The 56,524-nt window shown below is 53.4% G+C and carries 58 protein-coding genes and 2 pseudogenes (2 of these 60 running past the window's edge); 35 read left to right on the top strand and 25 right to left on the bottom strand.

The features are described 5' to 3' along the window. The 5 genes from sapD to pspF all read right to left on the bottom strand — a co-directional run. Positions 1-63, bottom strand: the 5' end (the start) of a protein-coding gene (sapD, locus tag ACOTZC_RS05815; RefSeq protein ID WP_008501228.1) for a putrescine export ABC transporter ATP-binding protein SapD. Its footprint begins 930 nt before the window's first position; only the first 63 of its 993 coding nucleotides appear in the window; it begins with the start codon at positions 61-63; the stop codon falls past the left edge of the window. Continuing rightward, a complete protein-coding gene (gene sapC, locus ACOTZC_RS05810) occupies positions 63-953 on the bottom strand; it encodes a putrescine export ABC transporter permease SapC (RefSeq protein WP_032656751.1) in 891 nt (296 codons plus the stop codon). Before sapC ends, sapD begins: the two co-directional genes overlap by 1 nt. After that, positions 940-1,905 carry a putrescine export ABC transporter permease SapB gene (sapB, locus tag ACOTZC_RS05805; protein WP_023312049.1) on the bottom strand — a complete coding sequence of 322 codons (966 nt, stop codon included), beginning with the start codon at positions 1,903-1,905 and terminating at the stop codon, positions 940-942. Before sapB ends, sapC begins: the two co-directional genes overlap by 14 nt. Continuing rightward, on the bottom strand, positions 1,902-3,542 hold the full coding sequence (gene sapA, locus ACOTZC_RS05800; RefSeq protein WP_023312048.1) for an ABC transporter substrate-binding protein SapA: 1,641 nt from the start codon (positions 3,540-3,542) through the stop codon (positions 1,902-1,904). Before sapA ends, sapB begins: the two co-directional genes overlap by 4 nt. An 88-nt stretch (positions 3,543-3,630) precedes the next feature. Then, positions 3,631-4,623: a phage shock protein operon transcriptional activator gene (pspF, locus tag ACOTZC_RS05795; protein WP_162467370.1), complete on the bottom strand. Its 993-nt coding sequence runs from the start codon at positions 4,621-4,623 to the stop codon at positions 3,631-3,633. A 151-nt stretch (positions 4,624-4,774) separates the two neighbouring features. Here pspF and pspA point away from each other — a divergent pair, with 151 nt between their 5' ends. The 15 genes from pspA to ACOTZC_RS05720 all read left to right on the top strand — a co-directional run bounded on the left by pspA (position 4,775) and on the right by ACOTZC_RS05720 (position 19,210). Then, positions 4,775-5,443 (top strand): phage shock protein PspA, encoded by a 669-nt coding sequence (pspA, locus tag ACOTZC_RS05790; protein WP_029740507.1) that lies wholly within the window; start codon positions 4,775-4,777, stop codon positions 5,441-5,443. A gap of 49 nt (positions 5,444-5,492) precedes the next feature. Continuing rightward, positions 5,493-5,717 (top strand): envelope stress response membrane protein PspB, encoded by a 225-nt coding sequence (gene pspB / locus ACOTZC_RS05785; protein WP_023312045.1) that lies wholly within the window; start codon positions 5,493-5,495, stop codon positions 5,715-5,717. Continuing rightward, positions 5,717-6,076: an envelope stress response membrane protein PspC gene (gene pspC, locus ACOTZC_RS05780; protein ID WP_023312044.1), complete on the top strand. Its 360-nt coding sequence runs from the start codon at positions 5,717-5,719 to the stop codon at positions 6,074-6,076. The genes pspB and pspC overlap by 1 nt, the downstream gene beginning before the upstream one ends. A gap of 12 nt (positions 6,077-6,088) precedes the next feature. Continuing rightward, entirely contained in the window at positions 6,089-6,313 is a 225-nt protein-coding gene (gene pspD, locus ACOTZC_RS05775) for a phage shock protein PspD (RefSeq protein WP_421635656.1), read from the top strand. A gap of 209 nt (positions 6,314-6,522) precedes the next feature. Further along, a complete protein-coding gene (locus ACOTZC_RS05770) occupies positions 6,523-8,208 on the top strand; it encodes a sugar phosphorylase (protein ID WP_421635655.1) in 1,686 nt (561 codons plus the stop codon). A 14-nt stretch (positions 8,209-8,222) separates the two neighbouring features. After that, positions 8,223-9,515: an ABC transporter substrate-binding protein gene (locus tag ACOTZC_RS05765; RefSeq protein WP_126304042.1), complete on the top strand. Its 1,293-nt coding sequence runs from the start codon at positions 8,223-8,225 to the stop codon at positions 9,513-9,515. 22 nt (positions 9,516-9,537) lie between these two features. Then, the gene (locus ACOTZC_RS05760) at positions 9,538-10,419 is read left to right on the top strand and encodes a carbohydrate ABC transporter permease (protein WP_023312040.1); all 882 of its coding nucleotides are present in this window, start codon (positions 9,538-9,540) and stop codon (positions 10,417-10,419) included. Next, on the top strand, positions 10,406-11,248 hold the full coding sequence (locus ACOTZC_RS05755; protein WP_421635654.1) for a carbohydrate ABC transporter permease: 843 nt from the start codon (positions 10,406-10,408) through the stop codon (positions 11,246-11,248). Before ACOTZC_RS05760 ends, ACOTZC_RS05755 begins: the two co-directional genes overlap by 14 nt. Before the next feature lie 28 nt (positions 11,249-11,276). Next, a complete protein-coding gene (locus tag ACOTZC_RS05750; RefSeq protein ID WP_045400136.1) occupies positions 11,277-12,329 on the top strand; it encodes a zinc-dependent alcohol dehydrogenase in 1,053 nt (350 codons plus the stop codon). Between the two features lie 17 nt (positions 12,330-12,346). Beyond that, a complete protein-coding gene (locus tag ACOTZC_RS05745; RefSeq protein WP_023312037.1) occupies positions 12,347-13,135 on the top strand; it encodes a sugar phosphate isomerase/epimerase family protein in 789 nt (262 codons plus the stop codon). Positions 13,136-13,146: 11 nt separating this feature from the next. Then, positions 13,147-14,205 (top strand): Gfo/Idh/MocA family protein, encoded by a 1,059-nt coding sequence (locus tag ACOTZC_RS05740; RefSeq protein WP_088545041.1) that lies wholly within the window; start codon positions 13,147-13,149, stop codon positions 14,203-14,205. Continuing rightward, positions 14,199-16,478, top strand: a complete 2,280-nt coding sequence (locus ACOTZC_RS05735) for a glycoside hydrolase family 65 protein (protein ID WP_163353891.1) — start codon at positions 14,199-14,201, stop codon at positions 16,476-16,478. Before ACOTZC_RS05740 ends, ACOTZC_RS05735 begins: the two co-directional genes overlap by 7 nt. Next, positions 16,468-17,136 carry a beta-phosphoglucomutase gene (gene pgmB, locus ACOTZC_RS05730; protein ID WP_045400129.1) on the top strand — a complete coding sequence of 223 codons (669 nt, stop codon included), beginning with the start codon at positions 16,468-16,470 and terminating at the stop codon, positions 17,134-17,136. The genes ACOTZC_RS05735 and pgmB overlap by 11 nt, the downstream gene beginning before the upstream one ends. Positions 17,137-17,146: 10 nt before the next feature. Then, entirely contained in the window at positions 17,147-18,229 is a 1,083-nt protein-coding gene (locus tag ACOTZC_RS05725; RefSeq protein ID WP_023312033.1) for an ABC transporter ATP-binding protein, read from the top strand. A 66-nt stretch (positions 18,230-18,295) separates the two neighbouring features. Continuing rightward, positions 18,296-19,210: an OmpG family monomeric porin gene (locus tag ACOTZC_RS05720; protein ID WP_023312032.1), complete on the top strand. Its 915-nt coding sequence runs from the start codon at positions 18,296-18,298 to the stop codon at positions 19,208-19,210. Between the two features lie 34 nt (positions 19,211-19,244). On the opposite strand, the gene ACOTZC_RS05715 is transcribed toward ACOTZC_RS05720, so the two are convergent. Beyond that, positions 19,245-20,255: a LacI family DNA-binding transcriptional regulator gene (locus tag ACOTZC_RS05715; RefSeq protein WP_421635653.1), complete on the bottom strand. Its 1,011-nt coding sequence runs from the start codon at positions 20,253-20,255 to the stop codon at positions 19,245-19,247. A gap of 155 nt (positions 20,256-20,410) precedes the next feature. Between ACOTZC_RS05715 and ACOTZC_RS05710 the strand changes: the two genes are divergently transcribed. From ACOTZC_RS05710 to tyrR, 3 genes are all read left to right on the top strand, one after another. Next, complete coding sequence (locus ACOTZC_RS05710; protein WP_023312030.1) at positions 20,411-21,808, top strand: YcjX family protein; 1,398 nt, start codon at positions 20,411-20,413, stop codon at positions 21,806-21,808. Beyond that, on the top strand, positions 21,805-22,857 hold the full coding sequence (locus ACOTZC_RS05705) for a TIGR01620 family protein (protein ID WP_421635652.1): 1,053 nt from the start codon (positions 21,805-21,807) through the stop codon (positions 22,855-22,857). Before ACOTZC_RS05710 ends, ACOTZC_RS05705 begins: the two co-directional genes overlap by 4 nt. A 112-nt stretch (positions 22,858-22,969) precedes the next feature. Then, positions 22,970-24,511: a transcriptional regulator TyrR gene (tyrR, locus tag ACOTZC_RS05700; protein WP_023312028.1), complete on the top strand. Its 1,542-nt coding sequence runs from the start codon at positions 22,970-22,972 to the stop codon at positions 24,509-24,511. A gap of 36 nt (positions 24,512-24,547) precedes the next feature. Here tyrR and ACOTZC_RS05695 read toward each other — a convergent pair whose 3' ends face one another. Further along, positions 24,548-25,756 (bottom strand): aldose 1-epimerase family protein, encoded by a 1,209-nt coding sequence (locus ACOTZC_RS05695; protein ID WP_045400120.1) that lies wholly within the window; start codon positions 25,754-25,756, stop codon positions 24,548-24,550. 275 nt (positions 25,757-26,031) lie between these two features. Further along, positions 26,032-26,538: a thiol peroxidase gene (tpx, locus tag ACOTZC_RS05690; protein ID WP_023335907.1), complete on the bottom strand. Its 507-nt coding sequence runs from the start codon at positions 26,536-26,538 to the stop codon at positions 26,032-26,034. A 107-nt stretch (positions 26,539-26,645) separates the two neighbouring features. Here tpx and ycjG point away from each other — a divergent pair, with 107 nt between their 5' ends. Next, positions 26,646-27,611: an L-Ala-D/L-Glu epimerase gene (gene ycjG, locus ACOTZC_RS05685; RefSeq protein ID WP_421635651.1), complete on the top strand. Its 966-nt coding sequence runs from the start codon at positions 26,646-26,648 to the stop codon at positions 27,609-27,611. Here ycjG and mpaA read toward each other — a convergent pair. Next, the gene (gene mpaA, locus ACOTZC_RS05680) at positions 27,602-28,315 is read right to left on the bottom strand and encodes a murein tripeptide amidase MpaA (RefSeq protein WP_421635650.1); all 714 of its coding nucleotides are present in this window, start codon (positions 28,313-28,315) and stop codon (positions 27,602-27,604) included. The two genes, ycjG and mpaA, sit on opposite strands and share 10 nt — an antisense overlap. Before the next feature lie 185 nt (positions 28,316-28,500). Here mpaA and ACOTZC_RS05675 point away from each other — a divergent pair, with 185 nt between their 5' ends. Beyond that, positions 28,501-30,117 carry a peptide ABC transporter substrate-binding protein gene (locus ACOTZC_RS05675; protein ID WP_421635649.1) on the top strand — a complete coding sequence of 539 codons (1,617 nt, stop codon included), beginning with the start codon at positions 28,501-28,503 and terminating at the stop codon, positions 30,115-30,117. A 90-nt stretch (positions 30,118-30,207) separates the two neighbouring features. Here the strand turns inward: ACOTZC_RS05675 and ACOTZC_RS05670 are convergent. From ACOTZC_RS05670 to ACOTZC_RS05655, 4 genes and pseudogenes are all read right to left on the bottom strand, one after another. Continuing rightward, positions 30,208-30,772 (bottom strand): annotated as a pseudogene (locus tag ACOTZC_RS05670) (DJ-1/PfpI family protein). A 217-nt stretch (positions 30,773-30,989) separates the two neighbouring features. Next, entirely contained in the window at positions 30,990-31,130 is a 141-nt protein-coding gene (locus ACOTZC_RS05665; protein WP_032668497.1) for an Ecr family regulatory small membrane protein, read from the bottom strand. A 74-nt stretch (positions 31,131-31,204) separates the two neighbouring features. After that, on the bottom strand, positions 31,205-32,437 hold the full coding sequence (locus ACOTZC_RS05660) for a sensor domain-containing diguanylate cyclase (RefSeq protein WP_126304060.1): 1,233 nt from the start codon (positions 32,435-32,437) through the stop codon (positions 31,205-31,207). Between the two features lie 92 nt (positions 32,438-32,529). Beyond that, positions 32,530-34,659 (bottom strand): putative bifunctional diguanylate cyclase/phosphodiesterase, encoded by a 2,130-nt coding sequence (locus ACOTZC_RS05655; protein WP_047063563.1) that lies wholly within the window; start codon positions 34,657-34,659, stop codon positions 32,530-32,532. A gap of 456 nt (positions 34,660-35,115) precedes the next feature. Between ACOTZC_RS05655 and ACOTZC_RS05650 the strand changes: the two genes are divergently transcribed. From ACOTZC_RS05650 to dbpA, 4 genes are all read left to right on the top strand, one after another. Further along, positions 35,116-36,258: a methyl-accepting chemotaxis protein gene (locus tag ACOTZC_RS05650; protein WP_045400104.1), complete on the top strand. Its 1,143-nt coding sequence runs from the start codon at positions 35,116-35,118 to the stop codon at positions 36,256-36,258. A 155-nt stretch (positions 36,259-36,413) separates the two neighbouring features. Next, entirely contained in the window at positions 36,414-37,397 is a 984-nt protein-coding gene (zntB, locus tag ACOTZC_RS05645; protein WP_023312017.1) for a zinc transporter ZntB, read from the top strand. 270 nt (positions 37,398-37,667) lie between these two features. Then, a complete protein-coding gene (locus ACOTZC_RS05640) occupies positions 37,668-37,853 on the top strand; it encodes a hypothetical protein (RefSeq protein WP_419095316.1) in 186 nt (61 codons plus the stop codon). A 27-nt stretch (positions 37,854-37,880) separates the two neighbouring features. Beyond that, complete coding sequence (dbpA, locus tag ACOTZC_RS05635; RefSeq protein ID WP_421635648.1) at positions 37,881-39,254, top strand: ATP-dependent RNA helicase DbpA; 1,374 nt, start codon at positions 37,881-37,883, stop codon at positions 39,252-39,254. A gap of 41 nt (positions 39,255-39,295) precedes the next feature. On the opposite strand, the gene ttcA is transcribed toward dbpA, so the two are convergent. Next, the gene (gene ttcA, locus ACOTZC_RS05630; RefSeq protein ID WP_045400097.1) at positions 39,296-40,231 is read right to left on the bottom strand and encodes a tRNA 2-thiocytidine(32) synthetase TtcA; all 936 of its coding nucleotides are present in this window, start codon (positions 40,229-40,231) and stop codon (positions 39,296-39,298) included. Between the two features lie 35 nt (positions 40,232-40,266). Next, a pseudogene (locus ACOTZC_RS05625) lies at positions 40,267-40,335 on the bottom strand (hypothetical protein); the annotation flags it as partial. Positions 40,336-40,476: 141 nt separating this feature from the next. On the opposite strand from ACOTZC_RS05625, the gene ACOTZC_RS05620 reads away from it, so the two are divergent. Further along, positions 40,477-40,797, top strand: a complete 321-nt coding sequence (locus tag ACOTZC_RS05620; RefSeq protein WP_126303410.1) for a cupin domain-containing protein — start codon at positions 40,477-40,479, stop codon at positions 40,795-40,797. Between the two features lie 16 nt (positions 40,798-40,813). Here the strand turns inward: ACOTZC_RS05620 and ACOTZC_RS05615 are convergent, their stop codons facing one another. Next, the gene (locus ACOTZC_RS05615) at positions 40,814-40,921 is read right to left on the bottom strand and encodes a YnaM/YnfT family protein (protein ID WP_353511636.1); all 108 of its coding nucleotides are present in this window, start codon (positions 40,919-40,921) and stop codon (positions 40,814-40,816) included. A 306-nt stretch (positions 40,922-41,227) separates the two neighbouring features. Next, positions 41,228-41,455, bottom strand: a complete 228-nt coding sequence (locus ACOTZC_RS05610; protein WP_047174835.1) for a hypothetical protein — start codon at positions 41,453-41,455, stop codon at positions 41,228-41,230. A 90-nt stretch (positions 41,456-41,545) separates the two neighbouring features. Here ACOTZC_RS05610 and ACOTZC_RS05605 point away from each other — a divergent pair, with 90 nt between their 5' ends. Continuing rightward, positions 41,546-41,716 carry a YnfU family zinc-binding protein gene (locus ACOTZC_RS05605; RefSeq protein ID WP_421635647.1) on the top strand — a complete coding sequence of 57 codons (171 nt, stop codon included), beginning with the start codon at positions 41,546-41,548 and terminating at the stop codon, positions 41,714-41,716. Between the two features lie 188 nt (positions 41,717-41,904). On the opposite strand, the gene ACOTZC_RS05600 is transcribed toward ACOTZC_RS05605, so the two are convergent. Then, on the bottom strand, positions 41,905-42,123 hold the full coding sequence (locus tag ACOTZC_RS05600; protein ID WP_023312012.1) for a cold shock domain-containing protein: 219 nt from the start codon (positions 42,121-42,123) through the stop codon (positions 41,905-41,907). Between the two features lie 787 nt (positions 42,124-42,910). Between ACOTZC_RS05600 and ACOTZC_RS05595 the strand changes: the two genes are divergently transcribed. The 8 genes from ACOTZC_RS05595 to ACOTZC_RS05560 all read left to right on the top strand — a co-directional run bounded on the left by ACOTZC_RS05595 (position 42,911) and on the right by ACOTZC_RS05560 (position 48,019). Then, positions 42,911-44,434, top strand: coding sequence for an EAL domain-containing protein (locus ACOTZC_RS05595; RefSeq protein ID WP_045400091.1), 1,524 nt, complete (start codon positions 42,911-42,913; stop codon positions 44,432-44,434). Positions 44,435-44,929: 495 nt separating this feature from the next. Next, entirely contained in the window at positions 44,930-45,274 is a 345-nt protein-coding gene (locus ACOTZC_RS05590) for a DUF1294 domain-containing protein (protein ID WP_213751261.1), read from the top strand. A 143-nt stretch (positions 45,275-45,417) separates the two neighbouring features. Further along, the gene (locus tag ACOTZC_RS05585; protein WP_063408853.1) at positions 45,418-45,867 is read left to right on the top strand and encodes a hypothetical protein; all 450 of its coding nucleotides are present in this window, start codon (positions 45,418-45,420) and stop codon (positions 45,865-45,867) included. A gap of 261 nt (positions 45,868-46,128) precedes the next feature. After that, positions 46,129-46,299 (top strand): hypothetical protein, encoded by a 171-nt coding sequence (locus ACOTZC_RS05580; RefSeq protein WP_421635646.1) that lies wholly within the window; start codon positions 46,129-46,131, stop codon positions 46,297-46,299. Further along, positions 46,296-47,159: a methyltransferase gene (locus ACOTZC_RS05575; protein WP_421635645.1), complete on the top strand. Its 864-nt coding sequence runs from the start codon at positions 46,296-46,298 to the stop codon at positions 47,157-47,159. The genes ACOTZC_RS05580 and ACOTZC_RS05575 overlap by 4 nt, the downstream gene beginning before the upstream one ends. A gap of 90 nt (positions 47,160-47,249) precedes the next feature. Then, a complete protein-coding gene (locus ACOTZC_RS05570; protein ID WP_023312007.1) occupies positions 47,250-47,447 on the top strand; it encodes a hypothetical protein in 198 nt (65 codons plus the stop codon). Between the two features lie 3 nt (positions 47,448-47,450). After that, positions 47,451-47,873: a GFA family protein gene (locus ACOTZC_RS05565; protein ID WP_248162413.1), complete on the top strand. Its 423-nt coding sequence runs from the start codon at positions 47,451-47,453 to the stop codon at positions 47,871-47,873. Between the two features lie 68 nt (positions 47,874-47,941). Then, positions 47,942-48,019 (top strand): hypothetical protein, encoded by a 78-nt coding sequence (locus ACOTZC_RS05560; protein ID WP_223239581.1) that lies wholly within the window; start codon positions 47,942-47,944, stop codon positions 48,017-48,019. Between the two features lie 64 nt (positions 48,020-48,083). On the opposite strand, the gene ACOTZC_RS05555 is transcribed toward ACOTZC_RS05560, so the two are convergent. The 3 genes from ACOTZC_RS05555 to nifJ all read right to left on the bottom strand — a co-directional run bounded on the left by ACOTZC_RS05555 (position 48,084) and on the right by nifJ (position 53,381). Then, positions 48,084-48,209 (bottom strand): hypothetical protein, encoded by a 126-nt coding sequence (locus ACOTZC_RS05555; protein ID WP_255319991.1) that lies wholly within the window; start codon positions 48,207-48,209, stop codon positions 48,084-48,086. A 148-nt stretch (positions 48,210-48,357) separates the two neighbouring features. After that, a complete protein-coding gene (gene ompC / locus ACOTZC_RS05550) occupies positions 48,358-49,467 on the bottom strand; it encodes a porin OmpC (protein WP_045400085.1) in 1,110 nt (369 codons plus the stop codon). A 389-nt stretch (positions 49,468-49,856) separates the two neighbouring features. Then, positions 49,857-53,381 (bottom strand): pyruvate:ferredoxin (flavodoxin) oxidoreductase, encoded by a 3,525-nt coding sequence (gene nifJ, locus ACOTZC_RS05545; RefSeq protein WP_248162412.1) that lies wholly within the window; start codon positions 53,379-53,381, stop codon positions 49,857-49,859. Between the two features lie 271 nt (positions 53,382-53,652). On the opposite strand from nifJ, the gene ACOTZC_RS05540 reads away from it, so the two are divergent. Next, positions 53,653-53,919, top strand: a complete 267-nt coding sequence (locus ACOTZC_RS05540) for a DUF333 domain-containing protein (RefSeq protein WP_023312003.1) — start codon at positions 53,653-53,655, stop codon at positions 53,917-53,919. On the opposite strand, the gene hslJ is transcribed toward ACOTZC_RS05540, so the two are convergent. The 4 genes from hslJ to ACOTZC_RS05520 all read right to left on the bottom strand — a co-directional run. Beyond that, entirely contained in the window at positions 53,920-54,357 is a 438-nt protein-coding gene (gene hslJ / locus ACOTZC_RS05535) for a heat shock protein HslJ (protein WP_045400079.1), read from the bottom strand. Between the two features lie 128 nt (positions 54,358-54,485). Next, positions 54,486-54,614: a DUF2474 domain-containing protein gene (locus ACOTZC_RS05530; protein ID WP_008501283.1), complete on the bottom strand. Its 129-nt coding sequence runs from the start codon at positions 54,612-54,614 to the stop codon at positions 54,486-54,488. Beyond that, positions 54,614-55,624, bottom strand: a complete 1,011-nt coding sequence (gene cydB / locus ACOTZC_RS05525) for a cytochrome d ubiquinol oxidase subunit II (RefSeq protein WP_033145694.1) — start codon at positions 55,622-55,624, stop codon at positions 54,614-54,616. Before cydB ends, ACOTZC_RS05530 begins: the two co-directional genes overlap by 1 nt. Next, positions 55,624-56,524, bottom strand: the 3' portion of a protein-coding gene (locus ACOTZC_RS05520) for a cytochrome ubiquinol oxidase subunit I (protein WP_421635644.1). Its footprint extends 500 nt past the window's final position; 901 of the gene's 1,401 nt are visible here — the last part of the coding sequence; its start codon lies off the right edge, out of view; the stop codon is at positions 55,624-55,626. Before ACOTZC_RS05520 ends, cydB begins: the two co-directional genes overlap by 1 nt.

The following is a 56,524-nucleotide window of genomic DNA, read 5'->3' as shown; positions in this document are numbered from 1 at the left end:
TTTAACCCAGCCTTCACCGGTTTTGAATTCGATGGTGAGGTTGCGAATATCAAGAAGCGGCATTATTGCACCCCCGCGTTAATTGCACGGCGAATACCGTCGCCCAGCAGGTTGATAAGCAGCACGCTCACCATAATGGCCGCACCCGGCAGCATGACCGTCCACGGTGCCACGTAGATTAACTCCAGCGCGTCGCCGAGCATCGCACCCCATTCGGGCGACGGCAGCTGTGCACCGAGATCGAGGAAGCCGAGCGCCGCGATGTCCAGGATCGCCATCGACAGGGCGCGGGTGATCTCTGTGACCAGCCCGGCGGCGATGTTGGGCAGCACGGCAAACCACAGAATGTTGAAGGTCGTCGCGCCGTCCAGACGCGCGGCAACGACGTACTCTTTTTCCAGTTCATCATGCACCATGCTGTAAACCGAGCGCACGATGCGGGGCAGGATAGCCAGCCAGACGGCGAACATGGCGTGCGACAGGTGCGGACCGGCAAAGGCAACAACGATGATCGCCAGCAGCAGGGACGGAATCGACAGCAGGGTATCCAGAATGTGGTTAAGGACCGCCGAACGCAGGCCATGGGTGGATCCCGCAAAAATACCGAGCGCCAGCCCGCAGATCGTAGCCGCGAGCGTCACCACAAATGCGCCACCCACCGTCGGGGCTGCACCGCTCAGCAGGCGGCTCAACACGTCACGTCCGAGGTCGTCCGTTCCCAGGAAGAAAGAGACTTCACCGTAGCGCGACCAGGACGGTGGCAGCAGCTGATAGCCAAGGAACTGCTGGTCGATGCCGTACGGCGCAAACCACGAGCCAAAGACGCAAAGCAACACCAGGCCGGCGCAGCCGTAAAGGCCGATCATAGCCGTGGTGTCACCGTAGAACTTACGCCACACGGTACGCAGCACGCCGGGCGTGCGCTTTTCACTGTATACGCTATCGTAAGGCATACCATTCCTTATGCTTCAATGGGTTAGCCATGGCACCCAGAATATCGGACAACACGTTAACAATAATCACCAGCGAACCAATCACCATCACGCCGGCAGAAATAGCGGCGTAGTCCTGCTGGCGGATGGCGTTAATCAGCCATCGCCCCAGGCCCGGCCAGCTAAAGACCATCTCGGTGATCATGGCCAGCGTCAGCATGGTGGAAAACTGTAATCCCAGACGCGGAATTACCGGCGGCAGCGCGTTGTGCAGGACGTTGCGGCGCAGGATGGTCAGGCGCGACAGCCCGCGCGTGGCGGCGGCTTTGACGTAGTTCTGGTCAAATACCTCAATGGTGCTCAGGCGCATCAGGCGGATCACTTCGGTGGTTGGCGCAACCGCCAGCGTCAGCACCGGCAATACCATATGGCGCACGGCGCTGACGATCATCTCATGGCGCCACACCGAATCGGACAGCCACGCGTCAATGATGGCAAAACCCGTCACCGTTTTAACCGTATAGAGCAGGTCAAAGCGACCCGAAACCGGCAGCCAGCCCATCGTCAGCGAGAAGAACAGCGTTAGCAGCAGCGCCAGCCAGAAAACCGGGATGGAGAAGCCGAACAGGGCGAGGGCGCTGATAAACTTATCCTGCCATTTGTTGCGATAGATCCCGGCGAGCATGCCAACGGGGATGCCGACCATCAGGGCAAAACCGAAGGCCAGAATGCACAGCTCCATCGTGGCCGGGAACACCTCTTTCAGCTGCTGTGAAATCAGCTGCCCGTTAATGCTGGACACGCCGAAATCCCAGTGCAGCAGCCCGTTAAACCAGAACAGCCAGGCATCCCACAGCGACGACCCCTGGAGCGGGGCGTGGGGCGTGAAATAGCTCAGGCTGAAGCCGACAAAGTTCAGGAAAAAGAGCGTCACCAGCAGCAAAAGGAGCCGACGTAAGGTAAAAATAATCATGGTTTTTTCACCTCTTGTTCTTTTTCACGCGACACGCCGGCGAACGAGGCGTTGCCGAACGGGCTCAGCACCAGGCCTTTAATATCATAACGATAGGCCTGAAGGCGCAGGGAAGAGGCCAGCGGCAGCACCGGGAGTTCCTGGGCAAGGATCTTCTGCGCTTCATCATAGGCGTCGATGCGCGAGGCCAGCTGCTGGGAAGCCAGCGCTTTTTGCAGCACGGCGTCAAACTCCCGGTTACACCAGTGGGCGTAGTTGGTCTGCGAATTTATCGCCGCACAGCTTAACAGCGGCCGGAAGAAGCTGTCCGGATCGTTACTGTCGGTCGCCCAGCCGGTCAGGGTTAAATCATGATTCATGTCCATCAGGCGCGCCTCCTGGAAACGGCCCTCAACCGGTACGATGATCACTTTGACGCCCACCTGCGCCATATCTGCCTGCAGCAGTTCGGCGGTCTTGAGCGGGCTCGGATTCCACGCCTGGGAGCTGGTTGGCACCCAAAGCTGCAGCGTAAGGTTTTCCGCCCCCAGCGCCTTCAGCTGTTCACGCGCTTTTGCCGGATTGTATTCCGTAATTTTAGCTTCACCGTCATAGGCCCACGAGGCGCGCGGTAAAATTGAGGCGGCGGTTTCCGCCGTGCCGTAGTAGATCGACTGCATTAAACGCTGGTTGTTAATCGCCAGCGCCAGAGCGTGACGTACGGCAGGGTTATTCAACGGCGGCTTATCCGTGTTAAAGGCCAGATAGGCGATATTCATGCCCGGGCGTAACGTCAGGCGCAGGCGCGGATCGTCGCGCAAAATGGTGAGCTGGCTGGCCGCGGGCCAGGCGAGTACGTCGCACTCCCCGGTGAGCAGTTTTGACAGACGTCCTGTCCCACCTGAACCGAGATCGACCACCACCTGCGGCATCAGCGGAGTGCCGCGCCAGAAATGCTCATGACGCTGCAGACGAATATATTGCCCGGCGCGGTATTCGGCGAGCTGGAACGGACCGGTACCAACCGGCTGACGATCGAGCAACTCCTGACGATCTTTTTTTGTCAGGTTCGCCGCGTATTCAGCGGACATGACTGACGCATAGTGGGTCGCCAGGTGCCAGAGGAAGGAGGCATCCGGGCGCGTCAGCGTAAATTCAACCGTGCGGTTGTCCAGCTTGCGCACGCTCTTGACGGTGTCGGCAAACTGCAGGCTGTCGAAATAGGGGAAGTTGCTGCCGTTAACGTTATGCCACGGGTGGTTGCGGTTAAAGATGCGCTGGAAGGTAAAGACCACGTCATCTGCGTTCAGCTTGCGCGTGGGGGTAAACCACGGCGTGCGTTGAAATGCGACGTCATCGCGCAGATGAAAACGGTAGGTTGCGCCGTTATCCAGCACTTCCCAGCTTTCCGCAAGCTCAGGCACCAGACGGTAGGTGTACGGATCAACATCAAGCAGACGGTCGTAAAGCTGCGCGGCCAGGGTATCCACGATCAGGCCGCTGCCCGCTTTTTGCGGGTTGAAGGTGTCCACCTGGCCGCTTACGCAATAGACGAAGCCGCTGTCACGAATGTCAGGCTGCGGAGTTAGCCCGGGCGCGGCAAAGGCCAGGCTGCTAAACAGACCGAGAGCAAAAAAGGACGATAAAACCAGACGCATAATTTTTAAGGTTTTTAGGTTTGATCTGCAAAGTGTATCGCACTTACGCATGCTTCGTAAAAATGTCTGCAGGTAAGTGCTGATATTGTCAGCGCATTTGATGCTTTTTGAGCAATGCCCTTAACTGATGGTAGGTCAGACCCAGCAGTTCAGCCGCCCGTTTCTGGTTATATTTCGCCGTCTTCAGGCTTTGCTCCAGCAGCTGTTTCTCCTGTTCGTTCTGGAACTGGCGTAAATCAAGGGGGAGAGTAGGGGCATCGCCTGAAGACGCTGGTGTGGGTAGCGACGGCGCGCTGCGCTGAAAAGGATCGATAATGATGTTGTCCAGCTCCGTCTCGCTGCTGCCGTGACGATAGACGGAGCGCTCCACGACGTTTTTCAATTCGCGGATATTTCCCGGCCAGTGGTAAGCGAGCAGCGTCTCCTTTGCATAATCGCTGAAGCCGGGGAACAGCGGCAGTCCGAGCTCGCGGCACATCTGAATCGCAAACTGGTCTGCCAGCAGCATGATGTCGCTTTTGCGCTCGCGCAGCGGAGGAAGTTGAACGACGTCAAAGGCCAGGCGGTCAAGGAGGTCGGCACGGAATTTCTCCTCAGTCACCATCTCCGGCAGGTTGGCGTTAGTGGCGCACACCAGGCGCACGTTAACCTGCAGCGGCTGGCTACCGCCGACGCGCTCCAGTTCGCCGTACTCAATCACGCGCAGCAGTTTTTCCTGCACCAGCATGGGCGCGGTGGCCAGCTCATCCAGAAAAAGCGTACCGCCGTCGGCGCGCTCAAAGCGTCCGGGATGGCGTTTCTGGGCACCGGTAAACGCCCCTGCTTCATGGCCGAAGAGCTCGGTGTCGAGCAGGTTTTCATTCAGCGCCGCGCAGTTAAGGGAAATAAATGGGCCATCCCAGCGCCCGGACAGGTAATGCAGACGGTTGGCTATCAGCTCTTTCCCCGTTCCACGTTCACCGATGATCAGCACCGGTTTATTGAGCGGCGCCAGGCGAGAGACCTGTTCCAGCACTTCGAGAAAGCTGTTTGCTTCGCCGAGTAAATTGTCTTTGTATCCGGGCATGATGAAATTAACCACTCCTTAGCGATATTCACCAGGGAAGAATAGTTCTTCACTGCGCAAAAAGCAATCAGGCTTAGTAAAATCAATAAGATAAAAACCTGGCATGATGTTTGTATTATCAGTACAGCAGGGCCTGGCCCGATAACAGAACTATGAGGATTAGATTATGGGTATTTTTTCTCGTTTTGCCGACATCGTGAACGCCAACATCAACTCACTGCTTGAGAAAGCGGAAGATCCGCAGAAGCTGGTACGTCTGATGATTCAGGAGATGGAAGACACGCTGGTTGAAGTGCGTTCAACCTCCGCCCGCGCGCTGGCGGAGAAAAAACAGCTTACGCGTCGCATTGAACAAGCTACCGCTCAGCTGAACGAATGGCAGGAAAAAGCGGAACTTGCGCTGCGCAAAGATAAAGAAGATCTGGCCCGTGCGGCGCTGATCGAAAAACAGAAGCTGGCCGATATGGTCGCGACGCTCGAGCATGAAGTGACGCTGGTGGACGACACGCTCACCCGTATGAAGAAAGAGATTGGTGAGCTTGAAAACAAACTGAGCGAAACCCGCGCGCGTCAGCAGGCGCTGACCCTGCGTCACCAGGCGGCAAGCTCCTCCCGCGACGTGCGTCGTCAGCTGGACAGCGGTAAGCTCGATGAAGCGATGGCGCGTTTTGAATCGTTTGAACGTCGTATCGACCACATGGAAGCGGAAGCCGAAAGCCACGGCATCGGCAAGCAGAAGTCGCTGGATCAACAGTTCGCCGATCTGAAGGCTGATGATGAAATCAGCGAGCAGCTGGCGGCACTGAAAGCCAAAATGAAGCAAGACAACCAATAATAATTCCTGCGGCACCTGAGTGTGCCGCATCATAAGACAAGGAGTACACATGAGCGCGCTTTTTCTGGCCATTCCCCTGACAATTTTCGTGCTGTTCGTTTTGCCGATTTGGCTATGGCTGCACTACAGCAACCGTTCTTCTCGGGGCGAACTCTCCCAGAGTGAACAACAGCGTCTGGTGCAGCTCTCCGACGAAGCGAACAAAATGCGCGAACGCATTCAGGCGCTGGAAGCCATCCTGGATGCTGAGCATCCAAACTGGAGGGACCGTTAATGTCTGGACTGAATCTGAACAAAAAGCTGTGGCGAATTCCACAGCAGGGCATGGTGCGCGGCGTTTGCGCCGGGCTGGCTCACTATCTTGATGTCCCGGTTAAACTTGTCCGCGTGGTCGCGGTGCTATCGATCTTCTTCGGCCTGGCGTTTATTACCCTGGTGGCATACATCGTCCTGTCGTTTGTTCTTGACCCGATGCCGGAAGGAGAACTGGCTGCGGAGGGAGCCCCGACCAGCAGCGATCTTCTCAATGCCGTTGATGAGCAACTCGCCGCCGGTGAGAAGCGGCTACGGGAAATGGAACGCTATGTCACGTCGGATACCTTTACGCTGAGAAGTCGCTTTCGTCAGCTTTAAGAGAGAGATGAGATGAAACAACACTGGCAACAGGCCGGTCAGAAGGTAAAACCCGGCATGAAAATCGCAGGTAAACTGGTCCTGCTGACCGCGTTACGGTTCGGCCCGGCAGGTGTGGCGGGTTGGGCGATCAAATCCGTTGCCCGCAGACCGGTCAGAATGGTGCTGGCCGTGGCGCTCGAACCGCTGTTGCAAAAGGTGGCAAAACGGCTTTCTCGCCGCTACTTATCCCAATAATTGCCGTTGGCGTTAGCCCTTTCCCTGACGGGGGAGGGACTGGCGACGGTTAACCGCATTTCCTCTTTTCCCCGTTCTTTCTTTGCGGCAGCTCACAATATTGCGCTGAGCTGCTTTGCAATCACCTTTTTCTCCTTTCTGGTCCGTTGACAGATATTTTTCATGGGAGTAGATTGCCACTCCGTGGGACCGCTACCATGGAAAGTGAAATGGATACAAAAATTAAAGAGATCATTAATTTTGTTTACGGAGAAACGTTTTCTGAAGCCCACCTTAATGTGCTGCTGGAAAATATTGAAAAGGCCGCTTCTGTTATTACGGAAAAACGTAAAACGGGTTGGGATGAAAAAGACGTTGTCCTGGTCACCTATGCCGATCAGTTTTCAGCGAAAGGGGAGAAGGCGCTGCCTGTTTTTACACGTTTTTATAACAGGTGGCTTTCTCATTCTTTTTCTCATGTCCATCTCTTGCCTTTTTATCCATGGTCTTCGGACGACGGGTTTTCTGTTATCGATTATCATGAGGTTGCACCGGAAACCGGAACGTGGCGAGACGTTGCCGAATTAAAAAAGTCAGCCAGTTTAATGTTTGATTTCGTCTGTAACCATATGTCAGCCAAAAGTAAATGGTTCGCTAATTACCTGAAGCAAATTCCTGGGTATAGCGATTTCTTTATTTCTGTCGATCCTGAAACAGATTTATCCGCGGTGACGCGTCCGCGTGCTTTACCGCTTCTTACGCCTTTCACGCTGCATGACGGCAGCGTGCGACACCTGTGGACCACCTTCAGCGAGGACCAGGTTGATCTCAATTTCGCCTCTCCGCAGGTGCTGATCGCGATGGTCGACGTGCTGCTGCATTACCTGATTGAAGGGGCGCGATACATTCGTCTGGATGCAGTGGGATTCATGTGGAAACTACCCGGAACAAACTGCATCCACCTTGAGCAAACCCACCAGCTCATCCAGCTTTTCCGCGCGATTACCGAGGCTGTCGCCCCGGGAACGGTGATTATCACCGAGACGAACGTTCCGCATAAAGATAACGTTGCTTACTTTGGTGACGGTGAAAATGAAGCGCAGATGGTTTATCAGTTCTCTTTGCCCCCGCTGGTGCTGCATGCGGTGCATTGTCAGAACGTCCGGACGCTGAGCCAGTGGGCGGCGTCGCTGACGTTGCCTTCCACCAAAACCACCTGGTTTAACTTCCTGGCCTCGCATGACGGGATTGGTCTGAATCCGTTACGCGGAATTTTACCCGAGTCGGAAATACTCTCGCTTGTGGAAAAACTTCAGGCTGAAGGGGCGTTGGTTAACTGGAAAAATAACCCGGATGGAACACGCAGTCCTTATGAAATTAATGTGACCTATCTGGATGCATTAAGTACGCGTAACAGTCCTGACAGCCAACGGATTGCCCGTTTTATTCTGGCGCATGCCGTCCTTTTAAGCTTCCCCGGCGTGCCTGCGGTTTATATCCAGAGCATTCTCGGTTCCCGTAATGATTATGCAGGTGTTGAGCGCCTGGGATATAACCGTGCGATTAATCGTGAGAAATATATCGCAGGACAAATTGATGGCGAGCTTGAAGATAAAAATAGCCTGCGCTCTCAGGTCTATTGCTCGTTAAGCCAGTTAATCGCGCTGCGTCGGGCGGAGAAAGCATTCCACCCTGACAGTGAGGCTTATTTTAGCGCGTCAGGTGAACATGTTTTAAAAATCGTTCGCGTGGCGGGTTGTGGTGAGAAAGTAACGGCGCTGTTTAATTTCAGTGACGGCATTCAAACGGTGGAATCCGATATTCAATCCGGAAAGGACTTGATCACCAGAAACGATATTACAGACAAAAAGCTGACCCTACTTCCATGGCAGGTGTTGTGGATTAAAGAAAACTAAAAAGGACCTTAAAAATGAAAATGCCAAGAATTGTGCTGATTTCAGCACTGGTTTCGTGCGCCTTGTTATCAGGGTGCAAGGACGACAAAAAGTCTGCTGTGACTATTGAGTTTATGCACTCGTCAGTCGAGCAGGAGCGTCAGGCGGTTATCACTAAGCTGATCGAAAAGTTCGAGAAAGAGAACCCCGGCATCACGGTGAAACAGGTGCCGGTCGAAGAGGATGCCTACAACACCAAGGTCATTACGCTCGCCAGAACGGGCGCGCTGCCAGAGGTGATTGAAGTCAGCCATGACTACGCGAAAGTCATGGACAAGGAACAGCTCCTGGATCGCAAAGCTATCGGCGAAGCCATTAAAGCGGTAGGCGAGGACACCTTCTATGACGGCATTTTGCGTGTTGTTCGTACGGAAGACGGTTCTGCCTGGACGGGGGTGCCAGTCAGCGCCTGGCTATCCGGCGTCTGGTATCACAAAGATGCGCTTGCGGCGGCGGGTATCCAGGAGCCGCATAACTGGGAACAGCTGCTGAAAGCCACTCAGAGGCTCAACGACCCGGCTAAAAAACATTACGGCATTGCGCTGCCCACCGCCGAAAGCGTGATGACGGAGCAGGCATTCTCCCAGTTTGCGCTTTCCGGCGGCGCGAACGTTTTTGATGCCAAAGGGAACGTCGACATCGATACCCCTGAAATGGCAAAAGCCCTGGCGTTTTATAAAGATCTGGCCGCGACCACCATGCCGGGTTCAAACGACGTCATGGAGATCAAAGATGCCTTCATGAACGGTTCTGCGCCGATGGCGGTGTACTCCACCTACATCCTTCCGGCGGTATTCCAGGACGGAAAACCTGCCAATCTGGGCTTCGTCGTCCCAACAGAAACCTCTTCTGCTGTTTACGGCATGGTCACGTCGCTGACGATTACCACCGGTCAAACTGAAGATGAGACTCAGGCGGCTGAGAAATTTGTGACCTGGATGGAGCAGGCTCAAAACGCAACCGACTGGGTCATGATGTCTCCCGGCGCGGCACTGCCGGTCAACAAGCTGGTGGTGGGCACCGATACCTGGAAAAACAACGATGTGATTAAAGCGTTTGGACAACTGCCTTACGAACTGATTGCGCAGTTCCCGAATGTGCAGGTGTTTGGCGCGGTGGGGGACAAAAACTTCACACGCATGGGCGATGTTACCGGGTCCGGCATCATCAGTTCCATGGTGCATAACGTCACGGTGGGGAAAAAAGATCTCAGCAACACGCTTAGTAACAGCCAGAAGCGTCTGACCGATCTGATTTCACAACGATAGGAGCGCTCTGCGGAAGGAAATTATGAAGACGTTGTTTTCTGGTCGTTCAGATATGCCTTTTGCCATGCTGCTGTTGGCCCCCAGCCTGATTTTGCTGGGGGGCCTGGTGGCCTGGCCAATGATTTCCAATATTGAAATCAGTTTCTTACGTCTGCCGCTTAACCCGCGCATTAGCGCTGTGTTTGTCGGGCTGGATAATTACATTCGCATTCTCAGTGATGCAGCATTCTGGCACTCGCTGTGGATGACGTTCTGGTACACCGCGCTGGTGGTGATCGGCAGCACGGGGTTGGGTCTGGCGGTTGCGATCTTCTTTAACCGTGAATTCCGTCTGCGGAAAACGGCACGTTCACTGGTGATTTTGTCCTACGTCACCCCGTCCATTTCGCTGGTGTTTGCATGGAAATACATGTTCAACAACGGCTACGGCATTGTGAACTATCTGGGCGTTGACCTGCTGCATCTGTATGACCAGGCACCCCTGTGGTTCGACAATCCTGGCAGCAGCTTTGTGCTGGTGGTGCTGTTCGCCATCTGGCGCTACTTCCCGTACGCGTTCATTTCGTTCCTCGCGATTTTGCAGACCATTGATAAGTCGCTGTATGAAGCGGCGGAAATGGACGGCGCGAATGCCTGGCAGCGTTTTCGAATCGTTACGCTGCCCGCGATTATGCCGGTGCTGGCAACGGTAGTGACGCTCCGCACTATCTGGATGTTCTACATGTTTGCGGATGTCTATCTGTTGACGACCAAGGTCGATATTTTGGGCGTCTACCTCTACAAAACGGCATTCGCTTTCAACGATTTGGGTAAGGCTGCGGCGATCTCAGTCGTGCTGTTCGTGATCATCTTCGCGGTGATTTTGCTGACCAGAAAAAGGGTAAACCTCAATGGCAACAAATAAACGCGTACTGAGCCGTATTGGTTTTTATCTCGGTCTGGCGGTATTCCTGGTCATCACGCTATTCCCGTTCTTCGTGATGCTGATGACGTCATTCAAGAGCGCGAAAGAGGCTATATCGCTTAACCCGACCATTTTGCCGCAGGCGTGGACGCTGCAGCATTACGTCGACATCTTTAACCCACTGATTTTCCCGTTTGTGGACTATTTCAAAAACAGCATGGTGGTGTCGCTGATCTCCTCGGTGATTGCCGTGTTTCTCGGCACGCTGGGGGCTTACGCCTTGTCCAAACTGCGTTTTAAAGGCCGCACGACGATCAACGCGAGTTTTTACACCGTCTACATGTTCTCCGGAATATTGCTGGTGGTGCCGCTGTTCAAAATCATCACTGCCCTTGGGATCTACGACACCGAGCTGGCGCTGATTATCACCATGGTGACCCAAACGTTACCGACAGCGGTGTTCATGCTGCGCAGCTATTTCGACACCATCCCGGACGAAATCGAAGAAGCCGCGATGATGGACGGCCTTAACCGCCTGCAAATCATCTTCCGCATCACCGTGCCGCTGGCGATTTCCGAGCTCGTATCGGTGTTTGTCTACTGCTTCATGGTGGCGTGGAACGACTATCTGTTTGCGTCCATTTTCCTGTCCAGCGCCAGCAATTTCACCTTGCCGGTCGGGCTGAACACGCTCTTTAGCACACCAGATTATATCTGGGGTCGCATGATGGCGGCATCGCTGGTGACGGCGCTTCCGGTGGTCATCATGTACGCCCTGTCTGAACGTTTTATTAAAAGTGGTTTGACCGCCGGTGGCGTGAAGGGCTGAGGCGGCCAATTTTAACAAGGAGTCAGTCATGAAAAAATTAGTAGCGACAGCGCCACGCGTGGCGGCGCTGGTGGAATATGAAGATCGTGCTGTGGGAGCACATGAAGTGAAAATTCGTGCACGCTTTGGCGCGCCAAAGCACGGCACTGAAGTCGTGGACTTCCGCGCGGCAAGCCCGTTTATTGACGAAGAGTTCAACGCGGAGTGGCAGATGTTCACGCCGCGTGAAGAAGGGGCGGCCCGCGGGATCGAATTCGGTAAGTTCCAGCTGGGCAACATGATTGTTGGCGAGATTATCGAATGCGGTGATGACGTCACTGAATATCAGATCGGCGACAGCGTCTGCTGCTACGGCCCGCTGCAGGAAACGGTGATCGTTAACGCGGTGAACAACTACAAGCTGCGCAAAATGCCGCAGGTTGCGTCCTGGAAAAACGCCGTTTGCTACGATCCGGCGCAGTTCGCCATGAGCGGCGTGCGTGATGCCAACGTCCGCGTGGGCGACTTTGTGGTCGTGGTCGGTCTGGGAGCCATTGGGCAGATTGCGATTCAGCTGGCGAAAAAAGCCGGTGCGTCAGTGGTTATCGGCGTTGATCCAATCGAACACCGCTGTGAGATCGCCCGTCGTCATGGGGCAGACCACTGTCTGAACCCAATAGGCACTGATGTCGGTCTGGAAATCAAAAAGCTGACCGGGAAGCAGGGCGCGGACGCGATCATCGAAACCAGCGGCTTTGCAGATGCGCTGCAGTCCGCGCTGCGCGGACTTGCCTACGGCGGCACCATCTCCTATGTAGCTTTCGCAAAACCGTTCGCGGAAGGCTTTAACCTCGGCCGCGAAGCGCATTTCAATAACGCGAAGATTGTCTTCTCCCGCGCCTGCAGCGAACCCAACCCGGACTACCCGCGCTGGAGCCGCAAGCGTATTGAAGAGACCTGCTGGGAATTGCTGATGAACGGTTATCTGAATTGTGAAGATCTGATCGACCCGGTCGTGACCTTCGACACCACCCCGGAAAGCTATATGAAGTATGTCGATCAGCACCCGGAACTCAGTATCAAAATGGGCGTCACTTTTTAAGCTAAGGACAGCAAATCATGAAGATCGCAACACAAAACCAGGCCTTTTTCCCGACCAGCATCATGGAGAAATTCGAGTACATCAAAGCAATGGGTTTTGATGGCTACGAAATTGACGGCCGCCTGCTGGTGGAAAACCTCGATGAAGTGAAAGCGGCCATCAAAGCTACCGGTCTGCCGGTGACGACAGCATGTGGCGGATACGATGGCTGGATCGGTGATTTCATCGAAGAACGCCGTCTGAACGGGTTACAGCAGATCGAACGCATTCTGGAAGCGCTGGCGGAAGTCGGCGGAAAGGGCATTATCGTGCCTGCTGCCTGGGGGATGTTTACCTTCCGTCTGCCACCAATGACCTCTCCACGCAGCCTGGACGGTGACCGCAAAGCCGTAAGCGCCTCCCTGCGCTGGCTGGATGAGGTGGCGGCGCGCACCGGAACAACCGTCTACCTAGAGCCGCTGAACCGTTATCAGGATCACATGATCAACACCCTGGCTGACGCGCGTCGCTATATCGAAGAGAACGGTCTGAAGCACGTGCAGATCATCGGCGATTTCTATCATATGAACATCGAAGAAGACTCGCTGACGGATGCGCTGCATCAGCACCGCGATCTGCTGGGCCATGTACACATTGCAGATAACCACCGCTACCAGCCGGGCAGCGGCAGCCTCGATTTTGCCAGCCTGTTCGATCAGCTGCGTGCCGATAACTACCAGGGTTACGTGGTGTATGAGTGCCGTGTTCGCGCCGAGGATCCGGCTCAGGCATACCGGGATTCGCTCACTTACTTGCGTGAATGCTAAGGATGACGAGCGTGATGAGTGCTTCTACACCTTCGCCTCTGCGCGTTGCCATCATTGGCGCCGGGCAGGTCGCGGATAAAGTGCATGCCTCGTATTACGCCACGCGCAGTGATGTTCAGATGGTGGCTGTCATGGACAGCCATCCTGAACAGGCTCTGGCGTTTGCGGAACGTCATGGTATTTCCTCGGTATGGCAGGATGCGCGAGACATGCTCGAGGCGGTTAAGCCGGATGTGGTGAGCGTCTGTTCGCCTAACCGGTTCCATTTCGAGCACGTCATGGCAGCGCTGGAAGCTGGCTGCCACGTGATGTGTGAAAAACCACCTGCTATGACGCCGCAGGAGGCCGATCGGATGCGCATGGCCGCGCGCAAGGCGGGAAAAGTGCTGGCGTATGATTTTCACCATCGCTTTGCTCTCGATACGCAACTGCTGCGTGAGGCTGTGATGAAGGGGGCGCTGGGAGAAATTTATTACACCACTGCGCAGGCGCTACGCCGCTGCGGGGTTCCCGGCTGGGGCGTCTTTACCAACAAAACGCTACAGGGCGGTGGGCCGTTGATTGATATCGGCATCCATATGCTCGATGCCGCTATGTACGTGCTGGGGTTCCCGGCGGTAAAAAAGGTGACGGCACACAGCTTCCAGAGGCTGGGAAACCGTAAAAGCAGCGGCCAGTTTGGCGCGTGGGATCCCACGCAGTTTACCGTTGAAGATGCCCTGTTTGGCACCATTGAATTTTGCAACGGCGGCATTCTGCGTCTGGACACGTCGTTTGCGCTCAATATCCGTGAACAATCCATCATGAACGTCGCATTTTGCGGTGAAAAGGCGGGCGCCATGCTGTTCCCGGCGCACATCTACAACGACGAAGCCGGGACTTTAGTCACCCTCACGCAGCGTGAAGAGGCTGACGATCGGCGTCATATGCGCAGTATGGATGCCTTTGTGCGGCATGTGCAGGGAGAGCCCGTCATGATCGCTGATGCAGAGCAGGGGCTGGTTATCCAGCAGCTCGTCGCCGCGCTGTATGAATCTGCAGAAACAGGGGAAAGCGTGACGTTATGCTAAACGTGTCTGTATTAACCGACCCGGGCTTTTGTCCACACAGCCTGAATAAATACGCCTCCATCATGGCCTGCGGTAATGGCTACATGGGGATCCGCGCTACGCACGAAGAAGATTACACCCAGCAAACCAGAGGCATGTATCTTGCGGGTCTCTATCATCGTGCTGGTCGCAACGAGACCACTGAGCTGGTCAATCTGCCGGATATCATCGGTATTGATGTTGAGCTGGATGGCATCAATTTCACGCTCCTGTCAGGCGAAATCCTCGAGTGGCAGCGCGAGCTGGCGTTTGCCAATGGCGAACTTCGTCGCAGCGTCGTCTGGCGCTCGTCTGACGGGAAACGCTATCGTCTGGAGAGCCGTCGTTTTGTGTCGCTGGTCCAGTTGCCCTTAGTGGCCATGCAGCTTTCCATCACGCCGCTCGATGCCGTCGCGCACGCCGTGCTGCAAACCGGCATTGACGCAACGCAAACGAACAGCGGCAGACAGCATCTTGATGAAGTGTCGGTCAGAGTGTTCGATCAGGAATACATGCAGGGCGTATATGAAACGCAGGACCGCACGTCTGAGATTGCTGTTTCAGCGTATTGTCAGCTCTCAGCGAAGAGCGACAGCTGTTTCACCGCCAAAAATCGTCGTCTCAGCGCCCATCATTCGCTGACGATTGCGAAGGGTGACACTGTCACGCTTGAAAAAATCGTCTGGGTTGCACATCGCAGTGATAAGGCACTGTCGCAGGCCTCTTTCGCTCGCAACGCGCTGGCCGATCTCAAAGTCTGTGCGGCAAGAGGCTACGACGCCTTGCTTGAGAGTTCGGCGTGTGCCTGGCAAGAGGTCTGGCGTAACGCTCGGGTGGAGGTTGACTCTACGGAACATCAGGATCAGATGGCGCTGGATTACGCCGTCTGGCATTTGACGACCATGACGCCAGCCCATGATGAGCGAAGCAGTATCGCCGCCAAAGGGCTGACTGGAGAGGGGTATAAAGGCCACGTCTTTTGGGATACCGAAATTTTCCTGCTGCCTTTCCATCTCTTCACGCGTCCCCAGACCGCCCGTAGCCTGCTGCGCTATCGTTGGCTCAACCTGGCCGGGGCGCGGGAAAAAGCCCGTCGCAACGGCTGGCCCGGCGCGTTGTTTCCATGGGAAAGCGCCGCCAGCGGGCTGGAAGAGACGCCGGAGTTCGCGGCTATCAACATCCGAACCGGCACGCGTCAGAAGGTGGCCTCCGCGCTGGCGGAACACCACATCGTGGCGGACATCGCCTGGGCCGTCGTCGCTTACTGGCAGGCGACGCACGATGAGACCTTTATCCGGAATGAAGGTCTGACGCTCTTGATGGAAACCGCTGCGTTCTGGATGGGCCGCGCGACGGAAATTAATGGTCGTCTCGAAATCCATGACGTTATCGGACCTGACGAATACACCGAGCATGTGAACAACAACGCTTATACCAACTATCTGGCCTGGCACAACGTCGCCTGCGCTCGCCAGTTTATGACGATGTTTGGGCGCGAGGATGAAGGTTTTACGCAGAAAGCGACACGGTTCCTGACGCGCTTATGGCTGCCGGAGGCCAATTCAGACGGTGTGCTCCCGCAGGATGATACCTTTATGGCAAAACCTGCCATCGATCTGAGCCGCTACAAAGCCAAAGCGGGTAAGCAGACCATTCTGCTCGATTATTCCCGCGCGGAAGTCAACGACATGCAGATCCTTAAGCAGGCCGATGTGGTGATGCTTACCTACCTGTTGCCGGAGCGGTTTACCCCGCAGCAGTGCGCCGCCAATCTGGCGTTCTACGAGCCCCGCACGATCCATGATTCTTCGCTGAGCAAGGCCATTCACGGCATTGTGACTGCCCGCTGTGGTGACGTCGAAGGTGCCTACGCCTTCTGGCGCGATGGCGTCGCCATTGATCTTGGGGACGACCCGCACAGCTGCGATGACGGAATTCACGCCGCTGCGACCGGCGCTATCTGGTCCGGCGTCATTCAGGGCTTTGCCGGTGTGCAGATTGTAGAAGGGGAGCTGCATCTTGCGCCGAAACTGCCAGCTCACTGGCAAAAACTCACATTCCCTCTGCGCTGGCGGAACGCAACGCTGCACTTCACCTATGAAAATGAGGTGTTAACCATAGAAGCTGCAGTACCTGCCACGCTGACGCTGTGGGGCAAAACGCTACATGTATCGGGGCGGAAAATTTGCGCTTATAAGGATTTTCTTGCATCTGAAAATGGGACCGCTACCACGGAGAGGCGCCATGATGCTTAAGGCTGTTGTATTCGATCTGGACGGTGTGATCGCCGATACCGCACACCTCCATTTTCTGGCCTGGCGTGCAGTGGCGGATGAAATCGGCATCACCTTCGACGAAGCGTTTAACGAACAGCTGAAGGGCATTAGCCGCATGGATTCCCTTCAGCGCATCCTGAAACATGGCGGGAAAGAGGGGACGTTTAGCGATGAGCAGTGCCTCGCGCTGGCGACGAAGAAAAACGCGCTCTATGTCCAGTCTCTGGCGTCGCTGACGGAGGATTCACTGCTTCCCGGTATTCGCGACGTGCTGGCGGATATCCGTGCGGCGAAGGTCAAAATTGGGCTCGCCTCCGTTTCCTTGAATGCCCCGGGGATCCTGCACGCGCTTGGCATTGATCAGGCCTTCGATTTTTGCGCCGATGCTTCCCGTATTCGCCGCTCAAAACCAGACCCGGAGATCTTCCTCGCCGCCTGTGCAGGCCTGAATGTGCGTCCTGACGCGGCTATAGGTATCGAAGATGCACCTGCAGGCGTTGAGGCGATCAACGCGGCGGGATTGCTATCGGTTGGGATTGGAGCTGGCCTGAACCATGCGGGATTACAACTTCATTCAACGCGGGAACTGACCTGGAAATGCCTGACCGAGTTTTGGGCATCCCGGACGTATTGCTAAGGAATTAACAATGGCTCAACTGTCCCTGAAACACATTCAGAAAATCTATGATAACCAGGTCCACGTGGTTAAGGATTTCAGTCTCGAAATCGAAGACAAGGAGTTCATCGTCTTCGTTGGGCCTTCGGGCTGCGGTAAATCCACCACGCTGCGAATGATTGCCGGTCTGGAGGAGATCAGCGCCGGTGAACTGATTATTGACGGGGTATGCATGAATGACGTGCCCGCCAAGTCTCGCGATATTGCGATGGTCTTCCAGAACTATGCGCTTTATCCGCATATGACGGTCTACGACAACATGGCGTTTGGCCTGAAGATGCAAAAAATTGCGCCTGCGGTTATCGAAGACCGCGTTAACTGGGCGGCACAGATCCTCGGATTACGCGAGTACCTCAAGCGCAAACCCGGCGCGCTGTCCGGCGGCCAGCGTCAGCGCGTGGCGTTGGGCAGGGCGATCGTGCGCGAGGCGGGGGTGTTCCTGATGGATGAACCGCTTTCCAACCTCGATGCCAAGCTTCGCGTGCAGATGCGGGCTGAAATCAGCAAGCTGCACCAGAAGCTCAACACCACCATGATTTACGTGACCCACGATCAGACGGAAGCCATGACCATGGCGACCCGCATCGTGATCTTAAAAGACGGCATTATTCAGCAGGTCGGTGCACCGAAGCAGGTGTACAACGAACCGGCAAACATGTTTGTTGCAGGATTTATTGGATCGCCAGCCATGAACTTTATTCGCGGCGCTATCGACGATCGCTATTTTGTTACGGAAACGCTGCGTCTGGCGATCCCGGAGGACAAGCTCGCTTCACTGAATGCCGCAGGGTATCAGCGCAAAGCCGTGGTCTTTGGGATCCGCCCGGAAGATATTCTCACGCTGCAGAGTCGAGGTGAGAATATCGCGGCGAAAGTCAGCGTAGCCGAACTGACCGGCGCGGAGTTCATGCTTTACGCCACCGTTGGCGGCCATGAGCTGGTTGTGCGCGCTGGCGCGGCGAATGATTATGCCTCTGGGGATAATATCGACATCCAGTTCGATATGAACAAGTGCCATTTCTTCGACGCTGAAACCGAAGCGGCTATTAGATAAGAAAGGTGTTCGCCGGAAATGCAAATTTCCGGTTTTTTTGTTTGTTACTTATAAAGGGAAAATTAAATGAGTACTCTACTAAGAAGTGCTGCGCTCGTGCTGTGCGCAGGGGTTAGCTGTGCACAAGCATCAGAAACAGCGAAACAGTGGGAATTTAATATCGGCGCGATGTATGAAATCGAAAACGTTGAGGGGCAGGGCGACGATAAAGATGGATTATATGAACCTTCCGTGTGGTTTAATGCAACCTGGGATGCGTGGACTATTTCGCTGGCGATGTATCAGGAGGGGCCGGTTGATTACAGCAGTATGACCCGTGGAACCTATTTCGACCGTCCTGAATTTGAATTACGCTATCGCTTTATCGGAACCGATGATTTTACTTTCGGTCTGACCGGTGGTTTCCGTAATTATGGCTACCACTTTAAAGATGAACACGGAGCCAAAGACGGCAGCGCGAATATGCAGCGCTACAAAGTTCAACCTGACTGGGATATTAAATTAACCGATGACTGGCGCTTTGGCGGCTGGTTTGCCATGTATCAGTTTGCCAACGATCTGGAGAAAACCGGTTATTCTGATAGCCGCGTTGAAACCGAAACGGGCTTTACCTGGACCATTAACGAAACCTTTGCGGCTAAAGTGAATTACTATTTAGAGCGCGGTTTCAATATGAACGGTTCGCGTAATAACGGCGAATTCTCCACCCAGGAAATTCGCGCCTACCTGCCTATTTCATTGGGCCAGACGACCTTAACGCCTTATACCCGACTGGGGCTCGATCGCTGGTCGAACTGGGACTGGCAGGACGATCCTGAGCGTGAAGGACATGATTTCAACCGCCTGGGTATGCAGTATGCCTATGACTTCAACAACGGTTTATCCATGACGCTTGAATACGCCTATGAATGGGAAAACCATGACGAGGGTAAAAACGACCGCTTCCACTATGCGGGCGTTGGGGTAAATTACGCGTTCTGACCGAGAGCACGCCAGGGGCGCTAAGCCCCTGGTTTTAGCGCAGCGAGGCCGCCAGTAAAAAGTGGGTATCAACGAGAACTTTTTGCGGTGCGGGCTGACCCGCAATACGCCTGAAAAGAAGATCGCAGCTCTCTTCGCCCAGTTTTCGGGTCGGGATATCGAAGCCGCCAGGTGCGGGCGTTAAAATGAGAGACAGCATCGGGTCACTGTATCCGGCGATGACCACCTGCTCCGGGATCATCAGATTCAACTCATCCGCCGCGCGATAGAGGCTAAGTAACTTCATGTTGTCGGTAGCGAATACTGCATCAGGCGGCGTGGGTGAAGACAACAATTCCAGCGCCGCCGTAAGCGCACTCTCATGGGTATAACCGCCATCCCTGATCCAGTCCGGGTTGAGGGCAATATGGTACTTTTTCAGACTGGCTTTATAGCCCGCAAGACGATCGATCGAAACATGATAATCAAGCGGGGCATGCAGACAGGCAATTTTACGGCGTCCGTTTTTAATAAAGGTTTCGGTCAGCGTGGCGCTGTCATGGAAATTATCCGTGTCGACGGAATAAATATTCTGAAACTCACCTTCGACTTTGCCGATAACTATTACCGGTACGCCATACGCATCCAGCGTGGTGAAAAAGGATTCATTTGCCGGTGAGCTCAGCATAATGATCCCTTTGATCATCTTCTGTTTTATTTTATTCACGCATTTCAGCAGATCGTCTTCGCTGCTTTTTGACGTTTGTAAAATAACGTCAAATCCTTCTTCTTCCGCTTTTGCCGTAATGGCATGCAGGACATCTGAGAAAAAAGGATTTCCGGCAGTGGTTTTGGTTGAACGGGTCGAAATAACCATAATGGCATCGAAGCCTGAAGAGGTCAGGGCGCGGGCCAGTTTGTTGGGCTGATAATTTAATTCGTCAATCGCCTTCAGCACTTTTTCACGCGCTTCGGGAGAAATATTCGTTTGTTTATTCAGAACGCGGGAAACGGTTGATTTCGATACGCCCGCAACCCGTGCGATATCATAGATGGTGGGTGACATACACCTTACTCACTCCGGACTGACAGCAATGTCGTTCATCTTACTGGAGAGAAAACGGCAATAGCAATAAATAAGAATTGATAATCAACGATCTGCCCCCATTTATTGTATTCTGAAGCCATGCATTCAAGGCTTCCAGGCAACGAAGGACGGCGATGAAGCGACTTAAAAACGAAATCAATTCACTGGTGAACCGTGGCGTTGACCGCCATCTGCGTCTGGCCGTGACGGGGCTTAGCCGCAGCGGTAAGACGGCGTTTATCACCGCTATGGTAAACCAGCTCCTGAACCTGCACGCCGGCGCGCGTCTGCCGCTGCTCAGCGCGGTGCGGGAAGAACGCCTGCTGGGCGTGAAGCGCGTCCCTCAGCGTGATTTTGGTATTCCACGCTTTACCTATGACGAAGGGCTGGCGCAGCTCTACGGCGATCCGCCCACGTGGCCGACGCCGACGCGAGGGGTGAGTGAGATTCGCCTCGCGCTGCGCTTTCGCTCGAATGAATCCCTGATGCGCCACTTCAAGGATACTTCTACGCTGTACCTTGAAATCGTCGATTACCCCGGTGAATGGTTGCTCGACCTGCCGATGCTGGCGCAGGACTACCTCAGCTGGTCCCGCCAGATGACGGGGTTGTTGCAGGGGCAGCGCGCCGGGTGGTCGGCCAAATGGCGACAGCTGTGCGAAGGCCTGGATCCGCTTGCACCGGCCGATGAAAACCGTCTGGCGGCCATTGCCGAAGCCTGGACGGCGTATTTGCATCAGTGCAAGCAGGAAGGGTTGCACTTCATTCAGCCGGGTCGCTTTGTCCTGCCGGGTGATTTAGCGGGCGCGCCTGCGCTTCAGTTCTTCCCCTGGCCAGACGTGGACGGGGTGGGCGAGTCGAAGCTGGCGCAGGCCGACAGGCACACTAACGCCGGGATGCTGCGCGAGCGTTACAATTACTACTGTGAAAAAGTGGTTAAGGGATTCTATAAAAACCACTTTTTGCGATTTGACCGTCAGATTGTGCTGGTGGATTGTCTGCAGCCGCTCAACAGCGGGCCGCAGGCCTTCAACGATATGCGCCTTGCCCTGACGCAGCTGATGCAAAGTTTCCACTACGGGCAGAGGACGCTGTTTCGCCGTCTGTTCTCTCCGGTGATCGACAAACTGCTTTTTGCGGCCACAAAGGCCGATCACGTCACGGTCGATCAGCATGCCAATATGGTATCGCTGCTGCAGCAGCTGGTGCAGGACGCCTGGCAAAACGCCGCCTTCGAAGGGATCGGCATGGATTGCCTTGGGCTTGCGTCCGTGCAGGCAACGCAAAGCGGGCTGATCGATCTTAACGGCGAGAAAATACCAGCATTACGCGGGAACCGGCTCAGCGACGGTGAACCGCTTACCGTCTATCCGGGGGAAGTGCCTGCGCGGCTGCCGGGTCAGGCCTTCTGGCAGAACCAGGGCTTCCAGTTTGAAGCCTTCCGCCCTCAGGCAATGAGCGTCGATCGGCCATTACCACACATCCGTCTGGATGCGGCGCTGGAGTTTTTGATTGGAGATAAATTGCGATGACGGAACCGTTAAAACCGCGCATAGACTTTACCGGAACGCTTGAGCAGGATCCTCAGGAGGCGTTTAAAACCGCACAGACCTTCAGCGGCACGCAGGCTGATAACTTTGCCCCGGCCCTGACCGAGGAGCCCGGCGTTGAGGAAGGTCCGGCAGAGGCGGTTGTGGAAGCCGCCCTGCGTCCAAAGCGCAGCCTGTGGCGCAGGATGGTCACCGCCGGGCTGGCGCTGTTTGGCGTAAGCGTGGTTGGTCAAGGCGTGCAGTGGACGATGAATGCCTGGCAAACTCAGGACTGGGTCGCGCTGGGCGGATGTGCCGCAGGCGCGCTGATTGTGGGGGCGGGTATCGGGTCGGTTGCCACCGAGTGGCGGCGGCTCTGGCGTTTGCGCCAGCGCGCGCACGAGCGTGATGAAGCGCGGGATCTGCTCCATAGTCACGGTACCGGCAAAGGCCGCGCGTTCTGTGAAAAGCTGGCCAGCCAGGCCGGAATCGATCAGTCGCATCCGGCGCTTCAGCGCTGGTATGCCGCCATCCATGAAACCCAGAATGACCGGGAAGTAGTGACGCTTTATTCCCATATGGTTCAGCCGGTGCTGGATGCCCAGGCGCGGCGCGAGATTAGCCGCTCTGCGGCGGAATCCACCCTGATGATTGCCGTCAGCCCGCTGGCGCTGGTCGATATGGCCTTTATCGCCTGGCGTAACCTGCGCCTGATCAACCGTATCGCGAACCTTTACGGCATAGAGCTGGGTTATTACAGTCGGCTCAGATTGTTCAAACTGGTCCTGCTCAATATCGCGTTTGCCGGTGCGAGTGAGCTGGTGCGCGAAGTGGGCATGGACTGGATGTCGCAGGATCTGGCGGCGCGTCTTTCTGCTCGTGCCGCTCAGGGTATCGGTGCGGGATTATTAACCGCGCGTTTGGGGATTAAAGCGATGGAGGTCTGCCGTCCGCTGCCGTGGATTGACGGCGATAAGCCCCGTCTGGTGGATTTCAGGCGCGAGCTAATCGGCCAGCTCAAAGAGACGCTCAATAAAAAACCGGCTCCGTGAGGTTTTGTTCACTTATCGTGCTGGCTGTCAATATTTGTTGACAGCCATCTTCCCGATCACCGTGTTCTGACATATCATTTTACTGTTATTGGCTTAAAACGGTGAATTTCCCATGCGTCTTGAAGTCTTCTGTGAAGACCGTCTCGGTCTGACCCGCGAATTACTCGATCTTCTTGTTTTACGTAGCATTGATTTACGTGGCATTGAGATCGATCCTGTCGGGCGAATTTACCTCAATTTTGCCGAGATTGAATTTAACACCTTCAGCAGCCTGATGGCGGAAATCCGCCGTATCGCTGGCGTTACGGATGTACGCACCATTCCCTGGATGCCCTCTGAGCGTGAGCACCTGGCCCTGAGCGCGCTGCTGGAGGCCATGCCGGAGCCGTTCCTCTCCCTGGATTTGAAAAGCAAAGTTGAGCGCGTTAACCACGCGAGCTGCCAGCTTTTCGCGCAGAGCCAGGAGAAGCTCAGCAATCATAACGCCGCGCAGCTGATCCCCGGCTTTAACTTCCAGCGCTGGCTGGACAGCAATCCGCAGAACACGCTTAGCGAGCATGTGGTGATTAACGGGCAGAATTTCCTGATGGAGATCACGCCGGTCTATCTGAAAGGGGAAGGGAATACCCGCGTGTTGACCGGGGCGGTGATCATGCTGCGCTCGACGTTACGCATGGGTCGCCAGCTGCAAAACCTCTCCAGTCAGGATGTCGGCGCGTTCAGCCAGATTATTGCCGTCAGCCCGAAAATGCGCCATGTGGTTGATCAGGCACGCAAGCTCGCAAGCCTGACCGCACCGCTGCTGATTACCGGGGATACCGGCACCGGGAAAGACCTGCTGGCTCACGCGGTGCATCTGGCGAGCCCGCGTGCGGCTAAGCCTTATCTGGCACTTAACTGCGCCTCTATTCCGGAAGATGCCGTTGAAAGCGAGCTGTTTGGCCACGCGCCGGAAGGCAAGAAAGGGTTCTTCGAGCAGGCTAACGGCGGCTCCGTGCTGCTGGACGAAATCGGCGAAATGTCGCCGCGTATGCAGGCTAAGCTGCTGCGTTTCCTGAATGACGGAACCTTCCGCCGCGTCGGAGAGGATCACGAAGTGCATGTGGACGTGCGCGTCATTTGCGCCACCCAGAAAAACCTGGTTGAGCTGGTGCAAAAAGGGATCTTCCGCGAGGATCTCTATTACCGCCTCAACGTCCTGACGCTGAATATTCCACCGCTGCGCGATTGTCCGCAGGACATCATGCCGCTAACGGAACTGTTCGTCGCCCGCTTTGCCGACGAGCAGGGGGTGCCGCGTCCGAAGCTGTCTGCCGATCTCGGCACGGTGCTTATGCGCTACGGCTGGCCGGGCAACATTCGCCAGCTTAAAAACGCCGTTTATCGCGCGCTGACCCAGCTGGAAGGTTATGAACTGCGTCCGCAGGATATTCTGTTGCCTGATTACGACGCGGGGACGGTATCGGTCGGCGAAGAGGCGATGGAGGGTTCGTTGGACGATATCACCAGCCGTTTTGAGCGCTCAGTGCTGACGCAGCTGTACCGCAGCTATCCCAGCACCCGCAAGCTGGCAAAACGTCTTGGCGTCTCGCATACCGCGATCGCGAACAAGCTGCGTGAGTATGGATTGAATCATAAGAAAGGTGACGAATAACAAAAAGCCTCTGTAAAGAGGCTTTTTGCTTTATGGTTATTCCTTCGCCATGGGCGTGTTAACGATTTCTGTTTTTGTCTCTCCCTGAATCGACGCAATCCTGTTTTCGACCTCTTTCACCTGCTGCGGGCTGTGTAGCAGGGTATAGGTCAGGTCAAACTGCGCGCTGGCACCGGGCTGCAGCTGCTTAACCCGCTTCTGCTCGCGTTCAATCGTAACGGGGTAGGCGTAGCTGGTGCCCGGCTCAATGCCCGTGACGTAGCCCTGCTTCAGCGTGTCGGTGTTCTTCCATAAGGTCAGCACGGGCAGCTGGCGGGTATCAAACTGGATTGACGCGCCTTTATCTCCGGCTTTATTGACCACCGCCGCAAGCGTTTCGTGGTTATTGTCGGCGAGCGGTTTAATATTAAAGACCATCTCATCAAAGCCTTTTGTCGGCCCGGCATAGGTTTGCCAGTCGTTAACCCCCGCTTTGGCGTAGTCATTGAATGGGCTCACGCTCGCCGCTGGCGCAAGGAAACGGGCGCCTTCTTCAAGGATCGGCGTGCCGAAGTTGCTGTGATAGATGATTTGGTAATCATGAGGGTAATCCGCATGGTTGGTCAGCACATCATGCAGGCTGAACTGGTTGGTTCCGGGAACGTAGCGCAGTTCGGTCATGGTTTGCAGATCCGCTTTTTTAAACGTGCTCTCTTTGATCAAACCGCGAACGCGGATCTCATGCGGGGCGGCATCCGCGATTTCAACCTCGACCTGCGAAACAGGGGTATTACCGGCCCTGCCGTGCAGGGTGTAAATTTGCCCGTCAGCGGTGACCGGATGTCCTGTCCACTCATAGCCACAGCGCACCATCATCTCGTTGAAACCATCCAGCCAGCCGAGACCGTTGCGGCTTTCAAGGTTGATGTAGGCCGGATTAACAACCTCTTTAACGGGCGAATTCCACCCCAGTCGGGTGCCAAAGCCTTCAACATGGAGAAGGTTCATCCCGCGGGTCGGGCTCAGGGTAATCGTCAGGCCATCTTTGCTGCTAATTATGATGACTTTGCTGCCTTCCTGTTTACCACCGTGTAAGACTTTTTGCTCAATGCTGAACGTCCGATCTTTAACTTTCAGCTCATCACTGGAAATCTTCCAGTTTCCTTTCTCTACGCTGCTTTCAGCGCTTGTCAGCACCCAGGTTTTAGCCGCTGCATGGCCAGAAATCAGTACCGCAAGGAGCGTAAAAGCGAATTTAATCTTCATATATTATCCTTTTTGCTGAAACGATTATTTTCTTTCGTAAGCAAATCTAATGTTTAGACAAAAAGGGAAATGTGATGTGCTTCACTGGGGATGAAAATAGGGTAATTTAACGATTATTATGCGTTATTGATCACGCTCATGTTACATATTGTCTAAGTTATTGCATGATTAATGTGATTTGTGTGCATTTGTGCTTTAACGATTCAGCTTTGGCGCAATAAAAAACCCCGCCGCGGCGAGGTTGAGAATAAGTTGTATAGAATGCTAAGTACTTATTATGCTTTCAGCACGTCCAGCGCGGCAGTGTAATCCGGCTCGGTGGTGATTTCGTTAACCAGTTCGCTGAAGACAACGGTGTCGTTTTCATCCAGAACCAGTACGGCACGTGCTGCCAGACCTTTCAGTGGGCCTTCCGCGATGCTGACGCCGTATTTCTCGAGGAAATCTGCGCTGCGCAGGGTGGAGAGGGTAATAACGTTGCTCAGGCCTTCGGCACCGCAGAAACGGGACTGGGCAAACGGCAGGTCAGCGGAAATGCACAGCACAACGGTGTTGTCCATTTCAGTCGCCAGCTGGTTGAATTTACGCACGGACGCGGCACAAACGCCGGTGTCAATGCTTGGGAAAATGTTCAGTACTTTGCGTTTACCCGCAAACTGAGCCAGTGTGACGTCAGACAGATCTTTAGCCACCAGAGTAAAAGCCTGCGCTTTGCTGCCAGCCTGCGGAATGGAACCTGCAACAGCAACCGGGTTGCCCTGGAAATGAACGAGTTGTGACATAGATATCTTCCTGTTTACATATAGTTAACGTCGGGGCTAGTGTATGCCATCAGCGGATAACACGGCAAACCAAATTTGTCGCCTTTCCGGGCCGCAAGGAGTCAGTGATGAGAAGCGTTAAGGTCTTTGAAGAAGCCTGGCCATTGCATACCCCGTTTGTGATTTCCCGCGGCAGTCGAAGTGAAGCCAGCGTGGTCGTAGTCGAAATCGAAGAAGAGGGGTTTAAAGGCATTGGGGAATGTACGCCATACCCGCGCTATGGAGAAAGCCCTGCGTTGGTGATGGCGCATATCATGACCCTGGTACCAGAGCTGCAAAAAGGGCTCACGCGCGAGGCGTTACAGCAGCGTTTACCCGCCGGGGCAGCGCGTAATGCTATTGACTGTGCGCTCTGGAGCCTTGAGGCCGCCAGGCAGCAGCAATCGCTGACGTCCTTGCTGGGAGCGGCGCTGCCGGAGTCCGTCGTGACGGCGCAAACGGTCGTGATTGGTGAGCCGGAGCAGATGGCTGCCAGCGCAAAAGCGCTCTATGACGCCGGGGCCACGCTGTTAAAAGTGAAGCTCGACGATCGCCTGATCAGCGAGCGGATGGTCGCCATTCGCTCGGCGGTTCCCTCGGCCACGCTGATTGTTGACGCCAACGAGTCGTGGCATCCCGAGGGGCTTGCCGCCCGATGCCAGCTGCTGGCTGACCTGGGCGTGGCGATGCTGGAGCAGCCTCTGCCAGCGAAGGATGATGCGGCGCTGAAGAATTTTATCCATCCGCTGCCCGTCTGCGCGGATGAAAGCTGTCATACCCGCGAGAATTTGAGCGCGCTAAAGGGCTGCTATGAGATGGTCAATATCAAGCTCGACAAGACCGGCGGGCTGACAGAGGCGCTGGCCCTGGCGGCGGAAGCGCAGGCGCAGGGCTTTTCCCTGATGCTGGGATGCATGCTCTGCACATCCCGGGCGATCGGCGCGGCGCTGCCGCTGGTCAATCAGGTCCGTTTCGCCGATCTGGATGGCCCGACGTGGCTGGCGGTTGACGTTTCACCGGCGCTTAATTTTACCAGCGGCGTGCTTCATCTCTGAGGCTGCCAGCGCAGAAGCTCCATCATCGCGTTTAAGTATTTTTCGCTGGCTTCGTCGGAGGAAATCGGCGGGAATTCAGCGGTGATGCAGGGCAGGCTCAAATCGGCGCACCAGCTACCGAACGATCCGGGTGTTTCATAGCCCACGCTGGTGACGAGCGGCAGGGCGAAAGCCTGCGCCAGCCACGCGCCCAGGTCGGAGTGACGCGGATCTTCAATGCAGGCCAGCGGATCGTGGAAGGAGACAACCCATGCGGGGTGGATCTTATGGATAAGCTGGCACAGCGCCTGCGTTTCCGGCTCGGAGCCGGGCTTGTCTCCCGTCAGCAGCACCACGTCCCGCTCCTCGGCGGAGCTGTTCCAGCGATAAACCGTTTCGCCGGCGCGCCAGTTTGCCGCCGGGAAATTACGGTTCAGGTCGACTCCCCTCGCATTCGCCCGTAAACCAAGCTGACAGCCGTCCGGATTGACGGCAAGAATTACGTGGTGACGTCGCAATGAAGGCGTCAGCGTCCGCAGCGCGCAGGAAAGCGTGATGATGGACGAGTTCTCATCTCCGTGCGTGCCGGCAATGATCAAACCGCTGCTGCGATCGGCATCGGGCGCCGGGAACCAGATCAGCGATGCGCCTAAAAATGAGCGGCCATATTGCTCAGCGCCCGGCGGAAAGGCTCCGCGCTCCGCTCGTGGTCGGGTGATTGCCATACGAAATCCTGATAAAGAAGTCTCTACTGGCAGTGTTGTGCAAAACTCGCTGTTAATCAAATAGTTTCCGTAACGGTTGAGAATTGCCTCAAATCACTATTCCTGACGAAGATATTTGCATTTCTCTGTTTCGAAACAAATAATTACGCATCTGCTTGTTACCTGAATTCATCAAAGGGGATCTTATGAAGCATCCTGTTTCGCGTCTCTGCGCTGCACTGTACCTGTGCGGACTCTCTACACTCTCGTACGCGGCTGATGTGCCCCAGGGCACGGTACTGGCGCAAAAACAGGAGCTGGTCAGGCATATTAAAGACGAGCCTGCTTCGCTCGATCCGGCAAAAGCGGTAGGATTACCCGAGATTCAGGTGATTCGCGATCTTTTCGAAGGGCTGGTGAATCAGAACGAGAAAGGGGAGCTGACCCCGGGCGTGGCGACGCGCTGGCAGAGCAACGATAACCGTATCTGGACGTTTACCCTGCGCGAAAACGCGAAATGGTCAGACGGTACGCCCGTCACCGCGCAGGATTTTGTCTACAGCTGGCAGCGTCTGGTTGACCCGAAAACCACGTCTCCGTTTGCCTGGTTTGCGGCGCTGGCAGGCATCAACAACGCGCAGGCCATTATCGATGGCAAAGCGGCGCCAGATACCCTGGGCGTGACGGCGGTGGATGCCAGAACCTTACGCGTCCAGCTGGACAAACCGCTCCCGTGGTTTAGCAACCTGACGGCGAACTTCGCCTTCTATCCGGTGCAAAAAGCGAACGTTGAAAGCGGGAAAGAGTGGACGCGTCCGGGCGCCCTGGTGGGTAACGGCGCGTACGTCCTGAACGACCGCGTGGTGAATGAAAAACTGGTTGTCGTGCCGAATACGCACTACTGGGACAACGCGAAAACTGTCCTGCAAAAAGTGACTTTCATTCCGATTAATCAGGAATCGTCCGCCACTAAGCGCTATCTGGCGGGGGATATTGATATCACCGAATCGTTCCCGAAAAACATGTATCAGAAGCTCCTGAAGGACATTCCGGGACAGGTGTATACGCCGCCTCAGCTCGGAACCTATTACTACGCATTTAACACGCAAAAGGGCCCGACGGCCGATGCCCGGGTTCGTCTTGCGCTGAGCATGACTATCGATCGCCGCATTATGGCAGAAAAGGTATTAGGTACAGGCGAGAAGCCGGCCTGGCATTTCACCTCTGACGTGACGGCGGGTTTCACCCCAGAGCCTTCACCGTTCGAGCAGATGTCCCAGCAGGAGCTGAACGCTCAGGCGAAAACGTTGCTCCAGGCCGCAGGCTACGGTCCTCAGCGTCCGCTGAAGTTGACACTGTTGTATAACACCTCGGAAAACCACCAGAAAATCGCCATTGCGGTGGCGTCCATGTGGAAGAAAAATCTCGGTGTGGACGTCAAACTGCAAAACCAGGAGTGGAAAACCTATATCGACAGCCGTAATACCGGCAATTTTGACGTGATCCGCGCGTCATGGGTAGGCGATTACAACGAGCCGTCGACCTTCCTGTCCCTGCTGACCTCAACCCACAGCGGTAATATCTCGCGTTTCAATGACCCGGCCTACGATAAAATTATCCACCAGGCAGCGCTGGAAACCACGGCGAAAGCGCGTAATACGGACTACAACATGGCGGAGAAAATCCTCATGGAGAAAGCGCCTATCGCGCCCATTTACCAGTACACCAATGGTCGTCTGATTAAGCCCTGGGTGAAAGGCTACCCTATTAATAACCCGGAAGACGTGGCGTATAGCCGGACGATGTTTATTGAGAAGCACTGATGTTTTATGAGACCTGGCGCGGGAATGCGCCAGGTCTGCAATACGCGGTACGGTTTCATCCGCTATGCGTGGCCCAATGCCGGGTCTCTGTTATTCTAATAGCGCATTAAACTTCGCCAGCCACTGCGGATGCGCGGGCCAGGCGGGAGCCGTCACCAGGTTACCGTCTACATGGGCCTGATCGATGCCGATAGCGGCGTAGTGTCCGCCGCTGAGACTGACCTCAGGCGCGCAGGCCGGGTAGGCGCTACAGGTTCGTCCTTTCAGGATCCCCGCGGCAGCAAGCAGCTGTGGGCCGTGGCACACTGCGGCAATCGGCTTACGCGCGGCGTACAAATGCCTGTACCAGCTTTAGGACGTCCTCATTTAACCGCAGATACTCGGGGGCTCTCCCGCCGGGGATGAGCAGCGCGTCGTAGTCCTGCTCCTTTACGGCTGAAAAATCGGCGTTGAGGGTAAAGCGGTGACCGGGCTTTTCGCTGTAGGTCTGGGCGCCGTCAAAGTCATGGATTGCCGTCATGATGTAATCGCCTTTCGGTTTGTCAGGGCAGACCGCATCCACCTGATGGCCAATCATCTGCAACGCCTGAAAAGGCACCATGGTTTCGTAATCTTCGGCGTAATCGCCAACCAGCATCAGGATCTTCTTGCTCATCTTTCCTCACCTCTATCAATAAAGATGATTAAGATATAGCCTGGCGTGGCTGAATTGCCGGAAATAAAAAAGCCCGTCAGAGCACGGGCAACATAAGCAAATGAATAAGTGATTCGTTATCAACGTTGTTGGAGGATAACGCCGCGTATTTTACGCGGCTGTAAGGGAAGCAGATAGCTGACATATTCGGTAGGTGAAACAAGCGATTAAACGTGCGTTACGGTGCGTCAAAGGTCGGGTAAAGGCTATTTTCAAGAAATTCGACGAGATGCCAGATCTCACCGCTAAAAATAAACCAGAAGCCAAATATAATAAGGAGTAAAATAATTAAGGTGAGTATTATTTCTGTTTTTCCCATTGCGGCTTTTACCCACCTGACGCTAATTGATTCGAGGTGGGCATTGTAGCGGGGCTTTTCCGGATACTCCAGTTTCATGCCGCAAGCACTTTATTGCGTCCGTCATTTTTAGCGCGATACAGCGCATCGTCCACACGCTTAAACAGCTCGTCAATACTCTCTCCCTGATTGTGCCGCGCCACGCCAATGCTGACGGTAAACCGCGGCAGGCCCGGAATCGTAATGCGGGCAACGGCTGCGCGGACTGACTCGGCAATCTGCATCGCGGTATCGAGAGAGGTGCGGGGCAGCAGGATAACGAACTCTTCGCCTCCCCAGCGGAAGACCATATCGCCCTCCCGACTACAGGCTTCCAGCGTCCGGGAAAGGGCGATAAGCACCTCATCGCCTTTCAGATGGCCGAACAGGTCATTAATGTTTTTGAAATGGTCGGTATCCACCAGCAGCAGGCTAAATTGCTGCTGCGCGGGAAGTGTATTCAGGTTGCTTTGATCGGTAATCGCGTAGAACTGGCGCCGGTTGAGTAACCCCGTCATGGAGTCACGTAACGCCGCATGTTCCAGCTCCTGCTCCAGCCTTTTTTGCTCGGTGATATCGTGGATGATGCACAGCATCAGCTTGTCGCCGTAGATCTCAATGGGCCCGGCATACGTCTGAACGTGGCGGGTGGATCCATCGGCAAGGCGGTGAACAAAATTGAGCGGCTTATGACCACCGGGCAGCGCGGCAATCGCAGTCATAATGGGCATCACATCTCGCCCCAGCGTATTGATTTCCCAGGTATGCTTACTGCACATGTCATTATGTGAATAACCATAAAAATTGAGAGCGGCCAGATTCGCATCGACGATTTGACCGTCGCGGGCCGGATCGATTAACAGCATCGGGGCGCTGTTGGTCAGAAAAAAGCGCGCATAAAAACCCTGCTTTTTCCGCCGGTAGGTAGCGGAACGGCTGGCCTTCAATCCTGAGAGTATTTGCTGGGAGATGCCCTCGAAAACAATCACATCGCCCCAGGGCGCGTAGTGGGCAAGCGAGAGGCGACAGCTTAACGGCGTATCCTGTCCATCCCGGCTCGTTGTCCAGATTTCGACGATCTCCGGCTCTGTTTTCAGTTCAGATACATACATCGACAGGACGGTTTGCGCACTGGCAGAGTAGATCCCTTTGCGCAGGTCATCGAGCGTTTTATCCCCCATGATCTGCGTTGCTGCCACATTCGCAAAAACGATCTTTTCCGACACGGGTGAAACGAGCCACACGGGTGTTTTAATTACATTCAACGCATCAAAACAAGGTTGCGACATAGGCGTTTCCTGTTCATCGACAACATGTGCCTGACAATCATGACAGAATTGACTCGCGTGTACTCCCTTGAAACATACTCCACTTAACCCCGTCAGGCATGATTTTTTTGAGAAATAAATGCGGGGTCCGTTTGAATTTTATTAATGGGTATAATCTGTTTGTCTGAGTTTATCTGCAGCAGTAGCCACGGTACCTGCTCGGCAGGTAAGGGTCGGGAGAAAAGGTAACCCTGCAGGTAATCGCAGCCGAGACGGGTGAGAACCGCCTGCTGTTCTTCCGTCTCGATCCCTTCTGCCACCACATTCATCTCCATGGTCCGGGCGATACTGATAATGGTTTCAACCAGCTTGTAGCTTTTTTCATTTTCCAGCATCGACGTGACAAAGCTTCTGTCGATCTTGAGCTCTTTTGCCGGAAGCACGCTCAGCATCAGAAGGTTGGAATAGCCTGTACCAAAATCATCAATCGAGACAACGATCCCCGCGTGATTAAACGCATTGAGCAACTCAATGCTGCGGTCGAGATTTTTAAGCGCGGTGCTTTCCGTTACCTCCAGGATCAGCCGGGACGGAGACAGGCTATATTTTTCCAGCATCGACGAAACGATCTGGAAAATATCCGGCTGTTCAAACTGGATGGGGGATAGGTTGAGCGACAGCGTCCACTGGCTGAAACCTTGCTCAGTCCAGAAATGAAGCTGTCGGCATGCCGCTTCAATGGCCCAGTTACCTACCGGAATAATTAAACCCGTTTGCTCCAGGGAGGGGATAAACAGATTAGGCAGTACAACCCCTTGCTCAGGATGCCGCCAGCGCAGAAGGGCTTCAAAACCGTGAATGGTTTTATCTCCCGCATGCCAGGTTGGCTGGTACCACAGCTCAAACTGATCGCGTTCAAGCGCCTGCGAAAGCTCCTGCAGGAAACCGGGTTTCGCCGGGATCGCCGTTGACATCTCGGCCCGGTAAATCGCCCAGCCGTTGCGGCCCTCTTCTTTGACGCGATTTAGGGCTGCATCCGCCTTGAGCTTCAGCTCGTGCAGCGTTTCGCCATCCTGAGGGTAAAGGCTGACGCCCGCACTGATCGTTGTGCTTAGCGTGTGCCCACAGACAGACAGAGGGCGTCGCACGTCTTCAAGCAGCGCGGTGACCAGGGCGTTGAGCCTGTCGTCGTCACATTCCGGCACCAGCAGGATAAAGGCGTCGCCTCCCAGCCTTGCCAGGGTCATCTCACGCGTGAGCCGGGCCGTGATGCGCTGCGCGACCGCGATCAATAACTCATCACCGACGCTGTGACCCCACGTATCGTTAACGCGTTTGAAGTGATCGACGTTCAGGAAAATAACCGCAAAGGGCTTTTTGCTCAGCAGCGCGCTGCGCAGACAGTCCTGCATGCGGAGATCCATCTGGTGGCGGTTTGCGAGCCCGGTGAGCGCGTCAAACCGCGCCTGTAGCTCAAGCTGGCGGTTGAGCTGATGCAGATTATCCGTCAGCCGGCTGGTGCGCCGGTGGGAATCGATAAGTGAGATGATTAACATCACCCCGAGCAGGCAGAGCGTGGTGACTGAAACCCAGATGGATAACCCCAGCTCGCCGATCCCGCCCGGGAGGGTATGCGCCATTTCCTGAAACTGCGCGGCACTCATGCCGGTATAGTGCATCGCACAAATCGCGGCAGCCATGACGAAAGCCGCGATAATGCGATCGATAAAAACGCCTTTGCGTTTATCCCGCAGACGAAAAGCCAGCCACAGCGCCGTGCCGGAGGCAACAACGGCAATAACCACGGACAACCCCACGAGGCGGCTATCCCAGATGATGCTGCCATCCAGCATCAGGGCCGCCATACCGATGTAGTGCATCGACACCACGCCAGCGCTCAGGATCGCCGTGGCAAAGATCAGTCGAAAGGGAGAAAGTTTTTTGCCCGCGACGGCAATATTAAGTGCCGTGGCCGATGCAACCACCGCGACGCCCAGTGACGCAAGGGTTAACCAGAGGTCGTAGCTCATCATCATGGGCATTTGCATCGACAGCATGCCGATAAAGTGCATCGACCAAATGCCAATGCCCAGCGTGACCCCGCCGGCAATACGCCAGAAGAGGGCAGCCGTTCGGCTGGAGAGGGGGATCTTTCCGGCGCTGTCCAGCGCCACAAAGGAGGCGATAAACGCCACCAGATAAGAGATAGCGATTAACACAGGGTCCCACGATATATTGAGCATTATGCAGTCCCACGCCTGAGAGGGTTACCGATTTCGCCTGCCGGGTACATCTTTATCGGGCAACGAACATGCGCATTTAAACCATATTAGTTATTTATCGTGAAAAATGACCAGTCATATTAATACTCTAAAACTTATTAAGAATATAAAATATATTCTCTTGTTAATATATTAAGCATTGCTAAACAAGAACGAATAACAGTAGCAAAGCTCCTTAAATAGGAAGGCGATCGTATCGTCTTACCGCGGGCGATACTATCGCTTAAGATGGCGGGAAACCAGTATCACAGCATGCTGAGCAAAACATTTTCACTAATACGCTTTTTTTATCTGACTTAAGACAAATCTCAGGATGCTAACGGCGAAACAAAAAACAAGCGTTGTTTGCGATGAAAAACTTCCGGGCCAATGCTATAAGTCTAAGTGCCGACCAAAATATAAAACGTGGGTATTATCATGCTAAAAAATATTAGTGTCAGGACCTTTATTATCGGGTTCCTTTTCTCTCTTTTTTTGGTAAGTGCGGGTGTCGTTGTTCTATTTTCCAGCAATACGTCTCTCTTTATTTCGCTTAATGTCATCAATTTCGTTGCGCTATTTTTGCTCTGGGTCTATATGACGAAGTATCTTGTGACGCCGATCAATACGGTGAAGAGGAGTATTGAGGAGGTGACCGCAGGTAACCTTGGCGTATCTATCCCTGAATTTGGCAATAACTGCGCGGGACGACTCATCCCCGGTATAAACAGCCTTTCCGGCAATATTGCGACGCTGGTGCGGGAGATCAGGGCATCATCGCAAACTGCTATGACCTTATCGGACCAACTCTCGGCACGTAGCGCTCAGCTATCGGTTAAAACCGAGCAGCAGTCTGCGTCTTTGGTGCAAACCGCAGCCAGCATGGAGCAAATGGCCGCGAGCACCAAAAACAATGCCGATAACACCCGCCTGGCGAGCGAGCAGGCAAATGTGGCGACGTTACAGGCGCGCAAGGGCGGTGAGCTCATGGGGCAGGTCGCCAGCAATATGCAGTCCATTACCGAATGCGCGCAGCAGATGACGGAGATTATTTCGTTGATTGACGGCATTGCGTTCCAGACGAATATCCTGGCGCTCAACGCGGCCGTTGAGGCGGCAAGGGCGGGCGATCATGGAAAGGGTTTCTCTGTCGTCGCGGAAGAGGTAAGAAACCTGGCACACCGCAGCGCGGAGGCCGCGAAGAATATCAAAACGCTGATTGAAGTCACCAGCAGTAACGTCACGCAGGGAGCCAGCGTTGTGTCACAGGCAGAGAAAAATATGCATGAAATCGTGACGGGCTCGGGGAATGTCAGCCGCTTAATGGACGAAATTTCCGCGTCAACGTCAGAGCAGGAGAAAGGTATTTCTCAGATTACCCTGGCGCTATCGGAGCTGGAGCGGGTCACGCAAAGTAACGTGGCAATGGCAGAGGAGCTCAATGGTTCCTCGGACGTACTTCGTAATCAGGTGATTGAGCTGCAGACCCGAACGCGTAATTTCAGACTTGACCAGGGCTCTCCTTACTTATTATCAGGCGGCTCGCCATCCTTCCTTCAGCGGCCAGAACACTCTCTCTGACAGTACCGTAAAGCCTGGCATGCCAGGCTTTATTAATGCCACCGGCCAGAATGTACAATTCCTGAGCGATTTCAGCGCGATGGGATACATAGTTGTTGCTTAACACCTGATGAAAGCTAGACTGACACCGAAAGAGGTAAAAAGGTGGAGGCGCTGTGGAAAGCATTAAAGGATCTGAACTAAACGTTCCAGACGCAGTTTTTGCGTGGGTGCTGGATGGCCGCGGCGGTGCGCGACCGCTGGAAGATAATGATGCGATCGATAGTGCGCATCCCTGCTGGCTACATCTGAACTACACCCACCCGGACAGCGCTGACTGGCTGGCCTCGACGCCGCTGTTGCCCAATAACGTGCGCGATGCCCTGGCGGGTGAAAGCCTGCGGCCCCGCGTGAGCCGAATGGGTGACGGGACGCTAATCACCCTGCGCTGCATTAACGGCAGCACGGATGAACGCCCGGATCAGCTGGTTGCGATGCGTGTCTACATGGACGACGGGCTCATTGTGTCGACCCGGCAGCGAAAAGTTCTGGCGCTGGATGACATCGTCAACGATCTGAAAGAAGGTACCGGGCCGGTCGACTGCGGCAGCTGGCTGGTGGACGTCTGTGACGCCCTAACCGATCATGCGAGTGAATTTATTGAAGAGCTGCACGACAAAATCATCGACCTGGAAGATAACCTGCTCGATCAGCAGATCCCGCCCCGCGGTTTTCTGGCCTTATTGCGTAAGCAGTTGATTGTGATGCGCCGCTACATGACGCCGCAGCGCGACGTGTATGCGCGTCTTGCCAGCGAAAGGCTCGCCTGGATGAATGACGATCAGCGGCGCAGAATGCAGGATATTGCCGACAGGCTGGGGCGCGGGCTGGACGAGATTGATTCCTGTATTGCCAGAACGGCGGTGATGGCGGACGAAATCGCGCAGGTGATGCAGGAGTCGCTGGCGAGAAGAACCTATACGATGTCTCTGATGGCGATGGTGTTTTTACCCAGCACGTTTCTTACCGGGCTGTTTGGCGTGAACCTGGGGGGAATTCCGGGTGGCGCTTATCGCTACGGCTTTACCGCGTTTTGCGTGATGTTAGTTGTTTTGATTGGTGGTGTTGCATGGTGGTTGCATCGTAGTAAATGGCTGTAAATTTACGCTTTTTTCAGCTTTTAACGGGATCAAAACGCTCTTTTAATTGAGCGAAGTCAATAAACAGCTACCCCGTAAGGTGCAATATGACTCCCGCAGGTGAATGCAACGTCAAGCGATGGGCGTTGCGCTCCATATTGTCTTACTTCCTTTTTTGAATTACTGCATAGCACAATTGATTCGTACGACGCCGACTTCATAGTCGGCTTTTTTTTGCCTCCTGATTTTCAGCGTCTACCCTAAAAGGGACGACAGCAAATTCTGGAGGGAATGATGAGCATCCTGAACGCTCTGCTACTGCAACAATCGCGTCAATCCGATCCCGTCCCCACCGATCCGGTGCCAATGCCCGATCCCATCCCGCGTCCGCAGCCGATGCCCGACCCGCCGCCAGATCAAGAACCGATTAAATTGTCGCATCGAACCGCGAGATCTGCGAGGATACGCGCCATCTGACCGCAAAGATGACCACGAGAGACTACTGTGACCGCTTTTTCTACCCTGAATGTTCTGCCCGCCGCCCAGCTCGATAACCTCAACGAGTTGGGTTACCTCACGATGACGCCTGTTCAGGCGTCCGCGTTGCCCGCCATCCTTGAGGGCCGTGACGTGCGCGTGCAGGCGAAAACGGGCAGCGGGAAAACGGCGGCATTCGGCCTTGGCCTGTTGCAGCATATCGATGCGGCGCTTTTTCAGACCCAGTCTCTGGTGCTGTGCCCGACCCGCGAACTGGCGGACCAGGTCGCGGGTGAACTGCGTCGCCTGGCGCGTTTCCTGCCAAACACCAAGATTTTAACCCTCTGTGGCGGACAGCCGTTCGGCGCGCAGCGTGATTCACTTCAGCATGCGCCGCACATTATTGTCGCAACGCCCGGCCGCCTGCTGGATCACCTGCAAAAAGGCACCGTCTCGCTGGATGCGTTACAAACGCTGGTGATGGACGAGGCAGACAGGATGCTGGATATGGGCTTCAGCGATGCGATTGACGAGGTGATCCGTTTCGCCCCGGCCGATCGTCAAACGCTGCTGTTCTCCGCGACCTGGCCGGAGGCCATCGCCGCCATCAGCGGGCGCGTGCAGAAAAATCCGCTCACCATTGAAATCGACAGCGTAGACGCGCTGCCCGCTATCGAGCAGCAGTTCTTTGAAACCTCGCAGCAGGGGAAAATTTCGCTCCTGCAGAAACTGCTGAGCCAGCATCAGCCTGCGTCCTGCGTGGTGTTCTGTAATACCAAAAAAGACTGTCAGTCGGTCTGTGACGCCCTGAATGCTGCCGGCCAGAGCGCATTGTCTCTGCATGGCGATCTGGAGCAGCGCGATCGCGATCAGACGCTGATCCGCTTCGCTAACGGCAGCGCCCGCGTTCTTGTCGCAACCGACGTCGCTGCGCGCGGTCTGGACATTAAATCCCTTGAGCTGGTGGTGAACTTTGAGCTGGCGTGGGACCCTGAAGTGCACGTGCACCGTATTGGCCGTACCGCGCGCGCGGGAAACAGCGGTCTGGCGATCAGCTTCTGCGCACCGGAAGAGGCTCAGCGCGCCAATATTCTCTCTGAGATGCTGCAGATTAAGCTGAACTGGATGAATGCACCGGCCAGCGCCAGCATTGTGCCGCTGGAGGCTGAAATGGCGACGCTGTGCATTGATGGCGGTAAAAAAGCCAAGATGCGTCCAGGTGACGTATTAGGGGCACTGACCGGAGATGTGGGGCTGGACGGGGCGGATATCGGCAAGATTGCGGTCCATCCGGCGCATGTCTACGTAGCGGTTCGCCATGCGGTTGCCCATAAGGCATGGAAGCAGCTGCAAAACGGGAAAATTAAGGGTAAAACCTGTCGCGTACGTCTGCTGAAATAAAGAATGAAGCGTCTCAGAAGGTGTTCTGAGACGCTAATCGCTTACTTCACTTCAAGCACGTTCAGACGCAGCTCTTCAAACTGATTGTCATCTTCTTCCGGCTGCCAGCCCGCTGGCTGCATGGGAATATCTTCCCGATCAAACGCCAGGTCCCCGCCGTTCACAATTTCTGACTCGTGGTTGATGCCTTTAAAGTCGAACAGCTCCACATCCGCGAGATGGGAAGGGACGACGTTCTGCATCGCGCTGAACATGGTTTCGATACGACCCGGATAACGCTTATCCCAGTCGCGCAGCATGTCGCCAATTACCTGACGCTGCAGGTTCGGCTGAGAACCGCACAGGTTACATGGAATGATCGGGAAACCTTTAGCCTGAGAAAAACGCTCAATGTCTTTTTCGCGGCAGTAGGCGAGAGGGCGGATCACAATGTGCTTGCCGTCATCGCTCATCAGCTTAGGCGGCATGCCTTTCATCTTGCCACCGTAGAACATGTTGAGGAACAGCGTTTGCAGGATATCGTCGCGGTGATGGCCCAGCGCAATTTTGGTCGCGCCCAGCTCCGTCGCGGTACGATACAAAATGCCGCGGCGCAGGCGAGAGCAGAGTGAGCAGGTGGTTTTCCCTTCCGGGATTTTCTCTTTCACAATACCGTAGGTATTTTCTTCGACGATTTTATACTCAACGCCCAGCTTCTCGAGGTATTCCGGCAGAATGTGCTCCGGGAAGCCCGGCTGTTTCTGGTCAAGGTTGACCGCCACCAGGGAAAATTTCACCGGTGCGCTTTGCTGAAGATTACGCAGGATCTCCAGCATGGTATAGCTGTCTTTACCCCCTGACAGGCAGACCATGATGCGGTCACCTTCTTCAATCATGTTGAAGTCTGCAATGGCTTCGCCCACGTTACGGCGCAGTCGCTTTTGCAGTTTATTCAGGTTGTATTGCTCTTTTTTGTTAATCTCTTGATTCTCTTGCATTTAGTACTACCTTCGGAGCCAGCAGGGGCAAACATTGTATGCCGCGTATGGTACGGATTCCGGCGGCGAATGCCAGCACGTTTTACTGCGGGGTTATAACTGGCGCAGCAACGCCGTTAGCGTGCGGTGTGATTTAAGGACCTCATATAGCATTTTACTCGTGTTAGTTTTCCATATTTGTTATATGACCGAGGGGAACTTATATGGCATAAGAGCGTTAAATGAACATAAAAAGGAATGACTTTATGTCGCTTTATGACCTCAAAACAGAAGCACTTGCCTTACCGGAGACCTGGCACTCTCGTGTATTGGGCCGCATTGGAACTGCAAATCTTAAAGTTTTACAAATGGATGAACGCTCAGTGATTGAAGAGGTACATGAGTATGACGAGGGGTTACTGGTCATTGATGGACGTCTGGAGCTGGGCGTGAAAGGTAAAAAAATCTCTGTAACGGCTGGACAGCTCTATATCGCTAAAGCTGGCACTCCCCATACTGTAGAAACAGGCAGTTTTGGTACACTGGTTATCATTGATTTACCAGAAACGGAAGTGGCCTCGCTTTAAGCGGCTTGCGATAAGGTCACAGATTGTCAGGATTGTTCGATGTGCTAATCCAAACTTTAATCAGACTCAACGTTATCAATCCCATCACAACGGCAACAGTGGTTACTACAATATAAGATGTCATAAAATAATCTTTTCTGGTAAGGGTCTTCATTTGACTCATTTCTTTTGCATTAGTTCCTGCAAAAAGCAAAATCTTAATGAAAAGAAGTGTCGAGTTTTAGTCAGTATTGTTTAAATAAAGATGAGAGGGTTATATTTGCAGGTTTTATAAAAAAACGCCTGCATTTAGCAGGCTTTAATAGTAAGGCATTTTTGTTTTTTTAATTCAATAGATAAAGCCTAAAAACGCTCACTGAAAATACTGGTGATTTTACTGAGGTTTTATCTTTCCTTTTGTGAAGTACAGAGAACAAGCCGGAAATGCTGATTACAAATGGATTTTTGCGGCATCAAGTATCTTCTGAGAGGTGAGTTCTCTATCAGAGGCAACGTATACAAAGTTGCGATCGCCGGTTAAAGACGGGAAACCGGCAGACATAATCTGAAGGTGTATTTCTTCACCGTCCGGATATTCTTGTCTTACGGACGTAGTTGCTTGTTGCACTGTGACAACTTTACCTGGTTTCCCATTGAAAAAAACGATTACATTCTTCATAAACCACCCTGTGTTTTTGAGATCTTTCCAAAACTAAAGCAAGCATTGTTTAGCTTTAAAGTGTATGGTGGCAGTCCGTAAAATCAGGAGATGCCTATGTCTGGACGTAAAAAAACACAATCCCATCGAAATCATTTAGTCAAATGTTCATGCCCAAATTGCTCTAAAGATTCAGAGCATAGTTTTAATCGCGTGCAAAAGGGCGCTCAACTTGTCTGCCCGTACTGCCACATTTTGTTTAAATCTACCCAACGATTCTAAACCAAAGTTGTTGACAAAATGAGTTAACTTTGAGTTTTAGACCATTCATGCAGCAGTTCTGCACTTCATCACATTGGTGAGCGTACTCGTTAAGAAAATATGCTGACTGTTGCTATCAATAACAGTCATATAATCCAGGGCCCGTTTACTCAGGAAACCTTGTTGGTAATCACGGGCCATTGATAAACTTATCTATCTAAAAGAATTACATTTGCAGCAGAAGGGCCTTTATCGCCGCTTAGAATCGCAAATTCGACTTTCTGACCTTCAAATAGTGTATTAAACCTTTCTCCCTGCAGGGCAGAGAAACGAACAAGAACATCTTTACTGCCATCAAGGGGGGAGATAAAGCCAAAGCCTTTATCTTCATTAAACCACTTAACCAGACCTTGAATTCGTGAAGGCATAAATACTCCTTTAAAGACACTTTAAATGATAAGAAATGACTAAAACGTATGGACTCAAAAGGAGGGGATATCAGCGATAGCGCCTGGTTATGAGGACTGCGTGGTAAAATATTGTATTCGGTATTACATCGAACCAACTTAATCATTAAGGCACGGACTGAGTTGATAAGCAAACGTTATTTTAGCCATCCAGATGGCTTTCGCGGCGCATTTCCGGTCACGTTGAATCTGCTGTCAATTTTCGATAAAAAGTCGTCGGCTTGATGTTCGCCTCTGCGAGTCCGGGGCCGGAAAAAGGGTTGTGCGCATTGATCTTGTGAATATATTTGGATTAGGCTATGTATGTTCAGCACCACGCTTTTTCTTAAAATTTTATCCCATTGGAAGGGTTTAACGTGTTCAAGCTTAGCTCATCTCTACTGGCTATTTTCCTGCTGTCAGGCTGTAGCTCCGATCTGGTTCTCATTCCACCTAAACAACCCGAATACAAGTCAATGCCTGAAATAACCCAGTCTGTGACGCCAACGCAACAGCGTGCAATCATGGCCGGCGAGCGGCCAGACTGGTCAGAAAGAACCCCGATCAATACAATAAAGCGATATTAATAGACACTTATCCACCAGGGCTGCCGTTCGGCGGCCTTTTGTTTCCCCTCAATCTGGTTAGCGAGAACATTTCTGACACCTGACATGGTAATTATTACGTTATCGACCATGCTTAAGACAATGACAATTCAATCACTTCAGCATCGTTGAAGCGGCTACTTCACTTAAATCGAGAACCCTAAATGCGCCATGCATCTATCCCCGTAGCTGCAGCCACGACAATGTTTTTGCTCGGCGTTTTTATCATTAATTTACAGGTCTGGTATTCTGCACGGGCTGATAGCCTGGCAGAGGCGCACTACGTCGTGCGGAACATGAATGTGATTCTTAAAGAAGCTCGTCATGCGACTGAGATGGCAATGCAACTTGCCGAGAATGAGTGTGATGCTGAAGGGCAATATCGGCTGGGCACCGAGGCGGCATTACAGCCTCACCTGAGAACGATCGTTATTCTGAAAAATGATGCGGTCTGGTGCTCCTCGTTACCGGGAAACCGCGTATTGTTGGTCAACAGCTCAATCCTGCCTGAGTCATCACTGCTCCTCGTCCCTTCGGCCAGTACCGTCAACGGTCTTCCGGTTCTCTTATACCAGACAATTCACGCCGGAAGCCGAATCATCGTTAGCATCAGCGATAGCCATATCCGTGATGCGCTGGATATGCCATTAAATGGCGTTGAATATTCCCTGAGAGTAGGCAATAACCTTTTAGGCCTGACAGGCGATGTTACGACGGCAGACCCTACGAAGAAACAGGTATTAACGGTAAAAGCCTCTGGTTATCCATTCTCGGTTCAATTTAACTCTCCACCTCTTTTTAGCCTTAAGAGATTATTCAATCGAGCCGGAGGCGTGGTGCTATTCCTGCTGATAATATCGTCTCTCTCTGCTTATATTCTTCAACGCTATATTTCTAAGGATGTCTCACCCGAAGAGTCACTGCGCATCGCCATTTACAGAAATGAAATTATTCCGTATTACCAACCCGTTGTGAGCGGCAAAGAGGGAACCTTACGGGGTGTGGAAGTGCTGGCCAGATGGAAGCATCCTCAATCAGGGTTTATTTCTCCCGCATCCTTCATTCCTCTTGCTGAGAAATCCGGTTTAATTATTCCTTTGACTCAGAGCTTAATGAGGCAGGTTGCAATACACATGAATGCTATTGCGACATTGCTGCCTGAAGGGTTTCACGTAGGGATTAACTTCAGCGCTTCTCATATCGTTGCGTCCACCTTTGTTGAAGAGTGTCTCCACTACAAGCGCAGCTTTACTCAACAGGATCTTAACCTTGTCGTTGAAGTGACGGAGCGTGAACCACTCGACATTGATGCACATCTCGTTAATACATTGAATGAGTTACATAACAATGGATTTGCCATTGCGCTGGATGACTTTGGTACGGGTTATTCCGGCTTGTCCTATCTGCAGGATCTGCATATTGATTACATTAAAATCGACCAGAGCTTTGTTGCCAGGGTTAACGCGAATGAGGACTCAACGCTAATCCTTGATTCGGTACTGGAGTTGGCCAAAAAACTCTCAATTAGCATCGTGGCGGAAGGCGTTGAAACAGAAGAGCAGCTCGATTACCTCACACGCAATCACATCCGGTTTTTACAGGGGTATTTCTTTTACAAACCTCTTCCTTTCAAGGAACTGGTCAAAGTTCTCTTGTCGAAGCCAAAAGTTAAGATCAGGGTGGAATAATGTTTGTTTAGTTGTTTCTGAGAAAATAAAAAGGGGGGACATCATCCCCCAAAAAATGTAGAGCATTATTGCTTTAACCACGGCAATATTTTGTTATGCATTGACCGAATGGTCAAATTAATTGTTTTCAACATTGTTTTTGAAAATATGAAGCGGATGGGCGAACTTGAATATTAGCTGCCTAACGTTTAATTTGATTCTAATCAATATTGTCGCACCCCTCTTTAGATTAATGGATGCAATACTTGTTGTTTTGTTAAAACAATGCGCTTACGCTGTGTTTTCGACGTAAGATGTTTCAGGTTAATTTTTTAAGAAAAAAATGCTGGCCGCTAAAGCAAAATGAAATAATGCTTACTTATTACCGCTGTTTAAATGTTAACCAGTAAAGGCCCGGGGCGCAGTTTGCTTTTAGAATAGCCGTCTCACTCTGAGATTTTCGTCAGCTAGCGTATAATGCGTTATCCAAACTGTAAACACCCCGTGACTGGTGCTATGACCCTTAATCGCTTTTGTTATTTACTTCTGATTTTCGCTGCGATCGGCAGCCTTCTTACCACCCATCCTCTGTTCATGTGGTTTCTGGCGATCAACGCGATGACGTTGGTCATGTATGGCGCCGATAAAATGGCGGCGCGGAAGGGGATGCGCAGGGTTCCGGAAGCGACATTGCTGGTATTTGGCGTGACGGGTGGCTGGCCTGGCGCCATTGTCGGCCAACAGCTCTTTCGCCATAAAACCCAAAAGCAGCCCTTCAAAAGCTACTTTTTCATCAGCGTCGTCGTCAGCATCGCCATGATGGCGGCCGTTTATCATTTTTCTTCTTATTCTCTTTTATGAGCGTTGGCAGGGACCGTTGACGGTAAGGCATATCTTTAATTCATTCCTTCATCACTGCCAATAGTAGTAGGACTATTCTTAAGTGGTTGCTGTTTTTTGCACAATCTGAATAATACGTGCAACAACACGGACGACAACATCCCATGAAAATAGAATCTCTTATCCTTGCAGTGCTGGTGCTCTTTTCTGCGCCTTCCTGGTCTGCTTTTCAGGAGCGGGAATATAATACCTGGTATATAAAAAATGCGGTCCTTTATGATATGACACAGACATCGGAAGGTTTCCCTGTCATGGTGAGCGTCTCCCAGCCAGGGAGAAAATCCGCTAATTTACTGGTGTCATATATTACTGAAGGCCGCTGTGGTGAGAATAATCTGCCGCTTAATGTGAACGGTAAAGTACTGCCCGCCAAATATTATTGTGTTCAGGTAGGACAGAACAGAATTGAACATTTTTCAGTGGTGGACGCGGAAAGCGTCAATGGCATGGTGATGCACCTGAGATCTGATTTCACTATTCTCCTGCAAAACGATATCAAAATTTGGGCGGCAAATATCAAAACACCAAAATACGGACTGGCGCCGAGATTCTAACTATGAAATGCCTGTATTACGACAGGCATTTTTTTAGGATGTAACGCAATCATTTTTAAGTTAATAGTTGTAATGCATTACTATTAAATATTAAAGGTAAGTGGCCTTGGTTTTTTACGTATTTAAACGGACTGTATGCTAAACGGTACAAAACTGTATAAATAATCCTTTCTGACGTTATGGATAAAGCTCATTACCAGACTTACGCTTGTTAGCGGCGTTTTAGTTGTTCAACACATTTTTACTGGTAAGGAGCAGAAAATGTCGCAACGTAATAGTCTGGATTTACTAAGCCGTAAAGAAGGAATGTGTCTGTTAGAGCAAAGCATGGGTTTTGTCTGGCAGGCAGCACTTCGAGCCGTCGCGGTATTAGGCGTCGCAGATCGTCTGGTTGAAGGAAAAAATCCGTCAAGCAACTGGCGAAGGAGTTGAATGTAGACGTTAACTATCTTCATCGAATCATGCGCTTATTGTCCTCTCGTGGCGTTTTCAACGAATTATCTGAAGCTGAATACAGTCTTAGCCATTCAGCGCAATTCCTCTGTTCTGAGCATGAATTTTCCTTGCGTGCGGCGGTGCTCATGCTGACAGACCCAACATTCTGGCAGCCAGCGGCTAAAATGGATGAGATATTGCACGGCAAACCTGTTTTTAATGATTTGTTTGGCAAGCCTTTTTACGAATACTGGCAGCATGACGACACGATGACTGACAACAACGTTTTTCATGCGGGTATGGCCTCTATGTCATCCGTAGAAAATGAAGTCATCGCAGATAGCTATTCGTTCCCGCAAAACGCCGTGGTTGCCGATATCGCCGGCGGGCTGGGTAACTTATTGCTGGCTGTTTTACGTCGAAATCCGACCCTGACGGGGATCCTTTTTGATCAAAAAGATGTGCTTGAGCGAAATCGACTGCACCTGTTAAATGATAATCGTCGATGGGAAACCGTTAATGGGAGCTTTTTTGAAGCCTGTCCTGCAGCGGACATTTATCTGCTTAAGTATATCCTCATGGACTGGCCTGATGAGAAGGCGGTACAGATACTTCAGTGCTGCAGAAATGCAATGAAAGATAACTCCCGCTTATTAATTTTTGAACCGCTTATTAAAAAAGAAAATAATGAACAGGGACGATTTGAAATTGACCTTCTTCTGTTAACAAGCTTTGATGGAGGACGAGCACGAACAGAGTCTGAGTATCAGGCCTTGTTTGAACAGACCAATCTGAAGCTGAACAAAATAATAGACACCCGTTCGTATCTGTCGATTCTGGAAGTTGTACCTCTCTGAACTGTTTAAATAACATTCACAGAGCATCTGTCCGGCATTTCGTTTTACCGTATTCCTGCTACGCTTGTTTGTTGTACCAGGAGCATGAATATGAAAAACAAAGATGAACAAACCGGATTAGTGGGGCTGGCGATTGGGGCCGCCGTTATTGGGCTGGTTTCAGCGCAAAAACCGATCCATCGCAACAGCATTGTCGATGAACTGGTCAGGCTCGGCAGGCAAAAAGGCGATGGCGTAGAAGATGAGGTTTTCGTTAAGGCTGCCGAGCTGGTGAGAAAAGGGGTATAGCCCATGTCTGAAAGACGAAATGCGACGTGCCATTGCGGCGCTGTGGCGTTCACCGTTGAACTTACCGATGGGCTGAACACCGCCCGGCGCTGCAGCTGTTCCTTTTGTCGTATGCGGGGCGCGGTCGTCGTTTCTGCGCCGTTGTCAGGCATTAAGGTGACCAAAGGTGAAGATAAGCTCACCGAGTACCGCTTTAACACGGGAACTGCACGGCATTTCTTCTGCTCGGTGTGCGGGATTTACACGTTCCATCAGCGACGTTCTAACCCAAACGAATATGGCGTTAATGTCGCCTGTTTTGAAAACGTTTCACCTTTTGATTTTCCAGAGGTGAAGGTGATGGACGGCGTTAACCATCCCATGGATGGGGAAAGTGGGGTATTTGGATATCTTTCTTTTCGCGAGAAAGGTGAAGAGCAGGCATGATTGCCGCCTGGCCACTCTTTTACTCCTCCGGCTATAGTAGGCAGTGGGTAACTGAAACAGGAGAAACTATGCTCTGTGTTGAAAAAGACGATCCGCGTGAGGCCCCTGAATCAGGTGATAAAAAGCCTCAACCTGTGAAAAAATAACGCGACATACGCGTTTACCCGCCACCGGCACTGCTGGTGGCTTTTTATTTCCCAGGCAACCCTGTTAACTGCCATCCAGATGGTTTAACAGCGCGCCGAGATGCCCGACGATATCACCAAAATCAAAAATTAACGCCATCCACAGCAATGCTAAAAGGGTAAGTACGGCAAGGGATACACGACCAAACAACGTTGTTATCCTTAGTGATAAAAGGGCTATCACCACAGTTTAACCAGCTTACTTTCAACTTTCCCTCAACCAACCCCTTTCTTAAGCTGTCTATTGTGACGAACTTCAAAAAACAAGCGAGCCCGCATGATTATGCGGGCTCTGACCATCAGAACTGGTAAACCAGGCCTAACGCTACAACATCATCGGTGCTGATGCCGTTGTCTTTGTAGAAGCTGTCATCTTCATCCAGCAGGTTGATTTTGTAATCAACGTAGGTGGACATGTTTTTGTTGAAGTAATAGGTGACCCCTACGTCAGCGTATTTAACCAGATCCTGGTCGCCCTGGCCGTTGCCCAGGTCCTTACCTTTCGACTGCAGGTAGGAAACGGACGGACGCAGGCCGAAGTCGAACTGGTACTGCGCGGTCACTTCGACGTTCTGGGTTTTGTTCGCCACGGCGTCGGTATTATCACCATACGGTGTCATATTGCGGGTTTCAGAATACATTGCCGCCAGATAGATGTTATTGGCGTCATACTTCAGGCCCGCCGTCCAGGCATCCGCCTTGTCTCCACCCGCTGTGGTATTCATGACCTGCTCGTTGGTGCGGTCAGAAGAGGTATACGCGGCCCCTGCAGTAATTCCCATGCCGAAGTCATAGGTTGTGGAGATACCAAAGCCATCACCGTTCTCGTGACGCGTGTCGCGACCGTTGTTGGTGCCTTCCTGGTTGTTGCTGGCGTCTTCATTTTTGCCCTGGTACTGCAGCGCAAAGTTCAGGCCCTGCACCAGACCATAGAAGTCGGTGTTACGGTAGGTTGCCACACCGTTGGCGCGGCCGGTCATGAAGTTGTCGGCTTTGGTGTAGGAGTCGCCACCGAACTCAGGCAGCATATCGGTCCAGCCTTCCACGTCGTACAGCACGCCGTAGTTACGACCGTAATCGAAGGAGCCGTAGTCGCCCACTTTGACACCGGCGAAGGCAAGACGCGTCCAGGACTGATTATCAGACCCTTCCGTATTATTAGCCTGAATGTTGTATTCCCACTGCGCGTAGCCGGTCATCATATCGTTGATCTGGGTTTCGCCCTTAAAGCCCAGACGCATATAGGTTTGATCCCCGTCAGCGCCTTTATCGTCGGAGAAATAGTGCAGACCATCTACTTTTCCGTACAGATCTAATTTGTTACCGTCTTTATTATAAATTTCTGCTGCATGTGCAGAACCAGCCATTAACAGAGCCGGAATCATCAGAGCCAGTACTTTTCTTTGCATTGTGATATTCCTTTGCAGTTGTTTTTATTTAATTACCTGTTGAACTTTCAAAATGAGAAAGTTGTCTCATGCTAAATCACTCCCGTGTAAGAGTAATAAAATATAATTGTTACGAACTAAGTAAAATCTAAACCGAATAAATCGGCAGAAATGATCATTGGTTTGATGAATGATTTGAAATTAATTATATTAAATTTAAATTATAAATCAGGCGTTAATTAAGCTAATCTAGCCGGCGTTATATGCCTGTAAGATGATTCATCCATAATTAACGTGAATGCTATTAAGGAAACTAAATAGATATTCAATTATTATCTGGATTCGCCCGGTGTGAATACGCCGGGCTTTTTTTATGGCAAAAAAATGCCCGGACAAGCCGGGCAGGGTAACTAGTCGCTGGTCGGTTTTTCGGCTTTACCCGCCATCTGCGCCAGGAAGTCATAGCGTTTTTGCAGATCAGCAGCGGCATCTTTCCAGAGCTGTTCAGCCACTTCCGGCTGCTGGGCGTTAAGGCGACGGAAGCGCTGTTCCTGCATTAACGTCTCGGCCAGTGCGTCCGAAGGCGGACGCGAATCCAGCGCCAGCGGTAATTTACCCTCGTCAGCACGACGCGGGTCGAACCGGTACAGCGGCCAGAAGCCGGTCGCTGTCAGCTGACGCATCTGGTCGTGGCTGAGGGCCAGATCGTAGCCATGCTCTTCACAAGGGCTGTAGGCAATGATCAGCGACGGGCCAGGATACGCTTCCGCTTCCTGAATCGCTTTCACCGTCTGGTTAAGCTGGGCACCCAGCGAGATTTGCGCGACGTAAACGTGACCGTACATCATCATGCTCACGCCGAGATCTTTGCGCGCCTTGCGTTTACCGTGTTCACCGAATTTCGTTACCGCGCCTAACGGCGTCGCTTTCGACGCCTGGCCGCCGGTATTGGAATAACACTGCGTATCCAGAACCAGGATGTTGACGTTTTCGGTCAGGCTCAACACGTGATCGAGCCCGCCAAAGCCGATATCGTAAGCCCAGCCGTCGCCGCCAATCAGCCAGATTGATTTTTCGACCAGGGCGTCAGCGTCGGTCAGCAGCTGTTCAGCCCCCGTCACGCCCTGCAGCGCGCGGCGCAGCTCAGCAACCTGCTCACGACGTTCTTCTGGCGTCGCGTCCGCGTGAAGCGCGTCATTGAGCTCCGCGGGGATCTGTCCGGCAAACTGCTCCAGCAGGCGCATCACGCGCGCGCGGTGCTGGTCGACTGTCAGGCGGAAGCCCAGGCCGAATTCGGCGTTATCCTCGAACAGCGAGTTTGCCCACGCCGGACCGCGCCCATTCGCGTCGGTGGTGTACGGCGTGGAAGGCAAATTGCCCCCGTAGATGGACGAACAGCCGGTAGCGTTGGCAATCAGCATCCGATCACCGTACAGCTGGGTAAGCAGCTTGATATACGGCGTTTCACCGCAGCCGGAGCAGGCGCCAGAGTACTCAAACAGCGGCGTAATCAGCTGTGACGTACGAATATCAATACGTTCCAGTTTGCTGCGATCGATTTCCGGCAAATTCAGGAAGAAGTCATAGTTGACCTTCTCCTCTTCAACGTGCTCCAGACGCGACATCATATTGATGGCTTTGATCTTCGGATCCTGCCTGTCTTTCGCCGGACAGACCTCGACGCACAGGTTACAGCCGGTGCAATCTTCCGGGGCGACCTGCAGAACGTATTTCTGTCCGCGCATATCGCGAGATTTCACATCCAGCGAATGCAGGCTGGCCGGCGCGGCTTCCATCTCTTCCGGTGATACCACTTTGGCTCGAATGGCAGAGTGCGGGCAGGCCGCAACGCAGTGGTTGCACTGGGTACACAGCTCTTCTTTCCAGATGGGGATCGCTTCGGCAATGTTGCGTTTTTCCCAGCGCGTGGTGCCCATCGGCCAGGTACCATCCGGCGGTAGCGCAGAGACGGGCAGGGCATCGCCCAGACCGGCCAGCATCGCCGCCGTCACGGTCTTCACGAAATCAGGCGCCGCATCGGACACCACCGGAGGGCGGTTCGGGCTTGTCGCATTCACCGGCTGCAGCGGAACCTCAAACAACGATTCGCGTGCCAGCGCCAGCGCCTGCCAGTTGCGTTCGACCAGCTCCTGGCCCTTGCTGCTGTAGCTTTTGGCAATCGCGCCCTGCAGTTCCGCCAGCGCGCTGTCGCCCGGCAGGATGTTGGTCAGATGGAAGAAGGCCATCTGCATAACGGTATTAATACGCGCAGCCAGGCCACATTCGCGGGCAATTTTTGCGGCGTTGACCACGTAGAAACGGGCTTTTTTCTGGTTCAGCACCGCCTGAACTTCCTGCGGCAGGCGCCCCCAGACTTCGTCTGCGCCGTACGGCGTATTGAGGAGGAAAATACCGCCGGGCTTCAGGCGCTCGGCCATCTGGTATTTATCGATAAACTGCAGCTGGTGGCAGCCAACAAAATCAGCCTGAGAAATAAGATACGCGGAGCGGATGGGCTGCTCGCTCACGCGCAGGTGGGAAACGGTCAGGCCGCCTGCTTTTTTGGAGTCGTAAACGAAGTACCCCTGGGCGTACCATGGCGTTGAGTTGCCGATAATTTTGATGTTGTTTTTGGTCGCGGAGACGCTGCCGTCGCTGCCCAGACCATAGAACAGCGCCTCAAGTTTGGCGGTCGAGGGCAGGGTATTTTCCGGCAGCGACAGGGACAGGTTGGTCACATCATCATAAATGCCGACGGTAAAGCGCGGCTTGGGTTTCGCTTCGCTTAACTCGTTGAATACCGCCAGCACGCAGTCCGGCCCAAACTCCTTGGAGGACAAACCATAGCGCCCCCCGATAACGCGCGGCAGCGTTTCACGTTCGCCCTGATTAAAGGCTTCTGCCAGGGCGGTCATTACGTCCAGATAGAGGGGTTCCGCCTGCGCGCCCGGCTCTTTGGTACGGTCGAGCACCGCCACAGCGCGGGCGCTTTCAGGGAGAGCCGAAAGCAGATGTTTAGCCGAGAACGGACGATAGAGACGCACCTTAAGCACGCCAACTTTTTCGCCGCGCGTCAGCAGCTCGTCAACCACCTCTTCACAGGTACCAATGGCTGACCCCATCAGCACAATCACCCGTTCCGCCTGCGGATGTCCGTAGTACTCAAACGGTTTGTACTCCCGGCCGGTTGCGGCGGCAAAGTCATTCATTGCCTGTTCAACATGGTCGTAAACCGCGTTGTACCAGGGGTTCGTGGCCTCGCGGGACTGGAAATAGGTATCCGGGTTCGCCGATGTCCCGCGAATAACCGGGTGTTCAGGATTAAGAGCCCGGGCGCGATGCGCGTCGATTTCCGCCTGCGGTAGCAGATTCAGGATAGTATCGTCAGCCAGCGGGACGATTTTATTAATTTCGTGAGAGGTGCGGAAACCATCAAAGAAGTGAATAAACGGCACGCGGCTTTTGAGCGTGGCGATATGCGAAATTAAGGCAAAGTCCTGGGCTTCCTGAACGCTGCTGGCGCACAGCATCGCGCAGCCGGTCTGGCGCACGGCCATCACGTCGGAGTGGTCGCCAAAGATAGAGAGCGCGTGGGTGGCAACGGTACGCGCGGCAACGTGCAGAACAAATGGCGTCAGCTGACCGGCGAGTTTGTAAAGCGTAGGGATCATTAACAGCAATCCCTGTGAGGAGGTAAACGACGTGGAAAGCGCGCCGGTCTGAAGGGCGCCGTGTACCGTGGCAATCGCACCGGCTTCGGACTGCATCTCAACCACTCTCGGGACATCGCCCCAGACGTTTTTTAACCCGTTACCCGCCCATGCATCCGCCTGCTCGGCCATGGTAGAACTTGGCGTAATCGGGTAGATGGCGATAACTTCACTGGTGCGAAACGCGACTGAGGCAACTGCACCATTACCGTCAATAGTTTGCATAGGACAACACCCTTACATTGCGCAAAAAATAGGGGTCTGTATTACGGCAACAAACCCTGAATATTATCTGTGTATTCTAGCAAACGGGGGATTTTACGATTTTCGCTTTTGTGTCCTTGGTATTCTTGCCATCAATGAGTAGATCAAACTTTTGGCGAAAAAATTGCGAGAAATTGTTTCGGAAGCGCATAAATACGCACTTCCGCTCTCGACGACACGGGATGTGATGCCTATTATGCATAGGTTTCGCATTATTCATGGGGGAGAGAGCATGCGTTCAGCATTTTGGGTAGGGTGTGCCGCGTTATTGTTGTCGGCATGTAGCAGTGAGCCAGTCCAGCAGGCAACGGCAGCCCACGTGGCGCCGGGAATGAAAGCGGCAATGTCCAGTTCAGGTCAGGCCAACTGCGCGATGATTGGCGGTTCGCTGTCTGTCGCCCGCCAGCTTGATGGTTCTGCTATTGGGATGTGCGCCTTGCCAAACGGCAAACGCTGTAGCGAACAGTCGCTTGCCGTTGGAAGCTGCGGTAACTACTGATTATTCTACACGCTTAAACATCAGCGTTTTATCGGCTGTCGCCAGCGTTAACTGGTCCTCAGTCAGGTCGACCTGCGCCCCTTTGCGCAGCATGTCGCCGATGGCCTGATCCAGCTCATTCAGCTGCGGCTCGGTACAGAGCTTGCGCGTCATGGCGAGCGTTTTAACCTTAAGCTCGCCTTCGGACAATTTCCCCTGTCCGTTGAAGCGGTTACACATCTGGCCGGAAACGCTGATGTTATTCACCAGACTGATATCTGGCAGCGCGCTAAAACCGATCTCAGGTTGCGTTGTCGCGGTCTTCACGGCCTTACCGTTTACGTTTTCCAGCACAAAGCGGTGGTTTTTAAGTTGCTCCGGCTGTACGGAGGCTTTACCCGGATTAACGCAGCCGGTAAGGACAAGACTAATAACGCTTAACGCAATGAGCTTTTTCATTTTTCTTCTCAAACTATAAATACCGTGAATCTTTTTCCAGTGTAACGATACTCTGCCGTGCGTTAATGGGGTTTATCTGAAAGTGCGGGGAGAAGTACCGCGCAACGCAGCGGTTGCCCGGAATAACGTTAATGCGATTTAAATCCTGCCGCCGTCATCAGCATGCGGAAGAGCATACTGACAGCAGCCAGCGCCAGTACGCTGCCGCCCCAGATAATGGCCAGCCACAGTAATCTTTTCCAGACCGGTTGTTGCATCAGTGATAACCCTCCCCATGCTGAACTTTGCCGCGAAACACGTAGTAGCTCCAGAAGGTGTAGACCAGAATAACGGGAATGATCAACAGCGCGCCCACCAGCATAAAGCCCTGGCTTTGCGTCGGGGCGGCGGCCTGCCACAGGGTGATCGACGGTGGAATAATATGCGGCCAGATGCTGATCCCAAGCCCGCTAAAGCCGAGGAATATCAGCCCCAGCGTCAGGATAAACGGACGGCTATGGCTGGCGGGATTATTCAGGCAGCGCCACTGGTACAGGCTAAAAATCACCACCAGAGCAGGGACCGGCAGCAGGTAAAACAGATTCGGCAGCGTGAACCAGCGCGCAGCGATGGCCGGTTGCGCCAGCGGCGTCCAGAGGCTGATCGCCGCAATAAACGCCAGCAGCACGATTAACAGCGTTTTCGACACTTCACGCATCCGCTCCTGCAGCGCGTTTTCGCTTTTCATCACCAGCCAGGTAGAGCCTAACAGCGCATAAGCCACCACCAGCCCCGCGCCGCAAAACAGGTTAAACGCGGTAAACCAGTCAAAGGGGCCGCCGGTATAGGCCCGGCCGGTGACGGTAAAGCCGTTAATAACGGCGCCTACCGTCACGCCCTGGGTGAACGTTGCCAGAATGGAACCGCCTATAAACGCCTTATCCCAGAAGGGGCGGTGGGCCGGCGTGGCTTTAAAGCGAAACTCAAATGCCACCCCGCGGAAAATAAGTCCGATCAGCATTAATGTTAGCGGAATGGTGAGGGCATCAACGATCACCGCATAGGCCAGCGGGAATGCGCCGAACAGGGCGGCACCGCCAAGCACCAGCCAGGTTTCATTTCCGTCCCAGACCGGCGCGACGCTGTTGACCATCACGTCGCGATCGTCGGCGTTCTGCGTGGCCGGGAACAGAATACCGATCCCCAGATCAAAACCGTCCATCACGATATACATCAGCGTGGCGAAGACGATGATGACAAACCAGATAATGGAAAGATCGATACCCATTATGGCTGCTCCTTATGTTCAGTTGTGACGGCAGAAAGCGGGCGCGCCGGACGTCCGTCGGACTCGGTGGCGAAAGATTCATGCGGCTGCGGGCCTTTTCGGATGAGGCGCACCATATAGCTGTAACCCACGCCGAATACCGAGGTATAGACGACGAAGAAGGCCAGCAGGCTCACGCTCATATGCAGGTCACCGTGGGCAGATACCGCATCCTTCGTTCGCTGGAGTCCGTAGACCACCCACGGCTGGCGGCCCACTTCGGTGGTGATCCACCCGGCCAGGATGGCAATCAGCCCGGTTGGCCCCATCAGCAGCGCAAACCACAGGAAGGGGCGCGACGAATACACGCGTTTTTTGTAGCGCAGCCAGAGTGCCGTTACCCCGAGCAGCAGCATCAGCATGCCCAGGCCCGCCATAATGCGGAATGACCAGAAGACGATGGCGGAATTCGGACGGTCTTCCTTCGGAAACTCTTTGAGGGCCGGAACCTGTTTATCCAGACTGTGCGTCAGGATAAGACTCCCCAGCGCCGGGATCTCCAGCCCAAAGCGGGTGCGCTCCTGTTCCATATCCGGCCAGCCAAACAGCAGTAGCGGGGTTGGCTCACCCGGCGGATTTTCCCAGTGGCCTTCAATGGCGGCAATCTTGGCGGGCTGGTGCTTTAAGGTGTTCAACCCGTGCATATCGCCAACCATGGCCTGGATGGGGGCGACAATCAGCGTCATCCACAGCGCCATCGAAAACATTGCCCGTATGGCAGGGGTATTATTACCGCGCAGCAGATGCCATGCCGCGGATGCGCCCACAAACAGGGCGCTGCTCAGGAATGCGGCTATCGACATATGCAGCAGGCGGTAAGGGAAGGAGGGGTTAAACACCACGGCGAACCAGTCCACCGGC

It is taken from the genome of Enterobacter cloacae complex sp. SHL009, from assembly GCF_049237205.1.
Lineage (GTDB): Bacteria > Pseudomonadota > Gammaproteobacteria > Enterobacterales > Enterobacteriaceae > Enterobacter > Enterobacter cloacae_M.
Note: the sequence above shows the minus strand (reverse complement) of the source record. Positions and strands in the feature narration are given on the sequence as shown.

Bases quoted from the DNA above. Each gene is read 5' to 3' on its own strand.
- sapC (WP_032656751.1), bottom strand. From the start codon at position 953: ATGCCTTACGATAGCGTATACAGTGAAAAGCGCACGCCCGGCGTGCTG.
- sapB (WP_023312049.1), bottom strand. From the start codon at position 1,905: ATGATTATTTTTACCTTACGTCGGCTCCTTTTGCTGCTGGTGACGCTC.
- sapA (WP_023312048.1), bottom strand. From the start codon at position 3,542: ATGCGTCTGGTTTTATCGTCCTTTTTTGCTCTCGGTCTGTTTAGCAGC.
- pspA (WP_029740507.1), top strand. From the start codon at position 4,775: ATGGGTATTTTTTCTCGTTTTGCCGACATCGTGAACGCCAACATCAAC.
- pspB (WP_023312045.1), top strand. From the start codon at position 5,493: ATGAGCGCGCTTTTTCTGGCCATTCCCCTGACAATTTTCGTGCTGTTC.
- pspC (WP_023312044.1), top strand. From the start codon at position 5,717: ATGTCTGGACTGAATCTGAACAAAAAGCTGTGGCGAATTCCACAGCAG.
- pspD (WP_421635656.1), top strand. From the start codon at position 6,089: ATGAAACAACACTGGCAACAGGCCGGTCAGAAGGTAAAACCCGGCATG.
- ACOTZC_RS05770 (WP_421635655.1), top strand. From the start codon at position 6,523: ATGGATACAAAAATTAAAGAGATCATTAATTTTGTTTACGGAGAAACG.
- ACOTZC_RS05765 (WP_126304042.1), top strand. From the start codon at position 8,223: ATGAAAATGCCAAGAATTGTGCTGATTTCAGCACTGGTTTCGTGCGCC.
- ACOTZC_RS05760 (WP_023312040.1), top strand. From the start codon at position 9,538: ATGAAGACGTTGTTTTCTGGTCGTTCAGATATGCCTTTTGCCATGCTG.
- ACOTZC_RS05755 (WP_421635654.1), top strand. From the start codon at position 10,406: ATGGCAACAAATAAACGCGTACTGAGCCGTATTGGTTTTTATCTCGGT.
- ACOTZC_RS05750 (WP_045400136.1), top strand. From the start codon at position 11,277: ATGAAAAAATTAGTAGCGACAGCGCCACGCGTGGCGGCGCTGGTGGAA.
- ACOTZC_RS05745 (WP_023312037.1), top strand. From the start codon at position 12,347: ATGAAGATCGCAACACAAAACCAGGCCTTTTTCCCGACCAGCATCATG.
- ACOTZC_RS05735 (WP_163353891.1), top strand. From the start codon at position 14,199: ATGCTAAACGTGTCTGTATTAACCGACCCGGGCTTTTGTCCACACAGC.
- pgmB (WP_045400129.1), top strand. From the start codon at position 16,468: ATGATGCTTAAGGCTGTTGTATTCGATCTGGACGGTGTGATCGCCGAT.
- ACOTZC_RS05725 (WP_023312033.1), top strand. From the start codon at position 17,147: ATGGCTCAACTGTCCCTGAAACACATTCAGAAAATCTATGATAACCAG.
- ACOTZC_RS05720 (WP_023312032.1), top strand. From the start codon at position 18,296: ATGAGTACTCTACTAAGAAGTGCTGCGCTCGTGCTGTGCGCAGGGGTT.
- ACOTZC_RS05715 (WP_421635653.1), bottom strand. From the start codon at position 20,255: ATGTCACCCACCATCTATGATATCGCACGGGTTGCGGGCGTATCGAAA.
- ACOTZC_RS05710 (WP_023312030.1), top strand. From the start codon at position 20,411: ATGAAGCGACTTAAAAACGAAATCAATTCACTGGTGAACCGTGGCGTT.
- ACOTZC_RS05705 (WP_421635652.1), top strand. From the start codon at position 21,805: ATGACGGAACCGTTAAAACCGCGCATAGACTTTACCGGAACGCTTGAG.
- tyrR (WP_023312028.1), top strand. From the start codon at position 22,970: ATGCGTCTTGAAGTCTTCTGTGAAGACCGTCTCGGTCTGACCCGCGAA.
- ACOTZC_RS05695 (WP_045400120.1), bottom strand. From the start codon at position 25,756: ATGAAGATTAAATTCGCTTTTACGCTCCTTGCGGTACTGATTTCTGGC.
- tpx (WP_023335907.1), bottom strand. From the start codon at position 26,538: ATGTCACAACTCGTTCATTTCCAGGGCAACCCGGTTGCTGTTGCAGGT.
- ycjG (WP_421635651.1), top strand. From the start codon at position 26,646: ATGAGAAGCGTTAAGGTCTTTGAAGAAGCCTGGCCATTGCATACCCCG.
- mpaA (WP_421635650.1), bottom strand. From the start codon at position 28,315: ATGGCAATCACCCGACCACGAGCGGAGCGCGGAGCCTTTCCGCCGGGC.
- ACOTZC_RS05675 (WP_421635649.1), top strand. From the start codon at position 28,501: ATGAAGCATCCTGTTTCGCGTCTCTGCGCTGCACTGTACCTGTGCGGA.
- ACOTZC_RS05665 (WP_032668497.1), bottom strand. From the start codon at position 31,130: ATGGGAAAAACAGAAATAATACTCACCTTAATTATTTTACTCCTTATT.
- ACOTZC_RS05660 (WP_126304060.1), bottom strand. From the start codon at position 32,437: ATGTCGCAACCTTGTTTTGATGCGTTGAATGTAATTAAAACACCCGTG.
- ACOTZC_RS05655 (WP_047063563.1), bottom strand. From the start codon at position 34,659: ATGCTCAATATATCGTGGGACCCTGTGTTAATCGCTATCTCTTATCTG.
- ACOTZC_RS05650 (WP_045400104.1), top strand. From the start codon at position 35,116: ATGCTAAAAAATATTAGTGTCAGGACCTTTATTATCGGGTTCCTTTTC.
- ACOTZC_RS05640 (WP_419095316.1), top strand. From the start codon at position 37,668: ATGATGAGCATCCTGAACGCTCTGCTACTGCAACAATCGCGTCAATCC.
- ttcA (WP_045400097.1), bottom strand. From the start codon at position 40,231: ATGCAAGAGAATCAAGAGATTAACAAAAAAGAGCAATACAACCTGAAT.
- ACOTZC_RS05620 (WP_126303410.1), top strand. From the start codon at position 40,477: ATGTCGCTTTATGACCTCAAAACAGAAGCACTTGCCTTACCGGAGACC.
- ACOTZC_RS05615 (WP_353511636.1), bottom strand. From the start codon at position 40,921: ATGACATCTTATATTGTAGTAACCACTGTTGCCGTTGTGATGGGATTG.
- ACOTZC_RS05610 (WP_047174835.1), bottom strand. From the start codon at position 41,455: ATGAAGAATGTAATCGTTTTTTTCAATGGGAAACCAGGTAAAGTTGTC.
- ACOTZC_RS05605 (WP_421635647.1), top strand. From the start codon at position 41,546: ATGCCTATGTCTGGACGTAAAAAAACACAATCCCATCGAAATCATTTA.
- ACOTZC_RS05600 (WP_023312012.1), bottom strand. From the start codon at position 42,123: ATGCCTTCACGAATTCAAGGTCTGGTTAAGTGGTTTAATGAAGATAAA.
- ACOTZC_RS05595 (WP_045400091.1), top strand. From the start codon at position 42,911: ATGCGCCATGCATCTATCCCCGTAGCTGCAGCCACGACAATGTTTTTG.
- ACOTZC_RS05590 (WP_213751261.1), top strand. From the start codon at position 44,930: ATGACCCTTAATCGCTTTTGTTATTTACTTCTGATTTTCGCTGCGATC.
- ACOTZC_RS05585 (WP_063408853.1), top strand. From the start codon at position 45,418: ATGAAAATAGAATCTCTTATCCTTGCAGTGCTGGTGCTCTTTTCTGCG.
- ACOTZC_RS05580 (WP_421635646.1), top strand. From the start codon at position 46,129: ATGTCGCAACGTAATAGTCTGGATTTACTAAGCCGTAAAGAAGGAATG.
- ACOTZC_RS05570 (WP_023312007.1), top strand. From the start codon at position 47,250: ATGAAAAACAAAGATGAACAAACCGGATTAGTGGGGCTGGCGATTGGG.
- ACOTZC_RS05565 (WP_248162413.1), top strand. From the start codon at position 47,451: ATGTCTGAAAGACGAAATGCGACGTGCCATTGCGGCGCTGTGGCGTTC.
- ACOTZC_RS05560 (WP_223239581.1), top strand. From the start codon at position 47,942: ATGCTCTGTGTTGAAAAAGACGATCCGCGTGAGGCCCCTGAATCAGGT.
- ompC (WP_045400085.1), bottom strand. From the start codon at position 49,467: ATGCAAAGAAAAGTACTGGCTCTGATGATTCCGGCTCTGTTAATGGCT.
- nifJ (WP_248162412.1), bottom strand. From the start codon at position 53,381: ATGCAAACTATTGACGGTAATGGTGCAGTTGCCTCAGTCGCGTTTCGC.
- ACOTZC_RS05540 (WP_023312003.1), top strand. From the start codon at position 53,653: ATGCGTTCAGCATTTTGGGTAGGGTGTGCCGCGTTATTGTTGTCGGCA.
- hslJ (WP_045400079.1), bottom strand. From the start codon at position 54,357: ATGAAAAAGCTCATTGCGTTAAGCGTTATTAGTCTTGTCCTTACCGGC.
- ACOTZC_RS05530 (WP_008501283.1), bottom strand. From the start codon at position 54,614: ATGCAACAACCGGTCTGGAAAAGATTACTGTGGCTGGCCATTATCTGG.
- cydB (WP_033145694.1), bottom strand. From the start codon at position 55,624: ATGGGTATCGATCTTTCCATTATCTGGTTTGTCATCATCGTCTTCGCC.